The sequence below is a fragment of the Streptomyces barringtoniae genome (genome assembly GCF_020819595.1).
Classification (GTDB): Bacteria; Actinomycetota; Actinomycetes; order Streptomycetales; family Streptomycetaceae; genus Streptomyces; species Streptomyces barringtoniae.
Genome location: NZ_JAJHNP010000018.1, coordinates 1 through 57,671, shown reverse-complemented (window position 1 = coordinate 57,671; position 57,671 = coordinate 1). Strand labels below are relative to the sequence as shown.

General features: G+C 68.3%; 47 protein-coding genes and 3 pseudogenes (1 of these 50 running past the window's edge). 27 read left to right on the top strand and 23 right to left on the bottom strand.

Annotated features, from left to right (window positions below; translation table 11 throughout):
- The 5 genes from dpdE to LMU33_RS28745 all read right to left on the bottom strand — a co-directional run.
- Nucleotides 1-3,240: the 5' portion of a protein DpdE gene (dpdE, locus tag LMU33_RS28765; RefSeq protein ID WP_228623532.1), read on the bottom strand. Its footprint begins 234 nt before the window's first position; 3,240 of the gene's 3,474 nt are visible here — the first part of the coding sequence; it begins with the start codon at nucleotides 3,238-3,240; the stop codon falls past the left edge of the window.
- A gap of 586 nt (nucleotides 3,241-3,826) precedes the next feature.
- On the bottom strand, nucleotides 3,827-4,930 hold the full coding sequence (gene dbpB / locus LMU33_RS28760) for a DGQHR domain-containing protein DpdB (protein WP_228623531.1): 1,104 nt from the start codon (nucleotides 4,928-4,930) through the stop codon (nucleotides 3,827-3,829).
- A 39-nt stretch (nucleotides 4,931-4,969) separates the two neighbouring features.
- Entirely contained in the window at nucleotides 4,970-6,190 is a 1,221-nt protein-coding gene (gene dpdA, locus LMU33_RS28755; RefSeq protein WP_228623530.1) for a tRNA-guanine transglycosylase DpdA, read from the bottom strand.
- On the bottom strand, nucleotides 6,187-7,320 hold the full coding sequence (gene dbpB / locus LMU33_RS28750) for a DGQHR domain-containing protein DpdB (RefSeq protein WP_228623529.1): 1,134 nt from the start codon (nucleotides 7,318-7,320) through the stop codon (nucleotides 6,187-6,189). The genes dpdA and dbpB (LMU33_RS28750) overlap by 4 nt, the downstream gene beginning before the upstream one ends.
- Nucleotides 7,317-7,880, bottom strand: a complete 564-nt coding sequence (locus LMU33_RS28745) for a hypothetical protein (protein WP_228623528.1) — start codon at nucleotides 7,878-7,880, stop codon at nucleotides 7,317-7,319. The genes dbpB (LMU33_RS28750) and LMU33_RS28745 overlap by 4 nt, the downstream gene beginning before the upstream one ends.
- A 456-nt stretch (nucleotides 7,881-8,336) precedes the next feature.
- Here LMU33_RS28745 and queC point away from each other — a divergent pair, with 456 nt between their 5' ends.
- The 7 genes from queC to LMU33_RS28710 all read left to right on the top strand — a co-directional run bounded on the left by queC (nucleotide 8,337) and on the right by LMU33_RS28710 (nucleotide 13,386).
- Nucleotides 8,337-9,032 (top strand): 7-cyano-7-deazaguanine synthase QueC, encoded by a 696-nt coding sequence (queC, locus tag LMU33_RS28740; RefSeq protein ID WP_228623527.1) that lies wholly within the window; start codon nucleotides 8,337-8,339, stop codon nucleotides 9,030-9,032.
- Nucleotides 9,033-9,034: 2 nt separating this feature from the next.
- Nucleotides 9,035-9,670 (top strand): 7-carboxy-7-deazaguanine synthase, encoded by a 636-nt coding sequence (gene queE / locus LMU33_RS28735; protein ID WP_228623526.1) that lies wholly within the window; start codon nucleotides 9,035-9,037, stop codon nucleotides 9,668-9,670.
- Nucleotides 9,670-10,026 (top strand): 6-carboxytetrahydropterin synthase QueD, encoded by a 357-nt coding sequence (gene queD, locus LMU33_RS28730; RefSeq protein WP_228623525.1) that lies wholly within the window; start codon nucleotides 9,670-9,672, stop codon nucleotides 10,024-10,026. The genes queE and queD overlap by 1 nt, the downstream gene beginning before the upstream one ends.
- A 4-nt stretch (nucleotides 10,027-10,030) precedes the next feature.
- Nucleotides 10,031-10,804, top strand: coding sequence for a GTP cyclohydrolase I FolE2 (locus LMU33_RS28725; protein ID WP_228623524.1), 774 nt, complete (start codon nucleotides 10,031-10,033; stop codon nucleotides 10,802-10,804).
- A gap of 403 nt (nucleotides 10,805-11,207) precedes the next feature.
- Nucleotides 11,208-11,723 carry a VUT family protein gene (locus LMU33_RS41495; RefSeq protein WP_228623523.1) on the top strand — a complete coding sequence of 172 codons (516 nt, stop codon included), beginning with the start codon at nucleotides 11,208-11,210 and terminating at the stop codon, nucleotides 11,721-11,723.
- Between the two features lie 819 nt (nucleotides 11,724-12,542).
- Nucleotides 12,543-12,752 (top strand): hypothetical protein, encoded by a 210-nt coding sequence (locus LMU33_RS28715; protein ID WP_228623522.1) that lies wholly within the window; start codon nucleotides 12,543-12,545, stop codon nucleotides 12,750-12,752.
- 433 nt (nucleotides 12,753-13,185) lie between these two features.
- The gene (locus tag LMU33_RS28710) at nucleotides 13,186-13,386 is read left to right on the top strand and encodes a hypothetical protein (protein ID WP_228623521.1); all 201 of its coding nucleotides are present in this window, start codon (nucleotides 13,186-13,188) and stop codon (nucleotides 13,384-13,386) included.
- Between the two features lie 203 nt (nucleotides 13,387-13,589).
- Here LMU33_RS28710 and LMU33_RS28705 read toward each other — a convergent pair whose 3' ends face one another.
- The 3 genes from LMU33_RS28705 to LMU33_RS28695 all read right to left on the bottom strand — a co-directional run bounded on the left by LMU33_RS28705 (nucleotide 13,590) and on the right by LMU33_RS28695 (nucleotide 17,432).
- Nucleotides 13,590-14,222, bottom strand: a complete 633-nt coding sequence (locus tag LMU33_RS28705) for a hypothetical protein (protein WP_228623520.1) — start codon at nucleotides 14,220-14,222, stop codon at nucleotides 13,590-13,592.
- A 553-nt stretch (nucleotides 14,223-14,775) separates the two neighbouring features.
- Nucleotides 14,776-16,035: an SNIPE associated domain-containing protein gene (locus LMU33_RS28700; RefSeq protein WP_228623519.1), complete on the bottom strand. Its 1,260-nt coding sequence runs from the start codon at nucleotides 16,033-16,035 to the stop codon at nucleotides 14,776-14,778.
- Between the two features lie 116 nt (nucleotides 16,036-16,151).
- Entirely contained in the window at nucleotides 16,152-17,432 is a 1,281-nt protein-coding gene (locus LMU33_RS28695; protein WP_228623518.1) for a hypothetical protein, read from the bottom strand.
- A gap of 770 nt (nucleotides 17,433-18,202) precedes the next feature.
- On the opposite strand from LMU33_RS28695, the gene LMU33_RS28690 reads away from it, so the two are divergent.
- Nucleotides 18,203-21,640: an ATP-binding protein gene (locus LMU33_RS28690; RefSeq protein ID WP_228623517.1), complete on the top strand. Its 3,438-nt coding sequence runs from the start codon at nucleotides 18,203-18,205 to the stop codon at nucleotides 21,638-21,640.
- A gap of 1,088 nt (nucleotides 21,641-22,728) precedes the next feature.
- Nucleotides 22,729-23,913, top strand: coding sequence for a S53 family peptidase (locus LMU33_RS28685; RefSeq protein WP_228623516.1), 1,185 nt, complete (start codon nucleotides 22,729-22,731; stop codon nucleotides 23,911-23,913).
- Between the two features lie 140 nt (nucleotides 23,914-24,053).
- On the opposite strand, the pseudogene LMU33_RS28680 reads toward LMU33_RS28685, so the two are convergent.
- A pseudogene (locus tag LMU33_RS28680) lies at nucleotides 24,054-24,197 on the bottom strand (tyrosine-type recombinase/integrase); the annotation flags it as partial.
- An 829-nt stretch (nucleotides 24,198-25,026) separates the two neighbouring features.
- Between LMU33_RS28680 and LMU33_RS28675 the strand changes: the two are divergent.
- Nucleotides 25,027-25,650 carry a DNA-binding transcriptional response regulator gene (locus tag LMU33_RS28675; RefSeq protein WP_228623515.1) on the top strand — a complete coding sequence of 208 codons (624 nt, stop codon included), beginning with the start codon at nucleotides 25,027-25,029 and terminating at the stop codon, nucleotides 25,648-25,650.
- Nucleotides 25,651-25,973: 323 nt separating this feature from the next.
- Here the strand turns inward: LMU33_RS28675 and LMU33_RS28670 are convergent, their stop codons facing one another.
- Nucleotides 25,974-26,498, bottom strand: coding sequence for a hypothetical protein (locus LMU33_RS28670; RefSeq protein ID WP_228623514.1), 525 nt, complete (start codon nucleotides 26,496-26,498; stop codon nucleotides 25,974-25,976).
- Between the two features lie 237 nt (nucleotides 26,499-26,735).
- Between LMU33_RS28670 and LMU33_RS28665 the strand changes: the two are divergent.
- Nucleotides 26,736-27,148: pseudogene (locus tag LMU33_RS28665) on the top strand (Stk1 family PASTA domain-containing Ser/Thr kinase); the annotation flags it as partial.
- Nucleotides 27,149-27,217: 69 nt separating this feature from the next.
- Here LMU33_RS28665 and LMU33_RS28660 read toward each other — a convergent pair.
- The gene (locus LMU33_RS28660; protein WP_228623513.1) at nucleotides 27,218-27,661 is read right to left on the bottom strand and encodes a hypothetical protein; all 444 of its coding nucleotides are present in this window, start codon (nucleotides 27,659-27,661) and stop codon (nucleotides 27,218-27,220) included.
- A gap of 547 nt (nucleotides 27,662-28,208) precedes the next feature.
- A complete protein-coding gene (gene ku / locus LMU33_RS28655; protein ID WP_228623512.1) occupies nucleotides 28,209-29,255 on the bottom strand; it encodes a non-homologous end joining protein Ku in 1,047 nt (348 codons plus the stop codon).
- 141 nt (nucleotides 29,256-29,396) lie between these two features.
- Here ku and ligD point away from each other — a divergent pair, with 141 nt between their 5' ends.
- On the top strand, nucleotides 29,397-30,284 hold the full coding sequence (gene ligD / locus LMU33_RS28650) for a non-homologous end-joining DNA ligase (RefSeq protein ID WP_228623511.1): 888 nt from the start codon (nucleotides 29,397-29,399) through the stop codon (nucleotides 30,282-30,284).
- 43 nt (nucleotides 30,285-30,327) lie between these two features.
- Here ligD and LMU33_RS28645 read toward each other — a convergent pair whose 3' ends face one another.
- On the bottom strand, nucleotides 30,328-31,131 hold the full coding sequence (locus tag LMU33_RS28645; RefSeq protein WP_228623510.1) for a nuclease-related domain-containing protein: 804 nt from the start codon (nucleotides 31,129-31,131) through the stop codon (nucleotides 30,328-30,330).
- 100 nt (nucleotides 31,132-31,231) lie between these two features.
- On the opposite strand from LMU33_RS28645, the gene LMU33_RS28640 reads away from it, so the two are divergent.
- The 5 genes from LMU33_RS28640 to LMU33_RS28620 all read left to right on the top strand — a co-directional run bounded on the left by LMU33_RS28640 (nucleotide 31,232) and on the right by LMU33_RS28620 (nucleotide 36,942).
- Nucleotides 31,232-31,741 carry a protein-tyrosine phosphatase family protein gene (locus LMU33_RS28640; RefSeq protein WP_228623509.1) on the top strand — a complete coding sequence of 170 codons (510 nt, stop codon included), beginning with the start codon at nucleotides 31,232-31,234 and terminating at the stop codon, nucleotides 31,739-31,741.
- Between the two features lie 203 nt (nucleotides 31,742-31,944).
- Nucleotides 31,945-32,706 carry a hypothetical protein gene (locus tag LMU33_RS28635; protein WP_228623508.1) on the top strand — a complete coding sequence of 254 codons (762 nt, stop codon included), beginning with the start codon at nucleotides 31,945-31,947 and terminating at the stop codon, nucleotides 32,704-32,706.
- Nucleotides 32,703-33,953, top strand: coding sequence for an ATP-binding protein (locus LMU33_RS28630; protein WP_228623507.1), 1,251 nt, complete (start codon nucleotides 32,703-32,705; stop codon nucleotides 33,951-33,953). Before LMU33_RS28635 ends, LMU33_RS28630 begins: the two co-directional genes overlap by 4 nt.
- Nucleotides 33,954-34,061: 108 nt before the next feature.
- The gene (locus LMU33_RS28625) at nucleotides 34,062-35,432 is read left to right on the top strand and encodes an FtsW/RodA/SpoVE family cell cycle protein (protein ID WP_228623506.1); all 1,371 of its coding nucleotides are present in this window, start codon (nucleotides 34,062-34,064) and stop codon (nucleotides 35,430-35,432) included.
- Nucleotides 35,433-35,484: 52 nt separating this feature from the next.
- Complete coding sequence (locus LMU33_RS28620) at nucleotides 35,485-36,942, top strand: penicillin-binding transpeptidase domain-containing protein (RefSeq protein WP_228623651.1); 1,458 nt, start codon at nucleotides 35,485-35,487, stop codon at nucleotides 36,940-36,942.
- A gap of 36 nt (nucleotides 36,943-36,978) precedes the next feature.
- Here the strand turns inward: LMU33_RS28620 and LMU33_RS28615 are convergent, their stop codons facing one another.
- Nucleotides 36,979-37,824, bottom strand: coding sequence for a hypothetical protein (locus tag LMU33_RS28615; protein ID WP_249814404.1), 846 nt, complete (start codon nucleotides 37,822-37,824; stop codon nucleotides 36,979-36,981).
- 300 nt (nucleotides 37,825-38,124) lie between these two features.
- A complete protein-coding gene (locus LMU33_RS28610; protein WP_228623504.1) occupies nucleotides 38,125-39,234 on the bottom strand; it encodes a ferritin-like domain-containing protein in 1,110 nt (369 codons plus the stop codon).
- A 123-nt stretch (nucleotides 39,235-39,357) separates the two neighbouring features.
- Here LMU33_RS28610 and LMU33_RS28605 point away from each other — a divergent pair, with 123 nt between their 5' ends.
- The 6 genes from LMU33_RS28605 (at nucleotide 39,358) to LMU33_RS28580 (ending at nucleotide 43,330) form a co-directional block, all read left to right on the top strand.
- Complete coding sequence (locus LMU33_RS28605) at nucleotides 39,358-40,296, top strand: AurF N-oxygenase family protein (protein ID WP_228623503.1); 939 nt, start codon at nucleotides 39,358-39,360, stop codon at nucleotides 40,294-40,296.
- 128 nt (nucleotides 40,297-40,424) lie between these two features.
- Nucleotides 40,425-41,075 carry a TetR/AcrR family transcriptional regulator gene (locus tag LMU33_RS28600; protein ID WP_228623502.1) on the top strand — a complete coding sequence of 217 codons (651 nt, stop codon included), beginning with the start codon at nucleotides 40,425-40,427 and terminating at the stop codon, nucleotides 41,073-41,075.
- Between the two features lie 10 nt (nucleotides 41,076-41,085).
- Nucleotides 41,086-41,388, top strand: a complete 303-nt coding sequence (locus LMU33_RS28595; protein WP_372478070.1) for a DUF8847 domain-containing protein — start codon at nucleotides 41,086-41,088, stop codon at nucleotides 41,386-41,388.
- 133 nt (nucleotides 41,389-41,521) lie between these two features.
- The gene (locus LMU33_RS28590) at nucleotides 41,522-42,586 is read left to right on the top strand and encodes a C40 family peptidase (protein ID WP_249814403.1); all 1,065 of its coding nucleotides are present in this window, start codon (nucleotides 41,522-41,524) and stop codon (nucleotides 42,584-42,586) included.
- A gap of 162 nt (nucleotides 42,587-42,748) precedes the next feature.
- A complete protein-coding gene (locus LMU33_RS28585; RefSeq protein ID WP_228623499.1) occupies nucleotides 42,749-43,105 on the top strand; it encodes a PRC-barrel domain-containing protein in 357 nt (118 codons plus the stop codon).
- A gap of 54 nt (nucleotides 43,106-43,159) precedes the next feature.
- Nucleotides 43,160-43,330 (top strand): hypothetical protein, encoded by a 171-nt coding sequence (locus LMU33_RS28580; RefSeq protein WP_228623498.1) that lies wholly within the window; start codon nucleotides 43,160-43,162, stop codon nucleotides 43,328-43,330.
- A gap of 420 nt (nucleotides 43,331-43,750) precedes the next feature.
- On the opposite strand, the gene LMU33_RS28575 is transcribed toward LMU33_RS28580, so the two are convergent.
- The 7 genes from LMU33_RS28575 to LMU33_RS28545 form a co-directional block, all read right to left on the bottom strand.
- Nucleotides 43,751-44,215, bottom strand: a complete 465-nt coding sequence (locus tag LMU33_RS28575) for a hypothetical protein (protein ID WP_228623497.1) — start codon at nucleotides 44,213-44,215, stop codon at nucleotides 43,751-43,753.
- Nucleotides 44,216-44,271: 56 nt separating this feature from the next.
- Entirely contained in the window at nucleotides 44,272-44,829 is a 558-nt protein-coding gene (locus LMU33_RS28570) for a hypothetical protein (RefSeq protein ID WP_228623496.1), read from the bottom strand.
- A gap of 320 nt (nucleotides 44,830-45,149) precedes the next feature.
- The gene (locus LMU33_RS28565) at nucleotides 45,150-46,403 is read right to left on the bottom strand and encodes a styrene monooxygenase/indole monooxygenase family protein (RefSeq protein ID WP_228623495.1); all 1,254 of its coding nucleotides are present in this window, start codon (nucleotides 46,401-46,403) and stop codon (nucleotides 45,150-45,152) included.
- Between the two features lie 35 nt (nucleotides 46,404-46,438).
- On the bottom strand, nucleotides 46,439-47,098 hold the full coding sequence (locus tag LMU33_RS28560) for a GTP-binding protein (protein ID WP_228623494.1): 660 nt from the start codon (nucleotides 47,096-47,098) through the stop codon (nucleotides 46,439-46,441).
- Nucleotides 47,079-47,489 (bottom strand): DUF742 domain-containing protein, encoded by a 411-nt coding sequence (locus LMU33_RS28555; RefSeq protein WP_228623493.1) that lies wholly within the window; start codon nucleotides 47,487-47,489, stop codon nucleotides 47,079-47,081. Before LMU33_RS28555 ends, LMU33_RS28560 begins: the two co-directional genes overlap by 20 nt.
- Nucleotides 47,486-47,983, bottom strand: a complete 498-nt coding sequence (locus LMU33_RS28550; RefSeq protein WP_228623492.1) for a roadblock/LC7 domain-containing protein — start codon at nucleotides 47,981-47,983, stop codon at nucleotides 47,486-47,488. The genes LMU33_RS28555 and LMU33_RS28550 overlap by 4 nt, the downstream gene beginning before the upstream one ends.
- Nucleotides 47,980-51,261: a nitrate- and nitrite sensing domain-containing protein gene (locus LMU33_RS28545; RefSeq protein WP_443728976.1), complete on the bottom strand. Its 3,282-nt coding sequence runs from the start codon at nucleotides 51,259-51,261 to the stop codon at nucleotides 47,980-47,982. Before LMU33_RS28545 ends, LMU33_RS28550 begins: the two co-directional genes overlap by 4 nt.
- 384 nt (nucleotides 51,262-51,645) lie before the next feature.
- Here LMU33_RS28545 and LMU33_RS28540 point away from each other — a divergent pair, with 384 nt between their 5' ends.
- Nucleotides 51,646-52,434: a protein phosphatase 2C domain-containing protein gene (locus LMU33_RS28540; RefSeq protein ID WP_228623491.1), complete on the top strand. Its 789-nt coding sequence runs from the start codon at nucleotides 51,646-51,648 to the stop codon at nucleotides 52,432-52,434.
- A 148-nt stretch (nucleotides 52,435-52,582) separates the two neighbouring features.
- Here LMU33_RS28540 and LMU33_RS28530 read toward each other — a convergent pair whose 3' ends face one another.
- On the bottom strand, nucleotides 52,583-53,074 hold the full coding sequence (locus LMU33_RS28530; protein ID WP_372478068.1) for a MarR family winged helix-turn-helix transcriptional regulator: 492 nt from the start codon (nucleotides 53,072-53,074) through the stop codon (nucleotides 52,583-52,585).
- Nucleotides 53,075-53,310: 236 nt separating this feature from the next.
- Here LMU33_RS28530 and LMU33_RS28525 point away from each other — a divergent pair, with 236 nt between their 5' ends.
- The 3 genes and pseudogenes from LMU33_RS28525 to LMU33_RS28515 form a co-directional block, all read left to right on the top strand.
- Nucleotides 53,311-54,153, top strand: coding sequence for a lysozyme (locus LMU33_RS28525; RefSeq protein ID WP_228623490.1), 843 nt, complete (start codon nucleotides 53,311-53,313; stop codon nucleotides 54,151-54,153).
- A 318-nt stretch (nucleotides 54,154-54,471) separates the two neighbouring features.
- Nucleotides 54,472-56,841, top strand: coding sequence for a SpoIIE family protein phosphatase (locus tag LMU33_RS28520; protein ID WP_228623489.1), 2,370 nt, complete (start codon nucleotides 54,472-54,474; stop codon nucleotides 56,839-56,841).
- A gap of 224 nt (nucleotides 56,842-57,065) precedes the next feature.
- Nucleotides 57,066-57,671: pseudogene (locus LMU33_RS28515) on the top strand (hypothetical protein); the annotation flags it as partial.

Here is a 57,671-nt window from a genome sequence, read left to right as displayed (position 1 = left end):
CAGATCGGATGCCTGGACGAGGTGGGCGCGAGCCACGTCCTGGGCTGCTTCGGCCGCCCGGCGGTACTCCTGCCCGCCTCCGAACAAGGCGAGCAGTTGCTGATGGTTGGTGAAGTTGTAGTTCTGATCGCCCTGTCTGCCGTAGGGCTCGTCCAGCCACTCGCACGCCTTGAGGTTGGTGAGAGCCTCTCGGTGACCGGCCGGCACCCAGACCTTGCGGGTGAACGGTGCGAGCAGGCGGTCGGCCTGGCGCCGCAGTGCCCGGCCGGCTTCCGGTACGTCGTCGACGTGCTGCAGGGCGGAGCCGATGTCGGCCTCCACGAGGTACTCGAACCCGAAGTACGCCTCGTCGGCGCCCCGGCAGGCCGGGTCGAAGCGCCGGAAGGCCGTGGCCTGCCCGCGTTCGTCGGCGAAGACGATACCGGCCAGCATGTCGACGAAGGGGTTGCCCCAGCGGAAGAGCCGGGTCCCCGGTGCGCGCAGGGCGGTGGAGCGGTTGAACACGCCCTGGGACATGTGGGGGTGGATGCTTTCGGTGGCCGCCTTGTGGCGTCGGGGATCGATCAGGGGACGCGAGGAGACGACATCGAAGCAGTCACGCTGGTGACCGGCGACGGTGCGCAGGTCATGCCGGAAGCGCAGGCCGCCGCTGCTGTCGTCGGCGTAGTGCACCAGGCTCTTCCGCAGCGTGCGCCAGTCCTGTTCCAGGCGGTCGAGCGCGCCCGTGGTCTGACGTGCCTGTTCCGACGTCTCGTGGATGGACTCCAGCATGTCCATGGTGTCGATGTCCCGTTTGGCCTGGCGGAGGTCCTCACGCAGGGCAGGTGCCAGCGCCGTGAGTCCTCCGGGGCCGTCGGTCAGCGCCTGCCGCCACACCCGGGCCAGCCCTTCGGCAATGATGTCCTGCAGAGTCGAGACCGACGCCGTGAACAGGTCATATCCCTCATGGAGGAGGGTGGCCCAGGCGCCGCAGAACATCTCGTTTCCTTCGCGGTCGCCAATGCGGAACTGCTGCGCCGGCCGATTCTGCCGCAGCGATTCCACCCCCCGGTAGCGGTCCACCCGTCCGATCCGCTGCTCCAGGCGGTTGGGGGACCACGGCAGTCGCATGTGCACCACCGTGTCGGCGACCTGCAGGTTCAGCCCGTCCTCGGCCGAGGCATCGGCGACGAGGACCTGGCACAGTCCCGCGTCCTGCGGGGCACGCCATGCCTGCACCGCACGTTCGCAGGCGTCCGTGCCGGCTTCCGCCGCGTGCAGACCCACAACTGCAGTTGCCGCGTGGGCGACGGTGAGGGCGGTCGCCAACTGCGCGGCCAGGGAACCCGGGCCGCAGAAGATCACCACCTTCGTCCCGGGACGCATCACTGGTGCCAGCACCTGGGCAAGGAAGGTGCAGGCGTGGGCTTCAGAGAAGTCGGCGCACTGGTTGCTGTAGGTCTCCACCAGGCTGTCTTCGCCCGGCAGGGCCCGTGGCGCCGCGAGCAGGTGCCGTTCCTGTTCGGTGAGCCCGGCACGGTCAGCGGCGTGCTCGTCGAGGTGGGTGCGCCAGCGCAGTGCGCACAGCAAGTCCAGGACCGGGCCCCCAGCCCGGGAGGCCAGCACCGCCAGCGCCATGGCGAAAGCCGCGTACTGGTCGTCGTCTGCTTCCGTGTCCATCAGGTGGTCGGCGGCCAGCGTGCGCCACTCGAGCAACAGCTCCTGGCCCATCTGGTGTTTTTCCAGATCCACCGCGAGCAATCGCGGGCGGGTCCGTCCCCTGACCTCGTAGGGCACCAGGTCCGTCTCCTCGTCCTCCGTTAGCACGGAGGCACGACGATGACGGATGACCCTGCGGTGCAGACGGTAGGTCTCGCTGAGGTGAGCTCTCAGGCTCTCCACGCGCACGCCCAGTTCGGATTCTTGGTCCTCGTCCGCCAGATCAGCGTTCTCGGTGAGCAGATCCAGCACTCCGGCAGCCAGGTCTTCGAAGTGTGCATCGGGCGGCAGGAGGTCTCGCAGGCTTTCAATGGTCATCGGCAGCAGTGCGGGGAAGTAGGCGTCCAGCTGGAACACGCCGTCGGCCAGGTCCTTGCGCCGCCGGTAGCGTTCCTCGAACGCGGCACGGTCGTCCCACCTGTACAGGTCCTTGTCCAGCAGATGCAGCAGGCCGAGATGGGTGACGTAGTGAGAGGTCACCGGTGTGGCCGACAGCAACAGCAGTCGGGCAGCCGAGTGGGCGATGCCGCACAGTTCCCGGTACGGCGATTGCGCCGACTCGGTGATGCCGTGGACGAGGAGGTGAGCCTCGTCCACGATGAGCAGGTCAGCGCCTCGGTAGGTCTCCCACTTGCGGGGGGTCTCGTGGGCGGTGAAAGTGATGCGTGCATCGGGGAAGTCGTCGATGAAGAACTTCTCCAGCATCTCGCTGCGCCACTGCCTCACCAGGGGTTGGGGCGCGACGACGACGATCCTGGCGCGGGGGTTGTCGATGAGGGTCTGCCGCATGACGTAGCCGGCCTGGACCGTCTTCCCGAGCCCCACCTCATCGGCCAGCAAGTAGCGCTGCACCGGGTCGGAGAGGACCGTCAAGGCGGCCTGCACCTGGTGGGGGTAGATCTCCACGGCAGCGGAGAGCAGAGCGGGGATGCTGCCGCTGGCACTGCGCTGGGCGATGAGGCTCTGCAGCATCGGCAGGCGGGCGTCATGGAAGTAGCCGGACTCGTTTCCGCCGGCCCCGAGTGTGGCCACCGGATTGCGCACCGGTTCATCCCAGCGCACATGCAACTCCGCCACCTTGATGGGCAGGTGCACGTCCGGATAGTTGGGGAACTGTACATAGTACACGCCCGGGTCGCTGCCGCGCACCCGTCCCACGATCCACACGCCCGTGCTGGGATCGCGCCGGTAGACCCGGGTCTCCTCCGACAGGGTCACCGGCGTGCACAACCGTGCAGCGATGCGCTGCTGTAGCGCAACAGGTTCTGCTATCGACTCGAAGAAGTCGACCTGGACGCTGTCTCCTTCAAGCGCCCCTACCCGCCCCACCCCCGGCGAACCGGCGAACCGGACGAAATCCCCCACCCTCAGCCCCGACATCGCACTTCCTTCACAAGATGCCCACATCCAGCTGGTTGAAGCGTAAACCGCGCCACCGACAACGCCCCCGCCGGGTGGACGATCTAGGTCACCGCAATCAAGTCGTAACCCGGGCCGCCCGCCACCGCTTCGTCGGGCGCCACCCTGCCGCCATCCCGCCACCCTTCCGCGCCCCCAAGTGACATCGCGGATGAGATCACAATAAAGATGATCACGTGGTTTCATAACCCATGCAGTTAGTCCGGTCAATACTGAGCACAAGCAATCAGTACCTGACGTTGCAGGACCACAGCGATACCCGCCGTGCCGGGACGTTACAGGCGTTGCGGGCCGAGAAAGAGAGCTAACCTGCCTCGCCTGACAGGTCCGGAAGGAGAAGCGGTGGCGCAGGACCTGCCGCACAGATAGATGCAAGCGTGGCGAGACGAGGCGTCAACCGACTGGCGTCCACGTTCGAGTGCCCCCGCTGCCCATCATCGGGTTGACGCCTATTACCGGGTACTGCTGCAGGTTCAGCGACACCAGCAACCAGGGCCTCGGTTCCGCCAGCGGCCCGGGCCGACACTCACCGGGGCCAGACCGCATCCTCATGGGCTTGGTGTACGACGGTGGAGCGCTGGCGGCAGCACCGCACGAGCAGTCGGCTGCTGCGGCCCTGAAAACGGATTAGCCCGCCCCCGGATGCCGGCGGCGGGCGAATTGCCGTAATTCGCTGTGCCCCGGAGCCGGGGCACGATGAACGGTCAGGTCAGCTATGTACGGCACGGACCAGCAGGTCGGTCAGAAGGCGGACGTCGTTGGGGGTGTTCTGCAGACCGTTCCAGCGGCGCTGCTCACCGTCGGCGAAGCGCCACATGCCGGAGGTCCAGGCTGTGATCGGCATCAGGCCCAGGACAGCGTTGCGCACCGCGTCGCAGTCGACCTCTTCGGCGGGCATGCCGTCGGTGAGGCTGTCCATGACGAAGCCCATGGCCTGGATGCCGGCGCCGTGGGTGAGACGGGACTGGCGAGGCGGAAGTTTCCAGGCGTCGCTGAAGGTGTCCTTGACGATGGCCCAGAAGGAGCGCAGGTGCAGCAGCATGCGGTCGATGTCGCCGGAGCCGTCTTCGGGGTTGCGGTACTGGTAGAGAGCGCCCTCGAAGAGGCTGTGCTCCAGCATGCGAAGAACAGCAGTGTCTTTGATGTTGCCGTCGGGTGAGGTGGGGCTGGCGATGCGACCGTAGAAGGGGCCCTGGCCGTCGGTGTTGAGGCGGGTCATCAACTGGGCGGGCAGACGCTTGCGGGCGTAGGTGGGCGGGAGGTGGCCACTGGTCTCGGGCAGGAGCTCGTGGATGAGGCCCTTGGGTAGCGGCTTGGTGGAGTTGACCAGAATGAATTGGGAGCGCTGATCGTCGTGGTTGTCGGCGATGAACCCGACGGCGGCGACGGGGAATTCGACCAGGTCGGCGTCGCGGATGGCGGCGCTGCGCTGCTGGCCGTCGACGATCAGGGCGGGCTTGTCCTCGTCGGAAAGGGACTCATCGACGGGAATCACCAACTCTCCGGGGACGGAGTAGTGGACGCCGGCGACCCGCCGCGCCCCGCTCTCGAACCTGACACTTTCGTCGAAGGCCAGGACCAGGGCGTTGGGGAGCATGGCGTTGTCGGACTCGAGGTAGCGACGGATGCCGCGAATGTGGCTGAGGACCTCGGGGCGTTGGTAGCCCTGGAGGTTGCTGTCGTCGTCGCGGCGTACGCGGGAGACCGCGGCGAAGCTGTGAACCTTCTTGCCGTCTACGGCGAAGCAGTAGATCTTTCTACCGCCCTGGCGGATCTCGAGCGCCGGGAGCCTGAGTTCGTATCGGTCGGCCATTGCATCTCCAGACATGTGAAAAGAAGAAAAGTGGGGGTTTCACCCGAAGGTGAGGGAGCGCATTTTGGCCTCGAGTACGGTCAGATTGTGGAATCCTCGGCGTTTGTTCCGCTCGGTTCCCCGGAATATTGCGATCTCGATGCCATGTTTCTTACACAGGGCGCAGGGGCAGGCGCGCCAGGGAGTGTCACTGAGGATGCGCTCGTAGTATGCGAGGTAGCTCTTCTTCTTCGGGCCGAGGACGAGCGACTCGTAGGCAGCGAGGGCGTCGAGTACTTCTTCGAGCGAGTTCTCTCCGCTGTCGAATTCCCGTAGTGCGCGCAGGCAGGCACGTTCTGCGGTGATGGCCTGGGCCTGGGAGACGCTTCCGGACAGGATGAGGCGTTTGAGTGCGGGGTTGCCGTCGACTTGGGGGACTCTGATGGCGGTATATGCACCGGTGGCGGTGTGGTAGTTGTTGCGGTCGTCCATGAAGGCCTGGCGGAAGGCGGAGGTGCTGTCGAAGCTGGTCACGCCGTGGCGGGCGAACTGCTCCATGCTGTCGACGCGGTTGATGCCGAGCAGGTGTAGTTCGGTGTCGTGGTTGCGTACTTCGTCGATGGCCCGCAAGCAGGCCAGGATCTCGTGGGACTTGAGGGGGACCATGCCGCCGAGGGCGATACGCCGGTATCCCATTTTCTGCAGTTGCGCGACGGAGTGGGCGTAACTGTCGGGTCCCCACCCCTGGGCGGCGCCGACGGGTTCGAAGTGGGCGCCGTGCTTTTTGGTCGCGGTGAGAAAGTTCTCAGCGAGTTCCAGGGAGATCTGCTGGCGTTCCACCCACGCCGCTTCTGGTTCCGTGTCGGATTCTTGAGGGATGTAGCCGAAGATGATGTGGTCGATGCTGATGCCGGCGTCGAATCCGCATCGGCCGTAGAAGTCAAGGACTTCGTCGACTTCGTAGGGTGGGCGCTCTTCGTCGATATAGTTGAAGGCGCCGCAGTCTCCGATGGTGGAGCATTCGTCGGGGAGACGGAAGAAGTTCCTCACGCCCAGGCGGTAGAAGCGCTCGCGCTGGGGGGCAGAGTATTTACCTGCACCCTTCATGGATCCGTCGACAACCGCCTTGCTGACAAGGATCCCGTCGTAGGGGATCGGTGTCACGGCCTGGTGGGCGTAGACGTCATCGCGCTGACGGACTCGGTAGGGCGAGTACTCATCGTTGATGAAGTCGTACGTGGGGCTCACCAGGTCCTGGCTGTCAGGGAAATAGAATTTCACGCGGCCTTTGCCTTTTCCTGCACATAGATACGGAGGAGGTAGTTCGACAGGGTGCTGATGTGGCGGGGGTTGTTCTGGAGTTCGTTCCAGGGGGTGTTTAGGTCGGGCCAGCGTCCCTGGGTCCAGCGGCAGTGCGGCGCGATCAATGCAAGTTCGTCCCGCGCCAACTCCACGGCATGGGGTGAGGCGGGGTCGATGGCCATCATGACGCGATCCATCAAGCGTCCCATGGAGCGGATGCCGACGCCGTGCATCAGCCGACTCTTGGTCGCCGGCAGCCCCCACGCGTCGGGGAAGGTGTCGCGCACCGCGGTCCAGTAGACGACGAGGATTTGGCGGATGGTGGCCGTGTCGACCGTGCCGTTGGACAGATTCTTATAGGGAAAGAAGGCGCCCGACGGGGAGTTGAGGGATTCCTGGATGGCCGTGGTGAGGCTGTTGTCCGTGACGACAGCGTCCGTCTTCTGCTCGGCCGTGGTAGACGGGCGGCGCACCAGGCCTCGAAAGGGTGAGTCCTTGTCGTGATTGAGGGCCTCGACCAGCACGGCGGGAAGTTTGCGGGCGGAGAGCTTGGTCGGCAGCAGGGTGCCGACTTCGGGAAGGAGTTCGGTGACGAGGTTGGTGGGCAGCGGGGATACCGTGTTCACGCGCAGGAACTGGTCGCGCTGAGTTTCCAGGTCTTCGGCGACGAAGCCGGCGATGGTCACGGCCAGGCGGGTGTTGCGGGTGCGGGCCAGGGCGAGGCTGCGCTGCTGGCCGTCGACGATCCAGGCGGGCCGGGGGGCGTCGGGGGCATCGGGCAGGGGGATTTCCAGCGTGCCCGAGGTGCACAAGCCGTCGCTGCTGCTCGGGCCTGGGCTGGACTTAAACCGCACGCTCGAGGGCAACGCCATGATCAACCCGTTGGGAAACAGGACCTCGTCACCATCCAGGTACTCGAGGATCTGCTTCACGTGCTGCTTCTTCTCGGGGCGTTGGTAGCCGATCAGTTTGCCCGCTTCGTCTCGGGAGATTCGGGCGACGTCGGCAACCTGGTGGACCTCTTCTGCCGCCAAGGTGAACACATACAGCGGGATCGTGGGGTGCTGCTCGATCCGCAGCGCCCGACGCTTAAGCACAGTGGAGGTCATCGTTGGCCAATCGTTGACGAGTACAGTCCTGCGAAGCGCTTTTGTTCGCAGGCCATCCCCTTGTCTCTCAGTAGGCGTAGTAGGCGCGTGCGGGACGCGCCTGGGTAGCGGCGTTTCATGTCTGTGATGAAGGCGATCACTTCGTCGTTCGACATCGGGGTGCGGGCGTAGCGTTCTGGGCAGACCGCCTGGTCGACCCAGGTCCTCCAACGCTCTTTGGCGGCAGGGGAAATGAGGTGGCCGGGTGTGCAGCGCTGCAGCCAGGCGGCCGCCATGCGGGCGTTGAGGCTGGTGAGGGTGCCGCCCAAGGCGTTGCGCAGGGCGGCGTTGGCGGGAATGCGCAGCACGCCGTCCAGGTCGCAGGCACCTCCGATGAGAACCACGTCCGCTCCGCTGGCCGCCAGGGCGAGCAGGTCGCGGTGCATGGCCTGGGCATACGTCTCGGACAGCACCACAAGAATTCGCCCGACAGAAGCCGCAATCTTGGACAAGTTACGACTTTCATCCATGCGCTGCAGATGATCCCACCAGTCGGCCGCCTGAGAGGTGGAGGAAGCCACGGAATCTGCGTGTCGGGGCATGAAAGTGGCCGCGTAGGAAGGGGCGAGACTGGAGACTGATCGCAGGCCGAGGCCGGCCGAGGCCACATACAGGCTAGGGGCGAACCCGGCGTGGGTCGCAGCGGCCGCTAGAGCTTGAGCACGCCTCCACTGGTCCCCTTGGTAGAGATGCGCCAACTCCACCCGCCCCTCGGAAGCGGTGCGGAGGCGGCGTTCCCACTCCGCGGCCTTTTCGGACAGGTCCGCAGCAGGTAGATCGCGGGCCCGCAGGGCGGCCACGGGCGGTGAGGCCTTCCGGTCCGTGCACGTGACCACGATGGGCAACTCGTTCACTGCGGTTCGACCTCTGGCTTCATTAACTCGTCTGTTGTCGTAGTTACTGTAGCCGGTAGTTACCGGGGTAGGCTTCATCTGCCTCAAGTGAGGCAACTGGACATCAGACAAGGGAGTGACAGCATGGACCGTCCCGCGATCGTGTTGCTGAGCGGCGGCCTGGACTCGACCACGGTGCTGGCCATCGCCAAGGACCAGGGATTCACTCCCTACGCTCTCAGCTTCCGCTACGGTCAGCGCCACTCCATCGAACTGGAGGCAGCCCAGCGGGTCGCCCAGGCACAGGGGGTGGCCCGGCACGTCATCGCCGACATCGATCTGCGGGTCTTCGGCGGCTCTGCCCTGACCGCCGACATTGAGGTGCCCAAGCACGAGTCGCTTCAGGACACGCCCCAGTCCGGAGTACCGATCACGTATGTGCCGGCCCGCAACACGATCTTCCTGTCGTTCGCGCTCGCCTTCGCCGAGACCGTCGGCGCCAGCGACATCTTCACCGGGGTCACGGCCGTGGACTACAGCGGCTACCCCGACTGCCGCCCCGAGTACATGGAGGCCTTTGCCACCATGGCCAATCTGGCCACCCGAGCCGGCATCGAAGGCACCTCCAAGATCACACTGCACTCCCCCCTGATGACACTGTCCAAGGCCGACATCGTCCGCGAGGGCCTGCGCCTGGGGGTGGACTACTCCCTCACCTCCTCCTGCTACGACCCCGACGAGCAGGGACAGGCCTGCGGCAAGTGCGAGACGTGCCTGCTGCGCCTGAAAGGCTTCGCCGAGGCCGGCGTGAAGGACCCGGTCCAGTACCAGAGCGCCTGAGCATGACGTACCTGATCAAGGAAATCTTCTACACCCTCCAAGGGGAAGGCAGTCACGCAGGACGCCCTGCAGTTTTCTGCCGCTTCTCGCGCTGCAACCTGTGGACCGGCCGGGAACGCGACCGCGCCCGCGCCATCTGCCAGTTCTGCGACACCGACTTTGTCGGCACCGACGGCGAAGGCGGCGGCCGCTTCACCACCGCCGACGACCTGGCCGCCGCCGTGGAGGCTGCCTGGCCCACTACCGATCGCGCACACCGGTTCGTGGTGTGTACTGGAGGAGAACCCCTACTGCAGCTGGACGAGGACGCCATCAACGCCCTTCACGACCGCGGCTTCGAAGTCGCAGTGGAAACCAACGGCACCCGCCCGGCACCCCGGGGTATCGACTGGCTGTGCGTAAGCCCCAAGCTCGGCTCCACACTGGTCCTCACTCACGGCGACGAACTCAAGCTGGTCTATCCCCAGGCCGGCGGCGACCCCGCCCAGTTCGAAGACCTCAACTTCCGCCACTTCAGACTGCAACCCCTGGACGACGCTCATCGCGAGGCCCACACTCGCGCCGCCGTCGAGTACTGCATGAAGAACCCGCGCTGGACACTTTCCCTCCAGACGCACAAGTATCTGGGAATTCAGTAATGGAAATCTTTCGCGAGTTCACCTTCGAAGCAGCCCACCGCCTGCCACGTGTCCCCGAAGGACACAAGTGCGCCCGCCTCCATGGCCACTCCTACAAGATCACCGTGCACGTCGAAGCGCCAGTGGATGCGGAAGCAGGCTGGGTAATGGACTTCGGCGACGTCAAGCGTGCATTCGAGCCCATCGACGCACAACTAGACCATTACTACCTGAACGACATCGAAGGCTTGGAAAACCCCACCAGCGAGAACCTGGCCCGCTGGATCTGGGACCGGATGATCGCCGAACTCCCCGCCCTGTCAGCGATCACCGTGCGCGAGACCTGCACCTCCGGTTGCACCTACCGAGGCGAGTAGCAGCATGCACGACATCCAAAACGAGGCCGACTCCCGCGGCATCGCCATCGACGAAGTAGGGATCAGCGGCCTGCGCTACCCCGTCACGTTCGATGACGGCCACACGCGCCAGAACGGCATCGCCGACATCAGCGTCACCGTCGGCCTGCAAGCCGACCGGCGCGGCACCCACATGAGCCGCATGATCGCTCTGGTGCACGAGGAAGTGGCCACCCTCGCCCCGCAGGAGTTGCCCATCGCCCTCAAACGAGGGCTCGAACTGCTTGAAGCCCCCACCCTGGCGCTGACGCTGTCCCTGCCCATCGCCACGACTGTGACCGCACCCGCCAGTAAGCGACAGTCGTGGCAAACCCACGACGTCACCATTACCGGCCGCATCACCGCTGACACCTGCACCGTCGCCACCACGGTGACCACCGACGTCACCAGCCTGTGCCCGTGCTCCAAGGCCATCTCCGACTACGGCGCCCACAACCAGCGCAGCGAGATCACCCTCACAATCTCCGGGACCACCGACGCGCCCTACCCCCTGGCGATTCATGAAATCGTCGACCTGCTGCGCAGCGCCGGTTCCGCCCCCGTCCTGCCCCTCATCAAGCGGCCCGACGAACGTGTCGTCACCATGCAGGCCTACGACCATCCCGTCTTCGTAGAAGACATTATTCGTGACATAAGCCTCGCATGCCGCGAAATGGGTCTGAATCACGCGATCCGGGCGAAGAACCTGGAAAGTATTCACAGCCACGACGCCATCGCCAACCTGACCTACTCCGACTGAACCCACGTCCTCGCCCGCGCCTCAGGCCGGAACGGGGGGATGCCATCCCCTTCCCCACGCCGTTCCTGCCGCGGAGAGGCGCATGGTTCCGCCCGAGTTCGCGACAGGCGTCCACTGGCTGCTATGCACGCGCCCCACGGCCCGTACAGCGGGCCGACACCCGCGACGCTGTCTGGCGCGCCCGCCGTCGAGAGACCCATCCGAGTCCCTCAGCGCGGCATCGCCGCCTGATCCACGCGTTCCTTGCACACCCCGGAACCAGGCACCTGTCCCAGCACTGCAGCACGGACCGACGCCTTAAGGATGTCAGTGCCGTGCGCTGTACTGTCTGCACGTTCGCCCCACCGCCCGTCCGCCGCTGGAGCCGAGCGCAGCAACCCACCGCCTAGACAGAAAGTAGATCGTGAAGGCCCCCGCTCCTGCCGGTATTGCCACACTCATCGCCTACATCGCCACTATCCCGGCCGCCAACTTGGCCGTCACCCACTTCGGCGCGGTACCCGTCGGCCTCGGTTACGTCGCACCTGCCGGCGTCTACCTCGTCGGCCTGGCGCTCGTTCTGCGCGACCTTGCACGCGAGGCGACCGGCCGGGGCGCCATCCTCGCCGCCATAGCCATCGGCACCGTCCTCTCCTACCTCCTCGCCGACCCCAGCCTCGCCACTGCCTCAGCGGTGGCTTTCGCCGTCGCTGAAACCATGGACTTCGTCGTCTACGAACCCCTACGCAAGCGAGGACTACTCGTCGCGATACTCGCCTCGAACACCGTCGGACTTCTCGCCGACAGTCTCCTGTTCCTCCACCTTGCCTTCGGCTCCCTCAGTTACCTGCCTGGACAAATCCTCGGCAAAACGTGGATGACCCTCGCGGCCGTCATAGTCCTGGCGCTGCTGCGCCGCCGTGACCGCGTTGTCGCCTGAAGGTCCCAGCCTGCCATCCACGCATGGCACGAAACCTCACCGGAATAGCCTTCGCTCAGGCCCTCCACAGGACAGGCCCCGTCGCTCAAGCGGCCGCCCGCGGTGTACGCCTCAGGGCCCCTGATCGGAGGCGAGCTACCGCACCCTGGCCACCCGCGAAATCCTCTCGCTGCTGGACCCCAATGTGGCCTCGCAAGCGTGCCTTCTGGCGTCTATGTGCCCTGTAGTGACACAGACTCTGTTCTCGGCCTCCATCCCGGCACACTGGGGGGAAGGTAGGCGGCCTTCGAAGCCGCGCTGCAGTCCTTGGCCTCCGACGACGCCGGGTAGGCGACAGCCGGGCTGCGAGAGGCGTTGGACGGTGTCCAGTTACGATCACCGTTCGCGCCACGCGGATCCGGGACACACGCCAACTGCGTGACAGCGCCGACGAACAACGGTGGGCAACCGCGGAGGTCTGCGGACCATCAGTTCAGGTGAAGAACACGTCGCCCCTAGGCGCCTCCCCCACCCAAGTTGCTTCGGGACGAAGAAGTCGTCATGCACCTCTCATAGGGAAGGAATCTTCGGGCGTTTGCGTCCGTCGCAGAGACGCGCAGCCGCAGATAAGGGGCTGCAACTTAGCTGCGAGTAAGAGGAGTTGACCTACCTCTCGGTAACTCGCTACCGTCTCAGTAGCATTGAGGGGCCCCACTCTGGCTTACCAGGGTGGGGCCCCTTTTTGTCCTCTTCTGCACAAGCAGGAGGGGGCGGGGGCGTCGCCGTCATCAGGTTCCAAGGCCGCGAGAGCGGCGACGCCCACCACGAAGGGGGTTACCTATGAACTACCAGCATGACACGTCTGTCAATGTGAGCCAGGACGGCCAGGCCGGTCTCCAGGGACGCCCGGCTTCCACCCTCCGCCACATTCGCGTGTCCGTCGGCAAGCACTTCGACCTGTCCGTGTCTCTGTCGGTGTCGCCGGCCTTCCTCACGCTGCTGGCTGCGGCCGTGGGGGTCGCGGGCGGAAACTACTGGTTCCTGCTCTGAGACCGAACTGTGTTTGAGCGCATGGCCTGGCGCAGGCATCGGCACCAGGCCATGGACCATTCGTGGACGACGTGAGCCTGGCAGTCTGATTTTGGCTCTGTGACCAGCACGTCTTCTGCTAGCCGAAGGGCCCTCCGGAGCCGTGTGCGCAGGTTCGAATCCTGCCGGGGGCACTCGCCCAGGATCAGCAAAAATCAAGCGCTGACCAGGGCGGATGCCGACATGAAAGAGCGGGAGACAGTCTCACTGTCTCCCGCTCTTTCTTGCTGTTGCGCACCAATCGCGTGTGAGGAGCGTGTGGGCCACACGCCCGCCGGCCATCCCCTTCCTCGTGGCACCCACTAGGGCCGCCCCGCAAAGGCTTCCCGAAGACCCGGCGAGTCGGCCGGGCTAAGGGCTCTGCCATGATCGCCTGCCGACGAGAGAGACTGTGATGGCCATTGGCGAGCGAGCTGACCCGGTGCAGATCATCGCGAGAGTGGGGACGGGCTTCTCCGCAGAGCAACCCGAGCGAGCGATCCAGGTGTGGATGCATCTCGCCGCGAAGGCGGGTTGGAATGTAAGCCGCGTCGGCGAGGCTTCCGTCGACCTCGACGCTGGCGAGTGCGGGATCGTCGACGTAGAGGGTCTGTGATACCTGGTGCGTCGAGGCCGAAGGGTGCGTCGGACTCTGTATGACGACAGCGGGGGAGGCTTACTCAGCGACCGATCTTCGGCTTCGCTGCATGGGCGGAACCGGTACTCTCCGCGGACAGCATCATCCCCTGAAGGCCGTTTCGTTCGGATCACCTTGCTGACCAGATGAAGAGAAGAGCGAGGCAGATGGCGGTGGGCAACTCAGGATGGCCTCACCAGCATGCGAAGGAGTCCCGGTTCGCCGTCCAGGGATGACAACGCCTTCCCGAGAACGGCGCCGACTGCACGACCGTGGTCCGTTACTCGCATTGCGTAGCCCTGAGTAGATGAAGTGGTTAGTAGATCACCAGGGGTGATTGCCCCGTACCGTGGGTCAGCTTTAACGTAGACCTGCCCTGCTAGCGCCAGCGTGACGTGATGTTCGGATTCGGTCTTGCTCTCCATGACGATTCCGGGCTCGAGGCCGTCAGCACCCGAAACCACCCCGGTTGCGCGCCTATCGTACTCTGCGCCGCATGGGGTCAGCAGACCGTTATCCCCGATGACGAGAACTGTCCCCGGCTCGAAGTTACCTTCTGACGCGAAGTGCTCTGCAAGGTCCGCTCCGTTTGGGACGAATTGCTTGCCAAACACATTTCCGCTGAAACTTCCCTCTGTTCCATTGATCTGCTGGCCGATCAGGGTGCTGTTGACTTCCACGCTGCCGTCGAACCGTGCAGCTCGGTGCCCGCCACTGGCGATCAGGCCAATACCGAAATTGCTCGTCGCGTGGACGCCCACGCCGGTGTTGCTCTGGCTCAGTACGCCAGTTCCGGTACTGATGGGGCCACCCACGACACCCGTGTGGCTTCCCACTACTCCGGAGTGGTTGTCATCGGTGGTGAATCCTTGGACGCCGTCCCCGTTCGGGCTATCCCCTTTGACCCCCACCCCACCACCTGTGTGCACACCGATTACCGCTGCGCGGGCAGGACTCTGGCTGAACCCTTGGACGCCATCATTATCGGTGGCACCCGCGTCTCCGCGAACTCCGGGCACTCCGGGTCCATCTGATGTTCCCGAGACTGCGCTCACTGACGTCTCCCAATGGTCGTGCCGAGGTCGGTGCAAGTCCGATGTCTTGGGAAAAGTAGAAGCCCTCCAGTGCTGGCCCGCAGTTCAGCGTGCGCTGTACGAGTACGAGGCCGGCCCGCAGCGATCACCACGCAGAGCGAACCGGCAGAAACCGCACATCCCAGTCGAGGCTCACGTCGGCGCGCACACGTGAATGATCGAGGCCCGGCCAGCTGCTCGCTCGCTGCTGGATCGTCGCGCGCTGATGGCTTGCCGGGCCCGGAGGAGGTGGATACCGCTGGTGCTGTGCCCGAGCCTCTGGCGGGATCCCCATTCAGCTCTGCTGCGGCCAGCGGCTACGGCTCTGGAAGTACTCGAGAGCCGCGGGTTGCTCCGTGAACTCAAGCAGGCCGCCGACTCTGTCTGCCAACAGTGCTCGAACCTCGGATGGTGTGGCGAAGAAGAACTCGCGTCGCTCGTTGACGAAGTTGACGCGTCGATCGGCGAACGCCTTGTGGAGTTCGGACTCCAGCGTCACGGCGTCCTCGGAGAAGAACATGGCATGGACGTCGTACCGGAACGGCACTGAAGCATCGCCGAGCTCCCTGACGCGGTCCATCGGTTCAAGTCGGCGGGTCATGCCGATCTTGACGATGTTCGGGCCGAATGCGCCAATGTTGGAGATGACGTATACGTAGCCGGCGCGGATGTTGGCGATGCGGTAGTCGTTGGCTGCGATGGCATTTTCGATGTCCGCGAGGCGGCGGGAGAGTTCGGCGACAGCGGCGTCGTCACCTTTGGAGCGGAGGGATTCCAGGACGCCGATGTAGTGCGCTCGCTCTTTCTCGAGTCGCTCCTTCTCGGCGGCCAATTCCTGCTCAGCCCGGCGCTGTTCGCGGAGAAGTTGACGCTCCTGGCGGGCGCGTTCGCGCTCTTCCTGCACCTTCATCTGAAAGTCGGCAGTCAATTCGAGCTCGGCGATTCGTAGAGCGTGATACTCGGGGTTGATCCGCATCTCCATGATCGCCCCTAGCTTCTCAATCGCGGTGACCGCCGACTCCAGCCGCTTCTGCGCGGTGCGCACGTTCCCTGACCTCAGCGAGCGCACACAGTTGTCGGCCTCCGCGTTGTAAGCCCGTAGCATCAGCTTGGACAGATCGCCAATCAGTTTCCGCCCTCGTGCCAGAGATCCATCGAACGTGAACAGGTCGGCGGCGAGGATCGCGCGCCCGCTCTTGATGACGTCATCGATTTGGCCCTCGAGGCTGCGGAGCCGGTCCTTGTAAGCCGCCGCGCTCTCCAGAGGATGGTGGTAGCGGTAGATACCGACGTCCTGCAAGGCGCGCTGATCGCTGAGATCGATCACATCGGCGCCACATTGTGCAGTGGCGAGCGCGGCTTCGAGATCGGCGATACGGGCCAACAGCGGCGCGGGGTCGACTCCGCCCAACGGTAGGGCAGTCGGGGGGCTAGCAAATGTCTGGTCTGGCCTAGCTCCCGGTGTCCCTTGCGCCGCGCCGGTGGGGGCTTCGGCGGTTGACGCGGTGGCGGACTCGCCGACGTCGTAGTCCGATTCGGACTCGTCGTCGGACACGAAGAGGTGCCAGCCAGGTGGTGGGGCCGGCCAAGCCGGGTCGGGCTTCCATCCTGGCGGAGGAGTCCAGCCCTCGGGCGGCGTCGGCCACCCTGGCGGTGGGTTGAACCGCATCGTCACTTTCCTCGAACGCGGACGCCGCGACTGGTGTCTGCTGGTGCTAGGTCGAATGGCGACTTCGACATCGCGGCACCGAGGTGCTGCAAAGTGGCCTGCGGGACAACTCTTGCCAGATCGAACCCGTTGAAGGTCTCGCGGTCCGCAGCGACGACGGCAAGAGGAACGGTGGTCGGAAGGCCCGTGGCGGGGTCGATTGTATTGACGCCGACCGTCAGCGCGATCGAGTGGATTTTGCCAGCGTGGTCCGCCTCGAAGACTTCATGCAGACTGCGAACTGCAACCTGCCAGACCGCGTTCGCGTACCGCTCCTTCTTTTCGCGAATCGGCAGGGAAGTTGAGGTTATTTCGTCCTTCGCCTTCACGTACCGGTAGCCCTTCACTGAGGGTACGGCTGAGGGCTCTGGAACACTGACTGTAAGCGTGAGTTCTCGCGATGCGAGATTGAACGCATGCTCGTGTTCGACCCGGAAGACCTCGGGGTAGAGCGAGTTGGACAGGACGATGCCGACATATTCCTCGATGGCGGATTCGACATCGAAGGCAAGATCGTTGATGAGCTTGGTGAGCTCGGCGTTGTGAGCTGACGCCTCAGCCTCGCGCTTCTCGCATTCCTGCTTGTATTTCTCCTCGGCGGCAGATAGTAGCGCCACGCGCTTGGCTTCCTTCTTCTCGCGCTGGGCCACTGCCTTGACGTAGCGGTTGTGGAGAGCATCCCTGGAGAGCTCCCAGTCGCCATGCGCCTTCTCAAAAGCGGCCTTGGCCTCCTCGATGGCTCGTTGATGCCGCTTCTTCCCGCCAAGCACGGCTGAGAGTCCGCTGGGTGCAGTCGGCTCCTGATACACGGGCTCAGGGGCGTACTTCGGCTCCGCGACCTCGGGCGTAGGGACAGCCAGGCCACCAGGCTCGAACGGAGGATGCTGAACCTGCGAGATCTTCATTGATTCGAGATCGACGTAGTCGTCCATGTCCAGGGCCCAGGCGAGCAGACCGTCGATATCGTCGAGGTCGCTGGCCAGATCGGTGTTCATGGACTCGACCTCGGCGAGCCGGGACTCCACCTGGAGCCGTGCCGCCTCACGCTCCGCGGCCTTCTTCTCGGCGGCAGAGGCTCTTGCTGCCGCCGCCTGCGCGCGCTCGTGTGCCTTCCTGGCTCGTTCAGCTTCGCGCTGCGCTGCAAGGTGAGCACGATGGGCGACGGCCTCCTGCTGCCGTCGACGCTTCTCCGCCTGCTGTGCCTGGTAGTTCAGCTCCGCGAAGAAACCGCGACGTCTGCCCATGACGTCCCCCCAGAAGACCCGGTGCCTAGGACTCAACCCCTGTGCTTTTCACCGTAGCGATGATCACTGCTGCTGGAAAGTTGATCCAGGATTTAGGGCTGAGTCGCCGCAGGTCCCGGGCCCGTCCCTGGGTCAGGTGTTGTCCGCTGCCTTCGTGGTGCAGGCTGCCTCGGGGGAGACCGAACATCTCCACCACCACTGGCGGCCGGTGTTCCCCCGACCGGTCTCTGACAGCGCCCTGTGCCTCGCCCAGGTCGCATCCCGGGCGGAATGCGGCCCTGTATCGGCGCGCCACCCATCTCCATGGACGCAACCGCCCTCGACACCCTTCCGTCGCAGGTCATCATCGCAGCAAGCCATCCGAGGGTGGCCCTTGGGCGACGTAGGGCGCCATGGGGAGTGTCCCATGTGTCCGAGTGTCCGGTTAGAGCGCTGACCTGCATAAAAGGGTGGGACAGCGATGATTCGAAGGTGTCCCACCTGTCCTATCTGAGGATCGGGCTGCAACACTCCGGGGTGTTACAGCCCCCACGTTGTCGCTTCCCGCCGAGCCTCAGCAACCGGAGGTGACCTCCGGCCCCTCCCCCACGCGCGTTGTGTGAGCGAGTCGAGATCACGCGCCTGCGCGGCTGGCTAGCAGGTCAGGGCCATAGTCAACGATGTCCTGAGGACGCTCTCCTGAGCAGCTCGGATCAACTCTCGTGTCCGCGCTTGCAACCTGGGACCATGCCAGTGGCAGTGCATCTGCCGTTTCCGGGAGGGGAGAAGCGGTGGCAGTGCGCAAGATCTCGCGGCAAGAGCTGATCCGACAGCGGCGCCGGGACGGATTTGTAGGACGGCAGGGCGAGCTCGCGGCCCTCACAGACACCCTTAAGCGGCATCCCGATGCGGACGCCCCGTTCCTCTTCCACATTCACGGACCCGCCGGGGTCGGGAAGTCCACTCTGCTGCGCCGGATGGAGAGCGAAGCCCGAGAGCATCAAGCGATCACGGGGTACGTGGATGAGTCCGTGGCCGATGTGGTGGAAGCCATGGAGACCCTGAGCGCGCAGTGCTCTCAGCAAGGCATGGCGCTAAAGAGCTTCGACAAGGCCCTCGAGGTCTACCGCCAGCGTCGGCATGAGGTCGATGCCGCATCTGGTCTCGCGCCGGGGGCCCCGCCGACGACTGAAGAATCAGACGAAGGATCGAGATCAACTGCGCCGGCAACGTCACCAGGCAGTTTGATCGCCGCCCAGGTGGGACTAGTCGGCCTCGGAATGCTGCCGGGAGTCGGAGCCTTCACCGGCGCGATCGACCCCAACCAGGTGGCTGCCGGAGCAGACCGAATGAAGGCGATGCTCAGCGCCCGTTTCCGGAACCACAATGACATTCAGCTCGTCATGTCCCCGCTAAAAGTGCTCACTCCGGTGTTTCTCCAGGACCTGGCGGAGGTCGCGCAGCGTCGCCAGTGGGTGGTGCTGTTCTTCGACACCTACGAGCGCACCGGTCCGCTCCTAGACATATGGCTGCGAGACATCCTGACTTCCGAGCGGTACGGAGAACTCCCAGCAAACGTGTTGGTCGTGCTGGCCGGACAAAACCGGCTGGACACCCGCACCTGGGCCGACTGCTTCGACCTGGTCACCGACCTCCCGTTGGAGGTGTTCACCGAAGCTGAGGCACGCAGGTTCTTGACGTCTAAGGGCATCACCGACGAACGCACCGTGGAAGTGATCTTGCGGTTGTCCGGACGGCTGCCGGTGCTCCTGTCGACACTCGCCGAAGCACGGCCTGCCAGCGCCGAGGACGTCGGAGATCCAAGCGGCACCGCCGTGGAGCGGTTCTTGAAGTGGGAGTCCGATCCGGTCCGCCGTGCCACGGCGCTGGCTTGCGCCTTGCCTCAAGAACTCGACGAGGACATCTGCCGGATATCGGCAGGTGACGATGCCGCAGACCTGTTCACCTGGCTGCGCTCCCTCCCCTTCGTCACCGACCGTGCAGGTCGCTGCCATTACCACGACGTCGTTCGCGACACAATGTTGCGCCTACAGCGCCAGCAATCCCCAGCGCGCTGGAGGGACCAACACACCCGCCTCGTCATCGCCTTCCGAAACCAACGAACTCAGCTGGAGGAAGGTGCCCCGCCGGAGGATGGCTGGTGGGACAGCCAGGAATGGCGAAGTCTCCGCCTGCAAGAGACCTACCACCAGCTCTGCGCCGATCCCCACACGTTCCTCTCCCAGGCATTGCGCGAACTCCTCGACGCCTACGACCAGAGCACGGCCACCCTGCGTCGGTGGGTGAGAACACTCCTCCAGGCTGGCCGAGACGCCGACGCTGGTGAGGTCATTAACTGGGGCCAACAACTCCGCGCCGCGCTGGACCTGGATGATGGCCAGCACCCGGAGGGTACGGCTCTCTCTCTTCTCATCGCCCGTGCGCACCTCAGCCCTGATGGAAAGGCACTCGCCCATCTTCTCCGTGGAAGGGATCTCCGCAATGCCGAACGATTCAATGACGCTCTAATTCAATACAATAGTTCCATCGCTCTGAATTCGAATAACGCCCGCGCTTATTACGGTCGCGGTCTGACCTACCGATTGAGTGGTCGAGATGAGGAGGCGCTCGCCGACCTTAACCGCGCAGTCGAACTCGACCCCCAAGACGGATCGTACTTTGCGGAGCGCGGGGTCACGCACTTGCTCTTGGGCCGGCCTGGGGAATCACTCGCCGATATGAACCGCGCGGCCGAACTCTCCCCTGAGGACGTATGGGTCATCGCGCTGCGTGGCGTCGTCTATCGAGCCATGGACCGGTACGAGGAATCACTCACCGACCTCAACCACGCCATCGAACTCAAACCCGGCTACCAATGGGCCATCTACCAGCGCGGGGTCACCTACCGCCTCATGGACCGGTACGAGGAATCACTCACCGACCTCAACCACGCCATCGAACTCAAGCCCGACAACGATTCAGCCATCTGCCAGCGCGGGGTCACCTACCGCCTCATGGACCGGTACGAGGAATCACTCACCGACCTCAACCACGCCATCGAACTCGACCCCCAAGACAGTTCACACCACGCGGAACGCGGGGTCACCTACCGCCTCATGGAGCGATACGAGGAATCACTCACCGACCTCAACCACGCCATCGAACTCAAACCCGACAACGACTGGCCCATCTGCCAGCGCGGGGTCACCTACCGCCTCATGGACCGGTACGAGGAATCACTCACCGACCTCAACCACGCCATCGAACTCGACCCCCAAGACAGTTCACACCACGCGGAACGCGGGGTCACCTACCGCCTCATGGAGCGATACGAGGAATCACTCACCGACCTCAACCACGCCATCGAACTCAAACCCGACAACGACTGGGCCATCACCCAGCGCGGAATCACCTACCGCCTCATGGGCCGATACGAGGAATCACTCACCGACCTCAACCACGCCATCGAACTCGACCCCCAAGACAGTTGGTATTTAACTGAGCGCGGCATCATCTACCAAGACATGGGTCGGTACGAGGAATCACTCACAGACCTCACCCGCGCCATCGACCTCAAACCCAACTACGAATGGGCCATCGCCCAGCGCGGAATCACCTATCGCCTTATGAGTTGGTACGAGGAATCACTCACAGACCTCACCCGCGCCATCGAAGTCAAACCCGACTACGAATGGGCCATCGCCCATCGTGGAATGACCTATCGCCTCATGGGCCGATACGAGGAATCACTCACCGACCTCAACCACGCCATCGAACTCAAACCTCAAGACGCATGGAATCTCCACGAGCGCGCAGTCGCCCATCGCCTCGCGGGTCGACATGAGGAATCACTCACCGATCTAAACCGCGCTGCGGAACTAGAACCTCAAAACGGTTGGTGTTTTTACGAAAAAGGACTCATCCTGCATCTGCTAGCTGATCCAGGCTGGCATCGTGCATTTGCTCGGGCCATTCAGATCTTTAGTCGCGACGCTGCCGGTTTTGGACCCAGGGCGGTAAACGGGAAAGGGAATTTGTTTATTGCTTGTTGCGCCATGTCACGATGGGATGACGCAGATACACACCTAGCTGATTTTCTTAACAGCTTCACATCGAAAGAGGAAGTGAAAGCGGTTCTCACAGACTTGGATGAGCTGGTGAATGTGATCCCACCCCTCAGAGAGTGCGCATCAAGCTTCAGAGACCGGCTAAATGGCGCGCTCGCCTGACGAACGTGAATTTCACACGCCTGCATCCGCCTCCACCGGCCGAGCCGGATGCAGCGGCCCCACCTGCTCGGCGGACCAGAGGTGGGGCCCCTCGGTTATCTGCGGTGGCATCATCCTCAGTTGCGTGTGAGCGGCGTGTGAATGGGAGGCGGGCGCGTCCTTCACATCACGTACTCGCAGGACAGAGCTGCACGGATACTCCTCTTGGCCATGCTCTCCGGAGCCGTGTGCGCAGGTTCGAATCCTGCCGGGGGCACCCAGCATGAGGTGCCCAAAGACCCCGTCACCAGCGGAAACGCTGAGGCCGGGGTCTTCGCGTATGTGCAGCCGTATGCGGCCCGGAGCGGCCGCATGTCGGGGTCTGCGGACGAGGCGTGGACGGGATCTTGGAGCGTCCACCGAGATCAGCCGCCACATTCGACGGACCGTCAGCTGCGTCCGGCCGCCCCTCCGAGAGCCCCGACGCCATCAACCGCTCCGCTCGGCACCAAGTGGGCGCGTGGCGCCATGTCCGGCTCCAGCGGCACCCGATCCCGCTCAAGCGTCGCCCCCTCTCCGGAGGCCAGACCGTGACGTATCTCATGAAGCGGTCAGAGCGGAGCTAGCTCATAAAACCGACACAGCGGGCATCGAACCAGTCGCGACTGCGCAGGAGACGACCCAACACGTGAAGGTCCCGCTGCCACCTGGGCTGAAGTCATGCGACAGCCAGGCCGGCATGCACGCCCTCGATGGGTTGCCCAGACCGTGCGGGACGCGCTCGGCGTGGACATAGATGATCGAATCGGACGAAGTAGTGACAAGCCACACAGAGGCAATCCCTTGCCTCATGGACGGCCTCAGGGTGGGATCGCAGTCCACGGTCGAGCGTGGTCTAGTCCACTACGAGGAGCACATCTATGCGCAGGATTCATGTGCGGCGGCGCACTGCGGTCGCCGCAGCCTGGGTCACCAGCCTCACCAGTTTCGCCGCGATAACAGGGCTTTTGTCTGGTTCCGTCGCAGTCGCTGCACCCGTGCGACCGGCGCAAGAAGTCAAGCCCGTGCCGGCGGCCGGGCAGCAATCGCAGAGCGCGCCCGGCAGTCTGATGACCACTGCGCAGTGCCGGGCGGTGTGGGGGTTCGACTGCTACAACGCGCTCCAGTACCGCCAGGCGTACAACCTGAACCCGCTGTACAAGGCAGGAGTGACCGGCAAGGGACGCACGATCGTGATCGTGGATCCGTTCGGCTCGCCGACCATCCAGAAGGACCTGGATGTCTACAGCGCCCGGTTCGGCATGAAGAGCACCCATGTCGACGTGGTCAAGTGGGGCAACGTCCCGCGCTTCGACCCCAGCGACCCCGACCAGCTCGGCTGGGCCGGGGAGACCACCCTCGACGTTGAGATGGCGCATGCCGTCGCCCCGGACGCGCACATCGTCCTGGCGGAGACCGGGGTCGGCCGGATCGGGGACGGCACCACCGGCCTGCGAGAGGTAATGGACGCCGAGAAGTCGCTCATCGACCGCGGCGTAGGCGATGTGATCAGCCAGAGCTGGGGCGTGGCGGAGAACAACTTCCCCGGCTTCAGCAAGGGCGACTACTCCAGCATCCAGAACCTGCGGTACGCCTTCAAGGACGCGGCCAAGCACGGTGTGACCGTCACCGACGCTTCCGGCGACAGCGGACCCACCGACACCACCTCGAACGGCCAGACAACCTATCCGTACAGGGTCAACGCCTGGCCGACCGACGACCCCCTGGTGGTCTCGGTCGGCGGCACCCAGCTGCACCTGGACGCCAACGGCAACCGCATCGCGCCGGACAGCGTCTACAACGACCACGGCGCCAGCGGCGGCGGTCAGTCCCACGTCTTCGCCCGTCCCTCGTATCAGAACGGGGTGGCCGGCAATCACCGCAGTACCCCGGACGTCTCCATGTCCGCCGCGCTGAAGGGCGGCGGATGGGTGTACTCCAGCTACGACCCCAAGCGGGTCGGCTGGGAGGTCTACGTCGGCACCAGCGAGGCCAGCCCGCTCTTCGCAGGAATCGTGGCCCTGGCCGACCAGGTTGCCGGGCACCGGCTGGGGGACATCCACAAGGCGCTGTACTCGCTGTACGCGAAGTCCTCGTCGAACCCGTCCACCGGGATCGTGGACGTGAAGGACGGCACGAACAACAGCTACGCGGGCGTCACCGGCTACACCGCGGTAAAGGGCTACGACATGGCCACCGGTGTCGGAACGATCGACGCGGCCCGCTTCGTCCCGGCCCTGGCCAAGGCGGGCTGACCGCAACCTGTCCCCGAGGCGCGGACGCCCGGCGTACCACCGCACCCTGGGCGGTGGTACGCCGGGCCACGTTGACGCGCAGTACCAACGGCGAGGCCCCTGGACGCAATTCCAGGGGCCTCGAACTCGTTCAAGCGGATTCACTCGCACTCGCGAAGCAGGTCCTCGATACGCCGGTTGGCCACGTTCTGCCGACCGTCGAGGCACTTCGCGTACCGGGTCAACAGGATCTCAACGCTGTTGTCGGCGCGCTCGGCAACCTCGGTGGGATCCACTCCGGCATTCCTTCATATCTGAGGCGTGGGCCACGATCGAGATCAGCTCTGCGGCAGCCGTTGAGCCACTGCGGCAAGCAGCAACCGAGACAAAACACTCCCCAATGCCATGGGATCGTTCGCCTCGACCCGAGCCAGCGCTGGCCAATCCCCGCTGGTCCGACCGTCATTGACCCACACGAGCCCCACAGCACAACCAGGCCCCACACGATAAAGGTGACAGCCAAACCCTGAAGTGGAACCCCGACGGTCTTCAGGCGGAACCCGATGTCGCGACCAGGCCGGTAGACCCAAGCCGCCACAACATCCATAGACAACGAAGAGGTCATGCCAGTCGCGTGCCCGATCGTGCGGGGAGCCACGGGGAACACCGGGGAATCAACGGACCCGCCCATCTGGTGTAGGCGACTTCTGCCGCAGGTCAGGACGCAGCGAACTCTAGATCGCCTTAGCTTCCCAAGCTGAGGGCTCCGAACATCCCCTGAGCCGCCACCCACAGGCAGGCTGTCGCGGCTTGCTCTGGTTGACGGCACCGGCAGCGTGGCTGAGGGGCGTGCGGGTGCAGCGAGGCATGGGCGTGCCTGGTCGGTCAGCTGTCCCGCCGCTGTGGCTGACCGTCGTCATCTGGTACTCAGACGGACCGCTTTGAAAACCTTTGCTGACCGGCACAGGCACCAAGCCGATCGAGGCTGGGCCGCCGCCGGGCCGTCCCAGGCCGCTCAACGGTGGCCGACGACGACCCGTAGCAGTTGTCCAGGCCTAATCCGTCGGCTTTTTCCTTCCATCGGAGGGCGGGACGTGCATTTGAACTGTAGGCTGAGCGTTGTGGGAGGTCGGAGTGAGTGACGCAACTTTGAAAGAACTAATCCAATTAGTTCCCACCGCAATATGGGCGAGCGTAATTCTAACTGTGGCATTTATGTTTCGGTCCGCGATACGTGACCGCGTCCTGCCGCGGGTGACGAAATTTAGCGCCTTCGGTGTCGAGATTCAGGCGAGCGTGAAGGAGGAATTGGATCGGGCTGCCGAAGTTGCGCCAAGTGGCGGAGAGTTCGAACGGCAGCAAACGGCACGAAGAGCCGCGCGAGTGGGTAGTGTGGTGATGGGCGCTCGCCTATTACTCGTTAATGATATCCCGGCCGAGATGCGGACACCGATATCGATTTTCCGCTCCCTGGGTATCGCTGTAGACGTGGAAACATCGACAGGGAAAGCTCTCTCCAGGCTGGGCGCCAAAGGATATGACGTCGTAATCTCCGACATGCGTCGAGGGTCCGATCACAGTGCAGGGACCACTCTTCTTCGAGAGATGAGAAATCGAAACCATCTGCAACCTGTGATCTTCACGGTCGGTAGATATGAACCCGAGCGAGGCGTTCCGGCTTACGCGTTCGGGATCACCAACAGGATTGATGAAATGATCCATCTTGTATTCGATGCGCTTGAGCGAACGCGCGGGTGAAGCGTCTCTCAGTCCCCTGTGCAGCGGGGCCCGGCATAGCAACCAATCGACTGGCATCGCAGCAGATACCCGGCGTGCCACTGCCGTGCCAGATGCAGGGGTCCGCCACGGTTAATCAGGGCATCTAGAGAGCTCGACCGAACCAACTAGCTCGACCGGCAAAGCTGCAGGTCATCACCAAGATTTTCAACCCTCTCTCCTAAACTGGTTGTCCAGCCCGTTCACCGAGTCCACACCTGCTGAAACTCTTCGGCCGGGATGGCGTCCAGCGGATCCTCTTCAAATCCTGCGAGCAAGAGCGGCGTCTCCCAAGAGGGAGGCGATCAATCTTCGTTTCGAAGCTCGGGTTGGGCAACAATCCGCATGCGAGGCAGGAGCGGCCCGGCCATCTCCCCAAGTCGCACCGGATCCGACTCTAGGCTCACCTCCACCCCGTAGAACTCCGTCACCCCCTTGAAGCGCGAGTTCAGGACGGTGAGAGCAGTTACGTGTTCAGCCCGGAATGATGGCCCGCACCAGCTCTTTGATCCTGCGGCCACCCACACGATCACGTCTGCATCGGCCGCGCACGCATACACGACGATCTGCCCAAAATGACCGTGGTCCGTCGGACCGAACTGGTTCTCAATCACTACGCGTCGGCCGCGATCGTCACAAGCGATGACGTCCGCGCGGAAATCCCCGACGGGCACCTCGCGGCCCATGAAGGTTAGGTTCAGACCGAGTTGCTCGCCTAACCGTCCGAGATTGCTGATCACCCATGGCGTGAAGTGACCTACTTCTGTCGGCCACTGAGTCTTGGCGTCGGCGCTGAAACTACTGACCATCAGCTCGGAGAAGTCCGTCACCCGCCCAGCATGACGGATCCGCCGACACCCTGGAAGCCGCCTGCGCCCCCTTCCCGCGCCAAGGAGCGACGGGCAACAGAAGCGTCCGAGTCCTGAGCTGTGGACTTCCTGGTGCTGTACAGCAGCGGAGTACAGGAACCTCTCCGACCGCAGCCGACCTGAGACAGCCGCCAGCAGCCGAGCGACAACCCGTATGACTCCCGCTGGCCGATCTCCGTAGCGCTACGGATCAGAAGGGTTCGCCCGCTCTTCGTGGGCGACTCCCCGGTCGCGGTGGCCTACCAGCACGTCCGCGAGGAGCCGCAGCCGCCAAGCGACTTCGACCCCGGGATCACGCCCGAGATGGACGCGATCATCCTCAGGGCGCTGGTCAAGGACCCTGACTACCGCTACCAGTCGGCCGACGAGATGCATGCCGGCATCGAGGCCTGCCTCGACGGCCAGTCGGTCGCGCGGCCGCAGCGGTCATGGGTTCCGTCGGCTACGGCAGCTCTCCCGGCGACCAGCCGACGACCGCTCCGCGCACGCAGTCCAGGGCCGGCGCGGCGACAATGCTGGCGCCGATGGACCCGGACGACGGCGGCTTCGGCTACGACGAGCGCCCGAACCGCCGACGGCAGAAGAAGAACAAAGCGGCCTCCGAAGCCGTGTGGCGCAGGTTCGCGGCCTGCCCGAGGCACTCGCCTTCCGCGACGAACCTCTGAAACACCTCGGTGTGGCTACACAACCCCCAGCCCTCGCTTCGCCAGGCGTTTGAGGGCGCGGGAGAACTGGTCGACTGCGTCACCCAGTTCTTTGTGGAGGGCGCGTACGGATGCGTGGGCGTCTGGATCCAGTGTGTGGGCGCCGCGGGCCTGATGAGAGCGTATTTGGCCGTCGACCTGGTGGGCGTGGCTTCGCACGATCACCGGCTTCTCGAACAGCGCCAGCGGATCGGACGCCATGGAACACCACCTGGGGGCAGCACGCGGCAGGGTTGGCGCGATCCCCGTCCACCTGTCGGGCGGGGTTTCTCCTCCCAATGCCGGCATCAGCTGGATCCTTGCCTCGATGAACGGCGACGTGAAGGAGTGGAGTTCGGTTTGGAGGGGATCGAGTTGTGTAATGGTCGCGGCCTTGACGGTCCCGAGTGACGTATATCTGGCCCCCAGCGCGGTAGCCACGGCGCCCACTATCACGCCGCCAAGACCGATCCAGGCCACTGGAACTTCAGACTGGGCCACGGCTCCCCCTCAGCGCTCCCGTCACGCAGCCGTACCCATGGTGTCAGGGGCAGCGCGACCATGGAATACAGCGGAAACCCGGCGTCAGTTGCCAGTTGGCTCCCTGTCACCCTCCTCCTCCAGGGGTTTCGAGATCTTCGTCCAGCTGCATTCCGCCACCCCGGGATGCCGTACAGGCGCGGGTGGAGCAGCCGGACAGGAACGTACGGCTTCTTCGCCGGGATCAGGCGCAGGCCGGGGAGCCGACCGGCGCGGGGGCGCGAGCGGGACGGGCTGGTTCCATGGCCGGGAGGCGGCGGCTCGGCCGACGGTGGCCGTCAGCAGGGTGTGCCTGGCCGCCGTGGGCGGTCGGTCACGGCGGTCGTCGTCGTCACGCTCGCGGGGGTCGAGTCTGGTGCCCGACCGCCCTCGACTCGTGATCGGCTGCCGGTGGGCGCCTCGCGTCCGAGGGGGCGGGCCTTGGTCGGATGGTGGGCGGGGCTGGCCGTCATGCCGTCCGCTTGCGGGACGGCGTCTTCTTCGCTGCCGTTTTCTTCGCCGTGCTCTTCGTCGCCGTACTCTTCGCCGCCGCCGTCTTCTTCGCCCCCTGAGCCGTCTTGGACGCCGTCTTGGACGTCGACTTGCGCGCCGGCTCCGCCTTCTTCGCGGTGGTCGTCTTCTTCGCCGTGGACGTGGACTTCTTGCCGCCCGCTGCCTTGGGGGCGGCTCTGCGTGGCATGGGTCTGACCTCGGCCGGACCTCCGGAGCGCGCCGTCTCGCCGCGTGACTCGCGGGCCGCCCGGACGCTGTTCTCCAGTGCGGCCATCAGGTCCAGCACCTTGCCGCCGGCGGCCGGCTCCGGGGCCTCCGGTGGAGCCTCGCCGGAGGCCTTCGCGGCGATGACCTCCTCCAGGGCCTCCCGGTACTCGTCGTGCAGGTCTTCCAGGTCGACCTCGCCGAGGGTGTCCATCAGGGCGTCGGCGAGGTCGAGCTCCTTGTCGCGGATGGTGACGTGCGCGTCGGGGGCGACGCCCTCGGGGGCGCGGACCTCGTCGGGCCAGAGCAGGCCGTGCATGGCGATGGCGTCGCCGATCACCCGGAGCATGCCGAGGCGTTCGCGGCCGCGCAGGGCGTACTTCGCGATGGCCACCTTGTTGCTGCGTTTCAGGGCCTCGCGGAGCAGCGTGTACGGCTTCGCCGCGGGGGCCCCGCCGGCCGCCAGGTAGTACGCCGCGCCCATCTGGAGCGGGTCGATCCGGTCGCCCGGCACGAAGGCCACGATCTCGATCGTGCGGGCGGTCGGGATCGGCAGGTGGGAGAGGTCGTCGTCGGTGATCGGGATGATCGTGCCGTCCGCGTCCTCGTACGCCTTGCCGATCTCGGCCTGGCTGACCTCGCGCTCCTCCAGTTCGCACACCTTGCGGTAGCGGATGCGGCCGTTGTCCTCGGTGTGGATCTGGCGGAAGGAGATCGAGTGGCTCTCCGTGGCGTTCACCAGCTTGATCGGGATGCTGACGAGCCCGAAGGAGATGGCGCCGTTCCATATGGATCGCACGTGCCGCACCCTTCCTCTGCCGATGGGCAGGTTCATCGGTTCAACCGGTTCCGACCGTTGCCACACACCGTTGCCGCACACCGTTGCCACCGGTTCCGGCGATTCAACCGGTTTCAGCCCTTTTTCTGGGATTGTCATCGTATGACGCCTATCACTGAGGTGGAGGGGCGGCGGCTCGCGCTCAGCAATCTGGAGAAGGTGCTGTATCCGGAGACCGGCTTCACCAAGGCGGAGCTGGTCCACTACTACGCGACCAGCGCCGACGTGCTGCTGCCGCACCTGCGCGACCGGGCCGTGTCCTTCCTGCGCTATCCGGACGGGCCGGAGGGGCAGGTGTTCTTCACGAAGAACGTGCCGCCGGGTACGCCCGAGTGGGTCACCACCGCCGAGGTGCCGCGGTCCTCGGCGGACAGTCCGGCCCGGATGGTGGTCCTGCAGGATCTGGCGAGCCTGGTCTGGGCGGCGAACCTGGTCACCGAGTTCCACACCCATCAGTGGCGGGTGCAGGCCCCGGACGAGGCCGACCGGCTGGTCCTCGACCTCGACCCGGGCGCGCCGGCGACGATCGTCCACTGCTGCCAGGTGGCCCTGTGGCTGCGTGAGCGGCTCGCGGCGGACGGCATCGAGGCGTACCCGAAGACGGCCGGGTCGAAGGGGCTGCACCTGCTGGCCTGCGTCCGGGGCTCGTCCTCCGAGCGGACGAGCGAGTACGCGAAGGCGCTGGCCGTGGAGGCCGAGCGGGCGATGCCGCGGCTGGTGGTGCACCGGATGACGAAGAGCCTCAGGCCGGGGAAGGTGTTCGTCGACTGGAGCCAGAACGCGGCCCGCAAGACCACGGCCACGCCGTACACGCTGCGCGCCCGCCGGGCGCCGCTGGTGTCCGCGCCGGTGACCTGGGAGGAGGTCGCCGACTGCCGCGACCCGGGGCAGCTGGAGTTCCGGGCGGAGGACATCGCGCCGCGGCTGCAGGACCTCGGGGATCTCATGGCCGGACTGCTGGATCCGGAGGCGGCCGCGCCGCTTCCCTGAGCCACACGCGAGCTACACCCGACACACCCGGGCTACCCCCGAGCTACACCCTCCCCCACGTGTTCCGGTCCCGCGCCATCGCGTGCAGTGCCTCCACGTCCGCCGGTTTCAGCACCCCGCCGAGCCGGGCCAGGCCCGCCAGCTCGGTGTCCTTCAGGATGCGTGCCGAGCGTGGCGGGGCGGTCACCGTCACCTCGGCCGGGCCCGCCAGGGCCAGTACCGGGCGGACCTCGGCGGTCAGGGCGTAGGAGGCCCGGTCGGCGACGGAGCGCAGCCGGCGCAGCAGTGGCTCGGCCTCGCGGCGGCCCACGGCGACCATGGGGTCGGCGACCTGGACCCGGGCCTTGCGGGCGTAGAGGGCGTGTACGGCGAACAGGCCGCCGGGGCCGAGGAGCAGATGGTGGATGCGGTCGCCGCCGGGCAGGGATATGGAGTGCAGGGTGTGCCAGCCGGCGCCCTCCAGGTCGTCCAGGGCCGCCCCGACGGTCTCCTCGGCCATCAGGGCGCGCCGGCGCGGGTCCGGGCGCAGCCTGCGGGCGGGGCCGGGGTCGCGGTCGAGGGCGACGAGCAGGGCCTCGCCGGGGCGGTTGGGCGCCAGGTCGTCGTCGGGGTGGAGGGTCAGCCGGGCGAGTTCCGCGGGGGTCGGCACCGGCGGCGGGCCCACGGTGACCGGGCCGGTCAGGAACGGTTTCAGGGCCTGGAGTACGTCGTCCCTGGCGTCCTCGCCGAGCAGGTTGACCCGGCCCGTCTCACGGTCGTACCAGGCGACATTGCTTCCGTCCGGGCGGCAGACGAACAGCCGTTCCCGGCCGTGCCGATAGGCCGGCACCACGCGCAGTGTGCTCATGCGCCATCACCCCTCGACCATGGGAACAGGCGGGGTGCTCCCGGGGCAAGACCGGTTACCGTGGAGGGCGGCCCCGCGAGGGGGAGTTGGGGAGGCGCCGTTGCGGATCCGCGGAAAGCAGCCCGACGTACCGGTTCCGGAGAGCCCGTGGAACGAGATCGTGCCCGGCCTGTGGATGGGCGGGCACGAGTTCCGGGGCCGCTCGGGACGGCCGGAGCTCGCCGTCGTACGTGATGAGTTCGATGTGGTGCAGACGCTGCTGCGGCTGCCGGGGTACGGCCCGGATCCGGCGGTCGAGCACCATGTGTGGCCGATACCGGACGGCCCGCTGGACGGTACGCAGCTCGCCGGGGTGATCCGGCTGGCCCGGGCGGCGAACGAGGCGCTGGACGCCGGGCGCCGGGTGCTCGTGCGCTGTTACCACGGGTACAACCGCTCGGGCCTGGTCGTCGCGCACGCGCTGGCCCAGCGGGGGCATGCCCCGCCCGACGAGGTGATCCGGCTGATCCGGGCCCGGCGCTCGGCGTGGGCGCTGCACAACGAGCTGTTCGTGGAGTACCTGCGCGCGGGCCTGTCGACGGTGCGGCTGCTGGAGGAGCTGGCCGAGTAGCTCTTGCACCCGCCGAGCAGCCCGCCGAACACACCCTGCGCCCGCCGAGGAGCCTCCCTGTGCCCGCCGAGAAGCCCCGAGTAGCCTCTCCTCCAGCGTCACTCCCATGGACGCAAAAAGTACTTACATCGGAATTTACTCGTCTACGCATAGGGTGTACGGGGCCCGAGCGACCCCAGTGACCCCGACACCCCAGGAGCACCGTGCCAGCCCGCCGTCCCGCGCGCACCGCCCTCACCGCGGCCGCCGTCGCCCTGCTGTCGGTGACGGCGGTGGCCTGCGGGGACGCCGGCGGGCTGCGGAGCGCCGGCGGTACTCCGGCCGCCGTCAGCCCCGCCAAGCTCTGGCCGGACCTGCGCCCGGCGTCCAGCCCGGCGTACCCCTACGACGTGGCGACCAGGGCGGTCGTCAAGGGCATCACGGTCCCCGGCGACGACATCCGCAAGGTGGATCCGGTGCGCGTGGTCGAGGCCGAGATAAAGGCCCATCCGGACGACTACGGCTCGAAGGGGGCGTACCACGCGACCGTGGACCGGCTGAAGAACTGCCGGGCGGGCGGCGACGGGGCCGGGTGCCCGCTGCTGAAGCCGTACTACCGGGACCTCACCGGCGACGGCCGGGACGACATGACGCTCGGCTTCCGGCTCTACCCGACCAACCAGACGGGCGTGCGGGTCTACACCGTCGAGAAGCACAGACTGGTGCAGGTGCTGGCCGACAACGACGCGATCCTCGGCGTGGAGCTGGCCGGCCGGTCGCTGATCGAGCGTTCGCCGGCCGACATCTCCGGCTACGAGTACCGCACGACCTGGGTGTGGGACCCGGGGCAGCGGGCGATGGTGTTCTCCCGTGACGAGTACCTGCACACGGGCAACGGCCGGCACGCCAAGAAGCCCTCGCCCACGCCCTCGCCCACGCCCACCTCCTCTCCCTCGCCGGCTTCCTCCTCGGCGAGCGTGCGGTGAGGCTCGCGCTGCCCCGCTGGGCCGGGCCGCTCGCCGTGAAGGCGGCCGCGTTCATCACGGTGATGTGCTGTGCGCTGGCCGCGCTGCTCGGCGTCCTGGTGCACGTCTCCGTGACGAACCAGACCGTCGGCCAGGCCCGCAGCAGGGCCCTGTCCCGCCTCGCGGACGCCACCGAGGCGTACGAGGCCGGGGACACGCTGATGCCCAACGCCGGGGTGGACCCCCGGGGGCTGCCCGCGCCGCTGCGCGCCCTGGCGGCGGCCGGCGCGCGCGGCACCATGGTCTCCCAGCACGACGGACGCCCGACCATGTGGGCGGCGGGCCCGGTGGCCGGTCACCGGGCGCTCGCCGTGGCGGTCGACTATTCGCAGCAGTCCCGCACCATCAGCGGGCTCGACAACTCGATCCTGTGGTCGTCGGCGCTCGCGATCGGGGCGACGGTGCTGGTCGGCGTGTTCGCGGTGACCCGGGTGACCCGGCGGCTGCACGGCACGGCGCGGGTGGCGCGGCGGATCAGCGCGGGCGACCTGGACGCGCGCGTCGACGACCCCCGTACGAAGGATCCGTCCCGCCCGCAGGACGAGGTGGCCGCGGTGGCGGCGGCGCTGGACTCCATGGCGTCGAGCCTGCAGAGCAAGCTGCTGAGCGAGCAGCGGTTCACCGCGGACGTGGCGCACGAGCTGCGCACCCCGCTGACCGGGCTGCACGCGGCGGCGGAGCTGCTGCCTCCGGGGCGGCCGACGGAGCTGGTGCGGGACCGGGTCGCGGCGCTGCGCACCCTCACCGAGGACCTGCTGGAGATCTCCCGGCTGGACACCGGGCGGGAGAAGCCGGCGGTGGACACCGAGGAGCTGGGGGCGCTGGCCCGGCGGGTGGTACGGGCCTCGGGCACCGACACGGAGGTGCGGGTGCTGGCCGACGCCCGGGTGGAGACCGACCGGCGGCGGCTGGAGCGGGTGCTGGGGAATCTGGTGGCGAACGCGCACAAGCACGGGCGGGCGCCGGTGGTGCTCACCGTGAACGGGGCCGTGGTGACCGTACGGGATCACGGGGAGGGTTATCCCGAGTACCTGGTGGCTCATGGGCCGCAGCGGTTCCGTACCGAGGGCGGGGCGACCGGGCACGGGCTGGGGCTGACCATCGCCGTGGGGCAGGCGGAGGTGCTGGGGGCGCGGCTGTTCTTCGCCAACGCGGTGGACGGCGGGGCCGTCGCCACGCTGGTCCTGCCCGCGGTGGAGAGGCGGTAGAGGGCTCGGGGGCACCGATGGTGCGCCGGGTGCGGGGTGTTCGTGGTTTCTCCCGTCGTTCCCCGCGCGCCTTTGGGGCGTACTGCCCGGTTTGGGTAGGTTCCGGGCATGACCAAGGCCGGAACCACCGGAACCCCCGTGGCGGCGGCGCGGACTCCCGCAGCCGTCGTACGTCTCCCCCGGCGCCGTGGCATCGAACTCGCCCTGATCGTGCTGGCCGTACTGCTGTCGGTGTACGGCTACTGCGCGGTGGGTCTGGCACGCACCGGTACCGTCCCGCCGGGGGCCGTCGGTTACGGCGCCGGGCTCGGTGTGCTCGCGCTGTCGGCGCATCTCGCGGTGCGCGTCCGGGCGCCGTACGCCGACCCGCTGTTCCTGCCGATCGGCGTGCTGCTCAACGGGCTCGGGCTGGTCCTGATCTACCGGCTGGACCGGGAGACCCCGCACGACCGTGCGGCCCCGGCCCAGCTCGTGTGGTCCACGCTCGGCATCGGGCTGTTCATCGCGGTGGTGCTGGTGCTGCGCGACCACCGGGTGCTGCAGCGGTACGCGTATGTGTGCGTGGCCGCCGCGCTCGGGCTGCTCGCACTGCCGATCCTGTTCCCGGCGGTCAACGGCGCCCGGATCTGGATCCGGATCGCCGGATTCTCGATCCAGCCGGGCGAGTTCGCGAAGGTGCTGCTCGCGGTGTTCTTCGCCGCCTACCTGGCCGCCAACCGCAACGCGCTCGCGTACTCGGGCCGCCGGCTGTGGCGGCTGCAGTTCCCGACCGGGCGGGTGCTCGGACCGATCGTGACGATCTGGCTGCTGAGCGTCGGGGTACTGGTCCTGGAGCGGGATCTGGGCACCTCGCTGCTGTTCTTCGGGCTGTTCGTGGTCCTGCTGTACGTCGCCACGGGGCGGACGGGCTGGATGGCGGTCGGCCTGCTGCTCGCCGTCCTCGGTGCGGTGGCCGTCGGGCGGATGGAGCCGCACGTGAACCAGCGGATCGAGGACTGGCTGCACCCCTTCGCCACCATCGAGGCCGGGCTGGGCCCGAACCAGCTCTCCCAGTCGCTGTTCGCCTTCGCGGCCGGCGGGATGCTCGGCACCGGGCTCGGGCTCGGGCACTCGGTCCTCATCGGCTTCGCCGCCAAGTCGGACTTCATCCTGGCCACGGCGGGCGAGGAGCTGGGGCTCGCGGGGCTCGCGGCGATCTTCCTGCTGTACGCGCTGCTGGTGGAGCGCGGTTACCGGGCGGGACTCGCCCTGCGCGAGCCGTTCGGCCGGCTGCTCGCGGTCGGGCTGGCCTCGATCCTGGCGCTGCAGGTGTTCGTGATCGCGGGCGGGGTCACCGGGCTGATCCCGCTGACCGGCATGGCGATGCCGTTCCTCGCCCAGGGCGGCTCCTCGGTGGTCACCAACTGGGCGATCGTGGCGCTGCTGATCCGGGTGAGCGACTCGGCGCGCAGCCAGTACGACGGGCGGGAGGCACCATGACCGAGTACGCCGTACGGGAGGCACCGTGAGCGAGTACGGCGGCGGGCGGCCGATGGCGCGCTACATCCGGCACGCCTGCGCGTTCTGCGCGCTGCTGCTGGCGGCGCTGCTGGTCAACGCGGCCCGCGTGCAGGTGGTGCAGTCCCGGGTCTACGACGACAACCCCGCCAACCGGCGTGCCGAGATCGCCCGTTACGGCCATCCGCGCGGCGACATCCTGGTCGGCGACGAGCCGGTCACCGGCTCCGTGGACACCGGCGAGCAGCTGCGCTACGAACGCACCTACAGGAACGGCCCGTTGTACGCGCCGGTCACCGGCTTCGCCTCGCAGTCGTACGGCACCACGTTCCTGGAACACGCCGGGGACGGGGTGCTCTCCGGCACGGATCCGCTGCTGTCGCCGCTGCCGCTGTGGAACGACATGACGCGCCGGCCCGGTCCGGCCGGGAACGTCGTCACCACGCTGAACCGGCGCGCGCAGGAGGCGGCGTACCGGGGGCTGGCCGGACGCAAGGGCGCGGTGGCCGCGATCGACCCGACCACGGGCCGCGTCCTGGCGCTGGTGTCGAGTCCGTCGTACGACCCCGGGGTGCTCTCGGGCAACGGCGAGGCGGTGACCTCGGCGTGGGCGCGGCTCAACCACGACCCGGAGAAGCCGATGCTCAACCGGGCGGTACGGCAGACCTATCCGCCGGGGTCGACGTTCAAGGTGGTCACCGCGGCGGCGGCGCTGGACGCGGGGGCGGTCACCGACCTGGACGCGCACACCGGCTCCCCCGACCCCTACCTGCTGCCCGGCACCAGGACCCGGCTGACCAACGAGGCCGGCGGCTGCCGGGACGCCTCGCTGCGGTCGGCCTTCAAGTGGTCCTGCAACACGGTGTTCGCCAAGCTCGGCGTGGACGTCGGGGTGCAGAACATGGTGGCCACGGCGCAGGCGTTCGGGTTCAACGACCCAGGGCTGCGGATCCCGTTCTCCGTCGCGCCCAGCACCTTCGACCCGCACGTGGACCGGGCGCAGCTGGCGCTGTCCTCGATCGGGCAGTACAACACGCGGGCCACTCCGCTGCAGATGGCGATGGTCGCGGCGGCCGTCGCGGACCGCGGGCAGCTGTGGTCGCCGTACCTGGTGGAGCGGACGACCCGGCGCAACGGCGAGACGGTGGCGGGGAGCGGGGCCCATCCGGTGCGGCAGGTGATCAACCCCTCGACCGCCGAACGGCTGAAGGAGCTGATGGCCGACGTGGTCCGGGAGGGCACCGGCACCCGGGCGGCCATCCCCGGCGCCCTGGTGGGCGGCAAGACCGGCACCGCGCAGCACGGGGTCGGCAACACGGGTGTGCCGTACGCCTGGTTCGTCTCCTGGGCGCAGGCGGACAACTCCCTGGAACCGCAGGTGGCGGTCGCGGTGGTGGTGGAGGACGCCTCGGCGAACCGGGGCGAGATCAGCGGCGGCGGGAACGCGGCACCGATCGCGCGGGACGTGATGCGGGCGGTGCTCGGGCGGTGAGCACCGCCCGCGTCACGTCCTGAGGAGAGAGGAGGGTCAGCCGATCGGCTCGACCGCCTCGGAGCGGACCTTGAGGGTGTTCCTCGCGGCCGCCTCCAGGTCGATGTCCGACGGGCTCTGGGACGCCAGCGGCGTGTTCACGGTGGCGACGGTGGCACCCGTGTTGCCGTCGGCCCAGGCGCACATGGGCACGGTGAACTTCGTGCCCATCTGCTCCTGCGTCACCACCTCGCAGCTGATGGTCACGCCGCTCAGGTCGAAGTCCTTCGCGGGCACGGCGACCTTGGCGTTGGCGCCCTGGGCGGCGCCCTTCATCATGTTCCGGCGGGCCGCGTCGGTGTTCTTGAACCGGCCGTACATGCCCGAGACCACCAGGGTGCCCTTGGCCGCGTCGCCGTCCACGTTGTACGTGCCGACCACGCCGTGCAGGTCCTTGGCGTCCCAGGCCCCGTGGGCCTCGTCCTCGATCTTCTTGCCCTCGGTGTCGGAGAGGTCCTGGGCGAGCCGGTACTTCCCGTCGAGCAGCGTCTGGGGCAGCGTGAGCTTGTTCTTCGCCTCGGGGAAGCCGCTCTCGACCGCCATCCCGATCAGGGCGAGCACCACGACGACCGCCACGACGGCGCCGCCCACGATCGCGAGGATCAGCCCGACCCGCCGCTTCTTCGGCAGCGGCGCCATGGGCGGCACGCCCCAGCCCGGGTACGGCTGCTGGGCGTAGGGCTGCTGGGGCGGGTACGGCGATCCGTACGGGCCGGGGGCGGCGGCCTGCGGACCGTACGGCCCCGGGGCGGCCTGCGGGGGCGGGGCGTACGGGTTCGGCGGCTGCTGGGGGCCGGTGGGGTACGGCTGGCCGTTCGGGTACGGCTGCGGGGGCGGAGGCATGGACACGCCCGCACGCTACTGCACACAGGTGAACGTCCCGACGGCCACCTCCTCCGCCCACCGGCGAACGGGGCAGAGCGTGCGGGGGCCGGGGGAAGGGGGTCGGCGGAAGGATGCCGCGCGGCTGGGGGTCCAGCCGAAAGGCGCGGGGCGGCCGGGTGTCGAGCGGAACGGTGCGGGCCGGGCCTCGACCTCCACCGCCGCAACGGTCCACCGCCACAGCAGTCCACCCGCCTCAACCCTCCGCCGCCTCAACCCTCCACCCGCCTCGGGCTTCCGCCACCGCGGCCGCCACCCGCGTCAGCTCTCCCCCGCCCCCGACTCGATCGCCTCTCGGACCTCCGCGATGCGCTCCTGCTCCTCGGTGGCGAAGCGCTGTGCGTCGAGTTGCTCGGCGAGTTCCTCGTCCTGGGCCATCAGCAGGTCCAGGCTGGTGTCGCCCATCTCGAAGACGCCCATGTCCACATAGGCCTGCTGGAGGCGCTTGCCCCACAGCCCGATGTCCTTGACGCAGGGCACGATCCGGCTGAACAGCAGCTTGCGGAACAGCTGCAGGAACTCCGAGCGCTCGCTCAGGGCCTCCGCCTCGGCCTTGGGGATGCCGAAGTTCTCCAGGACCTCCACGCCCCGGAGCCGGTCGCGCATCAGGTAGCAGCCCTCGATGACGAACTCCTCGCGCTCGCGCAGTTCGGCGTCGGTGAGCTGCTTGTAGTAGTCCCGCAGGGCGAGCCGGCCGAAGGCCACGTGCCGGGCCTCGTCCTGCATGACGTAGGTCAGGATCTGCTTGGGCAGCGGCTTGTCGGTGGTGTCCCGGATCATCCCGAAGGCGGCCAGCGCCAGCCCTTCGATGAGGACCTGCATGCCCAGGTACGGCATGTCCCAGCGGCTGTCGCGCAGGGTGTCGCCGAGCAGGGACTGGAGGTTGTCGTTGATCGGGTAGACGAGCCCGATCTTCTCGTGCAGGAACCGGCCGTAGATCTCGGCGTGCCGGGCCTCGTCCATGGTCTGGGTCGCGGAGTAGAACTTGGCGTCCAGGTCGGGCACCGACTCCACGATGCGGGCCGCGCAGATCATCGCGCCCTGCTCGCCGTGCAGGAACTGGCTGAACTGCCAGGAGGCGTAGTGCCGCCGCAGCTCCCCCTTGTCCTTCTCGGTCATCCGGTCCCAGTACCTGGTGCCGTACAGGGTCATGGCCTCCTCGGGCGTGCCGAGCGCGTCGTACGGGTCGACCTCCAGGTCCCAGTCGATGCGCTGCTGCCCGTCCCACTGCTTGTCCTTGCCCTTCTGGTAGAGGGCGAGCAGGCGTTCGCGGCCGTCGTCGTACTCCCAGCTGAACCGGGCGGCGCCGCTCGCGGGCACCTGCCAGGGGGAGTCTCCGGGGTCGTTGGCGTACAGGTCATGGGTCGGCATACCCCGCAGGCTCACACGTAGACGCCGAGTCAACAAGTCATGTGCAAGGGATTGACGAGCTTGCTGACAGGCAGTCTCATAAGAGGCAGGACGACTACCCCCGGGTAACGAGGTGAGGGAGCCATGACGACCCTGACGGAAGCGGACGCGCTGGACGGTCTGCGCGATGCGCTCGGCCTGCTCAAGGACCGGGAGCAGGTGGCCGAACGGCTGCTCGCCTCCTCCGCCAAGCACTCCTTCGACCCGGACAGTGAGCTGGACTGGGACGCGCCCTTCGAGGAGGGCAAGTGGTTCTGGCCGCCGGAGCTGGTCTCGCTGTACGACACACCGATGTGGAAGCGGATGAGCGAGGAGCAGCGGATCCTGCTCTCCCAGCACGAGGCGGCGGCGCTGGCCTCGCTCGGCATCTGGTTCGAGATCATCCTGATGCAGCTGCTGGTGCGGCACATCTACGACAAGGCGGCGACGAGCGCGCACGTCCGCTACGCGCTGACCGAGATCGAGGACGAGTGCCGGCACTCGAAGATGTTCGCGCGCCTGATCTCGCACGGCGGCACGCCCTGGTACCCGGTCAGCAAGGTCCACCAGAACCTGGGCCGCCTGTTCAAGACCATCTCCACGACCCCCGGTTCCTTCACCGCCACGCTGCTCGGCGAGGAGGTGCTGGACTGGATGCAGCGGCTGACGTTCCCGGACGAGCGGATCCAGCCCCTCATCCGTGGCGTCACCCGCATCCACGTCGTAGAGGAGGCCCGGCACGTCCGGTACGCCCGCGAGGAGCTGCGGCGTCAGATGGTGACGGCGCCGAAGTGGTCCCAGGAGTTCACGAGGATCACGTCCGGTGAGTTCGCGCGCGTGTTCTCGATCGCCTTCGTGAACCCCGACGTCTACCCGAACGTGGGGCTGGACAAGCGGGAGGCCATGGCCCAGGTGAAGGCGAGCGGACACCGGCGCGAGGTCATGCAGACGGGCGCGAAGCGGCTGACGGACTTCCTCGACGACATCGGCGTACTGCGGGGGGTTGGGCGGCGGCTGTGGAGGTCGTCCGGCCTCCTGGCGTAGAGCGCGGATGCCCGACCGGGGGCGCGGGCCTGTGTCGACGTGCGGCTCCCGCCGCCCAGGCGCGAGCCACCGCCAGGGGCCGCAGGCTCCGACGCTCCCGCGCCCCCGCGGCGATTAGGCTGACGGCCATGACCCCGGCCGCCACCCCCGCCTACCGCCGCCTCAGCGTCGAGGAGCGGCGAAGCCAGCTCCTCGCCGCCGCCCTGGGCCTGTTCGCTCACCGCGCCCCCGAGGACGTGTCGCTGGACGACGTGGCGGAGGCCGCCGGAGTGTCGCGCCCCCTGGTGTACCGGTACTTCCCGGGCGGCAAGCAGCAGCTGTACGAGGCCGCGCTGCGCTCGGCCGCGGAAGAGCTGCAGCTGTGCTTCGACGAGCCCCGCGAGGGGTCCCTGCTGCCCCGCCTGTCCCGCGCCCTGGACCGGTATCTGAGCTTCGTCGACGAGCACGACACGGGGTTCAGCGCGCTGCTCCAGGGCGGCAGCGTGGTGGAGACCTCGCGGACCACGGCCATCGTGGACGGGGTCCGGCGCGCCGCCGCCGAGCACATCTACGGCCATCTCGGCGTCGCCGAACCCGGTCCGCGGCTGCGGATGACCGTCCGGACCTGGATCACCGCCGTGGAGGCGGCCTCCCTGATCTGGCTGGACGAGGACAAGCAGCCCCCGGTGGAGGAGCTGCGCGACTGGCTGGTGGAGCAGTTCGTGGCCGTCCTCACGGTCACCGCGGCCCGGGACGAGCAGACGGCCGCCGTCGTCGGCGCGCTCGGCGAGGATGGCTGAGACTGGGACCGTGAAGAGCGAGGACACCCCTTTCGAGGGCGGCCCCATGGACGGGCGCGTACTGCCGGTCATGGTCGGTCCCACCGGGCACCCCCCGAAGACGTACCGCATCCCCGTCCCCGACCCGGAGGGCGGCCCGCCCACCGTGCTCGTCTACCGCCGGGTGCCGCGCGGGCACAGCAAGCGGCTGGGGCTGATCCAGGGGTGGAAGTACCAGTACGACCCGGACGACACCTCCGGCGGAAGGCTCAGGTGGCCCTGGTCGAAGCCGGCCACCGCGCCGCCCGCCGAGCCGGACGCCACGAACGAGTGACAGCTTGCGCCGAACCGCGCACGCCGGGAGCGCGCCCCGCACGGATACATCCGATTATCGCGGTGCGATAGGAGGCGAACAGCCCGCCCGCCGGGACTCCCCTCCCCGCACCCGAGGTGATGACGTGTCAGGAATGCTCGTGCGCCTGGCCTGCACGACCGCGCTGGCGGCCCAGGCCGTGCTCGTACCCGCACCCGCCGCGGCCGCACCGGACCCGCAGCGGCCCGGTGCGGTCCCGCAGCGGTCCGCGTCCCAGCTGCTGACGGAACTTCAGCAGCTGTACCGGCAGGCCGAACAGGCCACCGAGACCTACAACGCCACCGCCGAGAAGCTGAAGCGCCGGCGCGCCGAGGTGGCCCGCCTCGACGGCGAACTGGTCCGTACCCGGCTCGCCCTGCAGGACAGCCGGACCGACGTCGGCCGGCTGGCCCGCCGGCAGTACCAGAGCACCGGCGGCCTCGGCCCGTACGTCCGCCTGCTCCTCGCGCCCGATCCGCAGGACGCGCTGGACGAGGGCCATGTCATCGGCGAGCTGGCCCGCGTGCAGGCCCGTACGGTGCACCGGCTGGCCGCCGTGGAGAAGCAGCGGGACGCCCTGGCCCGGGCGGCCCGCAAGGCCCTGGATGCCCAACTCACCCTCGCCGACCAGCAGAAGAAGCAGCGCGACGAGGTGCGGGGCAAGCTGGGTGACGTGGAGCGGCTGCTCACCGCCCTCACCCCGGCCCAGCTGGCCGCGGTCGCCGCGCTGGAGCAGCGGGGTGTCACCGAGGCCCAGCAGAAGCTCACCACCGCGGGCTCCCTCCCCGCGGGCCGCCCCGCCTCAGCCGCGGGCGCCCGCGCGGTCCGCTATGCCCTGGGGCAGCTCGGCAAGCCGTACCAGTGGGGCGCGCAGGGGCCCGGTTCCTACGACTGCTCGGGCCTCACCACTCGGGCCTGGGAACACGCGGGCAGGGCCATCCCCCGCACCAGCCAGGAGCAGTGGAAGCACCTGAAGAGGATCCCGCTCGGTGACCTCCGCCCCGGTGACCTGGTGGTGTACTTCCGGGACGCGACCCACGTGGCGATGTACGTGGGCGACGGCAAGGTCGTACAGGCACCGAGACCCGGGGAGAAGGTCCAGGTGTCACCGCTGGCCTCCAACCCGGTGCTCGGTGCCGTACGACCGGATGGCCGGGCTCCCGTGACCGAGGCCGGGTAGGCCTGCGTCTTCTGCCCATTTCGGCGGCGACGGCCTGCGATCAGGCGTTTTCGACAGCATGCGCCGACCGTCAGAGTACGATAAAAGGTGCAAACCTCGCGTAGTCACTCCTGCCGTCGGATGCAGCGTCTGCGGGAGGCGGCGGGCCGCAAGGAGCAAGGCATGATCCATTCAGCCGATATCCGCGAGTGGCGCAACCGGGACGTGATCGATCCCAAGGGGCGCAAGATCGGAGCCCTGGAAGCGGTCTACGTGGACACCACCACCGACACGCCGACCATGGCCACCGTCCGTACCGGACTGCCGACCCGGCACCGACTGGTCTTCGTCCCCCTCGACGAGGCAACGCTGGGCCCCGGGTACGTGAGGGTGGCGCACGGGAGAGGGCTGGTGAGGAAGGCGCCGTCCATGGGCATGGATGACGTCCTGCCGGTCGAGCGGGAAGAAGAGGTCTTCAAACACTACGAGAGGCCCTACGAGCGCGGTACCGGGGACGGGCGGCGCCTCGCACGCCGCTGACCAGCCTCCGTCGCTGGAGCGCCGAAGTCTGCAGAACCTGAGGATGTGCTCACCATGGCGCTTTTCCTGTTCCTGATCCTCGCCGCCGTCGTCCTGGGAATCATCGGCACGGTGGCGCAGGGGCTGTCCTACCTCCTGATCATCGGCATCGTGGTCTTCGTGGCAGACCTGGCCCTCTTCGGAATGCGCTGGTCCCGACGCTCTCATCGACACCTCGTCCGGTGATGCCACCACCGCCGGCGAAATCCCCGTATGCGACCCGGGAGCGCTAGCGGGAGCCCTTGGTCCGTTCTTTCGCGTCCCGCATCCTGCCGCGCGCCTCGAGAGCGGCGCCTTTTGCTGCGAGGGTTTCTTTGTGCACCGCGTGGGCCGCCTTCCGCACGGCCTTTCCGACGGCCTGTTCGGCCTTTGCCTTGGCCCGTTCTCCGGCACTCATCTCGGTACCTCCCCGGAGTCTCACCGACCGCCTGCCCTTGGGACAGGGTGCAAAACGAGGTCGCACTGATCGACCTGAAAAGGATGAGGCCTGAGCTCAAAGCCCGCACCGGGCGCGGTGCGCCGTCCTCACTGAGGGGCGGCGCACCGTCGGCCTTCTTCTTCGTCCTCGCGGGTCTTCGCCCGGCCTCGCCGTGGGTCGGTGTCCCGTCAGGCGGTGAGCAGGCGGTTGAAGAACGAGCGGTAGTGCTGCAGGGCCCTGCGCAGATCTTCGGTGTTCGCCTGCTCGCCCCGGTTCCACTGGCCTTCCAGCTCGTGCTTCTGCTCGGCGAACGTCTCGGCCAGCTGCTGCATGACGTCGGCGACCAGGGAGTCGGCCGTGTGTACGGCGTCCTGCGGGTCGTCGACGAACTCGTTCTGGATCTCCTGCCACCGTTCGCGGAGATGCGCCTCTTCCTCCGGCGCGAGGAGGTGAAGAGTCTCGTCGCCCGGTGCTGCGGCCGCCTCGCGCCCCTGCCCTTCGGCGGTCTCTTGGGACGCAGCTGCGCTCTCGCCCGGGAAGACGGGCGCCTCCGACTGCGCCTCCGGTTCACCCCCGGTGCCGGCGCGGGGCTGGGCCAGGTCTTCGGTGGACAGTCCCCTCTCGGTGGGGCCCGGTGCGTGTTCGCGTTCCATGTCTCCTCCGTCCCTTCGTCCTTCGGGATCTGTCGGCATCGCGGTGGCGAGCGGGTTCAGGCCCGGGCGTGGCGGGGTTGGCCACCGTCGGAGAGCAGCTCTTCGAAGAGCTCGCGGTAGTGCACCATGGCGCCGCGCAGCTGCTCGGTCGTGGCCTTGTGCTGAGTGCTGAGCGTGTCGACCTCGTGGGCGGCCCGATAGTGCTCGAGCGTGCGGCTGTGCTCGACCGAAAGATCCTTCACGCGCTGCTCGAATTCCCCGGTCGGGTAGCCGCGCTCGTGCATCAGAGAAGTGACCAGACGGTCGGCGTCATGCACGGCGTCGTCGGGCCGGTCCACGAACTCGTCCTGCACGCTGGTCCAGTCCCGGACGTACCGCTCCCGCACACTGCTGGGCAGCGGCTTGATGTCGAGAGAGTCATGGCGCCTCTCACGTGCACTGAGCTCGCGCTCGGCGGCCAGCCTGTTGTCGGCACCCTCGACTGTTCGCTCGTACTCGGGGCCGAAGCGTTCACGCAGGTGGCGGCGGCGCACGAGCAAGACGGTCGCCGTCGCGACGAGAGCGATCACCACCACGACGGGGATGATGATCTCCAGAAGTGTCCCTGTTGACATGCGGCCGAGCCCCCTTGCTTTGCCCGTTATGCACCACTTAGTCCCTGTGTGCCCCGGATGTTGCAACCAAAACGGGATGCAGCGCGCAGCCCAACGGCGACAGCGGGGACCCACGGGGAACGACAGCCGACGGCCGGGAACGCCGAGGTCAGCGTCTCGCCTGGGCAGCCCGGACCCAGTTGCACCACCAGACCTCGGCGCCCGCTCCGCCCGTAGTTCGCATCGAGGAAGCCGAGCGCCGGCGGACGCCGACGGCCCCGGTATGCCCGGGGCCGTCTGTGGGCGGTCCGAGGGCGGCCGAACCCCAGGTCAGAGGCCCGTCACGCGCCGGTGACCGAGGCCAGGTAGGCGGCCGTCTTCTCCGGCTCGTAGAAGAAGTTCTCGAAGTCGGCCGGGTCGTTGAAGGCGTTGGCGAAGCGGTCGGCCACGGGCTGGAGCTGGCCGGCCGCGCCGATGAGGTTCAGGATGTGCTCCGGCGGCGGCATGAGCATCGCGTTCGTCCACTTGGTGACGTGCTGCGCGGTGTTCCAGTACCGGTCGAACGTGGCCTGCATCCACTCCTCGTCGAACGGCTTGTCACCCTGCTCCAGGATCGAGGCGAGGTACGCGGCCGCGCACTTCGACGCGGAGTTGGAACCCTGGCCGGTGATCGGGTCGTTGGCCACGACGACGTCCGCGACGCCCAGGACCAGCCCGCCCCCGGGCAGCCGGCCGATGGGGTTGCGGACCGTCGGGGCGTAACGGCCGGCCAGTGTGCCGCCCGCGTCGGTCAGTTCGACCTTGGTCGCCCGCGCGTACTCCCAGGGCGTGAACTTCTCCATGAGTTCCAGGGTCAGGGAGAGGTGCTCGGCCGGGTCCTTGACGCCGTTGAAGACGTCGAGCGGGCCGCCGGGTATGCCCTCCCAGAACAGGATGTCGGCAGGTCCGGAGGTGGTGAGCGTCGGCATGACGAACAGCTCGCCGACCCCGGGGACCAGGTTGCAGCGGACGGCCAGGAAGTCCGGGTGCTCCGGGCGCGGGCCGAGTCCGTGGACGTACGACACCGCCAGCGCGCGCTGCGGCTCGCTGTACGGGGAGCGCGAGGCGTCGCGGCCGAACATCTGGACCAGCTCACCCTTGCCCGCGGAGACCAGGACGAGGTCGTAGGTGCGGGAGAAGTAGTCGAGGTCGCCGACCGCCGCGCCGTGGATGACCAGCTGGCCGCCGCGCTGCGCGAACGTCTCCATCCAGCCGGCCATCTTCACCCGCTGGTCGACCGACTGCGCGTACCCGTCCAGCCTGCCCACCCAGTCGATGGCTCGCTGGGTGGGGCCCGGGTCGTGCGAGCCGGGGGCCGCGACCGAGACGCCGAGTCCTTCGATCTTCGGGGCCTGGGACTCCCAGAAGTTCAGCTTCAGATCGCGCTCGTGCTGCAGTGCCGTGTGGAACATGCACTGCGTCGACATGACCCGGCCGGTGCGGATCTCGTCCGCGGTCCGGTTCGACATCAGGGTGACCTCGTAGCCGTGCGACTGCAGGCCGAGGGCGAGCTGGAGGCCGGACTGACCGGCTCCGACGACGAGTATCTTCCGCATGCGGGTGGGGACTCCTAACGGGTACTGCTCGGGGACTACTCGGGGGTTTCGTCCAGCGCGTGGCCGACCAGGGCCAGCAGTGTCTCGATGGCCGAAATGCGACGTCGCGCATCCATGATCATGACAGGGACGTGCGCGGGGATCGTCAGCGCCTCCCGTACGTCCTCCGGCTCGAACAGCTCGCTGCCGTCGAAGTGGTTGACCGCGACGACGTACGGCAGTCCGCAGCTCTCGAAGTAGTCCAGGGCCGGAAAACAGTCCTTCAGCCGACGGGTGTCGGCCATGACGACCGCGCCGATCGCGCCGCGCACCAGGTCGTCCCACATGAACCAGAACCGCTGCTGGCCCGGCGTGCCGAACAGGTAGAGCACCAGGTCGTCGTCGAGCGTGATGCGGCCGAAGTCCATGGCCACGGTGGTGGTGAGCTTGCCCGGCGTGGCGGTGAGGTCGTCGGTCTCCTCGCTCGCCTCGGTCATCAGCGCCTCGGTCTGCAGGGGCCTGATCTCCGAGACGGCGGTCACGAGGGTTGTCTTGCCGACGCCGAAGCCTCCCGCCACGACTATCTTCGTGGCGATGGGGGCACGGGTGCGGTCCGTCTGCCAGGACCTCAGGTCCTCGTCGGGCTCGGTGAACCCGGCGACGAGAGGGGTGCCTCCGACGGGGGAGGCGGCGGTGTCAGAGACGGCGGAGTCCACTCAGCACCCTTTCCAGCAGCGCGCGGTCCGGGCGGCCGGTGCCGTGACCGGTGCCGGTTCCGTACACACGGATCTTTCCCTGGTCCGCGAGGTCGCTCAGGAGCACGCGGACCACGCCGAGCGGCATCTTCAGCAGCGCAGCGATCTCGGCCACCGTGCGCATGCGGCGGCACAGTTCGACGATGGCCTGCATCTCGGGCATCACCCGGGTGCTGAGGGAACCATTCGTCAGTTCCTTGCGTTCCTCCGGGGCCTCCAGCGCCGCCACGAACGTCTCCACGAGGAGGACGTGGCCGAAGCGGGTACGGCCGCCGGTGAGCGAGTAGGGGCGGACGCGGGCGGGTTTGCGGTCGCCGCCCCGCATGGGGAGTTTCTTCCCGGAGCCGGTCATCGGGCGCTCCCCGCCGACTCGGCCTGCAGGGACTTGCGCAACTCGCTGCGGAGTTCGGGGGTCAGGACGTGGCCGGCGCGGCCGACGAACAGCGCCATGTGGTACGCGACCACGCTCATGTCGCACTCGGCGGAGCCGTGCACGCCGAGCAGCGAGCCGTCGCTGATCGACATCACGAACAGGCTGCCCTCCTCCATCGCGATCATCGTGTGCTTGACGGCGCCGAAATCCATCAGCTTCGCGGCACCGAGGGTGAGGCTGCCGATGCCGGAGACGATGGTGGCGAGGTCCGCGGAGGAGCCCCTCGGGCCCTTCGCCGGGCGCCTTTCGCGGGATTCGGTCGTACGGGCCGGGTCGGACGACAGGAGGAGCAGGCCGTCCGAGGAGACCACGGCGACGGACTGGATGCCGGGGACTTCCTCGACCAGGTTGGTCAGCAGCCAGTGCAGGTTGCGGGCTTCACTGCTGAGTCCGTAGGTACTGGGCGCGGTCAACTGCTTGCCTCCTCGGCTGTGCCCCCCGTGGCGTTTTCGGTACGTGCTGCGTTCTCTGCCTCTACGTCGCGGTAGCCGGCCTGGGCGCCCTGGCGGAAGCCGCCCAGCCTCCTGCGGAGGGCTTCGGCGTCCACAGAGCGGGTCCGCTGGCGTGGGGCCTGGGTCGGTACGGTGATCTTGGGTGTGCGCTTGGGGAGGCCCTTGCTGGTCAGCTGTTCCTCCGCCTCGGCTTCGCCTTCGGCGGGGTTTTCGTTCCCACCCGCACCACCCGTGCGGCTTTCGTGGTCGGGTGCGGGTGGCCCCTGTGGGGCGTCCCCGCCGTCGGCGGCCGCCGGGGACGTGGGGGGCTGCGCCAGGTCCGGGAGCAGCAGCTCCATCGTCGACTCGGCGAAGGTCTCCGCCGGGGCCTTCGGGCGGGTCTCCGCGTCCTGGCCGACCGGGCCGGCCTGCTCATGGACGGCCCGCTCCACCGGACCCCCGGCCCGGCCACCGAAGGCATCCCACACCGCATCCTCGGCCGAACCGCCGAAGGCACCCTTCGTCTCACCGCTCGGTCCAGCGGAGGCGGCCTCCTCGGCGAGCGTGCCGAAGGCCGTCGTGGTCTCCCCCACGGGGGCCTGCGTGGGCGTCGGGACCGTCGACTGCACAGGGCCGTCGGTCTCATCGACCGAACCGCGCGAGTCGGCGGCCGGACCGGCGGAGGCCGTGAACGGGTCGGCGGAGGCCGGACCGCCCGAGTCGGCGACCGAACCCGCAGACGCCGTGACCGGACCGCCCGAGGCCGTAGCCGTACCGCCGGAGCCGGTGACCGTACCGCGCGAGTCGGCGGCCCGACCGGCGGAGGCCGCGGACGGGTCGGCGGAGGCCGTGGACGGACCGCCAGAAGCCGTAGCCGGGCCGCCCGAGTCGGTGACCGAACCGGCGGAGGCCGTGACCGCACCGCCGGAAGCCGGGGACGGATTGCGGGCGTCGGTGGCCGGATCGCCGGAGGCCGTCGTCGGGTCGGCGGAGGCCGTTGCGGTGCGGACTGCCTGTTCTGCCAGGGCCACCAGCGGGTCGGTGTCCTTGGTGCGGGCGTGGAGGACGTTGGAGTTGACCTCGGCGTCGGCGCCGGGGAGGGAGAAGGTGCCGGTGGTGCTCCCGGAGGAGGTCTGCGGGGGCAGGGCGGTGGCCGGGGCCTCGGTGAGGAGGGTGGCCGGCAGGACGACGACCGCCGCGACGCCGCCCTGCTTGTGCTCGCGCAGCTGCACACGGACACCGTGGCGGTGGGCGAGGCGGGCGACGACGTACAGGCCGAGGCCGAGACCGGCGTCGCCCTCGTGGTCGTAGGCGGACTCGGGGTCGAAGTCGGCCAGGCGGGCGTTGAGGCGGTCCATGCGGTCGGCCGCCACGCCGATGCCCTCGTCCTGGACGGAGAGCATGACCTCGCCGCTCTCCAGCAGCCAGCCGGAGACCTCGACGGGCATCTCCGGCGGGGAGAACGAGGTGGCGTTCTCCATCAGCTCGGCCAGCAGGTGGGACAGGTCGTCCGCCGCGAAGCCCGCCACGTGCGCGTGCGGCGGGAGAGCCGCGATACGGACCCGCTCGTAGCGCTCGATCTCGCTGACGCCCGCCCGGACCACGTCGACCAGCGGCACCGGGCCGTGGTGCTGCTGGACGTGCTCGGCGCCGGCCAGGACCAGGAGGTTCTCGCTGTGGCGGCGCATGACCGTGGCGAAGTGGTCCAGCTTGAAGAGCGTGGCGAGGCGGTCGGGGTCCTGCTCGCGGTCCTCCAGGCCCTCGATGACCGCGAGCTGGCGCTCGACCAGGCCGAGGGTGCGCAGGGCCAGGTTGACGAACGTACCGCCGATGCTGGTGCGCAGCCGCTCCAGCATGTCGGCCGACTGGTCCAGCTCGGCCTGGAGGGCCTCGCGGGCCTCGGCCATCTTCTGGCGCTGGCCGACCAGGTGCTTGCGGTCCGTCTCCAGGGTGGCGACCCGCTCGCCCGCGGCGACGGTCTGCTCGCGCAGGGCGACCGCGTGCGCGTGCAGGGCGTTGACCGAGCGGACGACCTGGGCGAACTCGTCGTTGCGGCCGGTGAAGGTGATCGGCTCCTGGGTCGCAGGGTCCGCGGACTCCGCCAGCCGGGCCGAACCGCGGCGCAGCACCGACAGGGGGCGGGTCAGGGTGCGGGCCATGGCCGTGGCGAGACCGACCGCGACCAGCATGAGCGCGCCGAGCACGGCGATGCGGATCTCCAGCGCCGTGACGTCGTCGTCGCGGAGTTTCGCCAGGTCCTTGGTGCGGTGGTCGTAGAGGGCCGATTCCGCGCCGCGCATCAGGTCGACACGGGCGGACAGGGCCGCGTCCAGCTTCTTGGTGCTGGTGGTCAGCTCGCTGTCGGCCAGCGTCGGCTGGTCGGTGAGCGTGGCGAGGTACTTCTCCGCCGAGTTGACGTCGGTGCCGGTGACCGTGGAGTCGTAGGCGTCGACGGCCGTCCTGGGGGCGGTGGCGCGGAAGTCGGCGAGGGCGGCGTCGGCGCGCAGCCGGGCCTGCTGGGCGGCGGCGGTCAGTTGGTCGCGCTGCTTGCGATCGGCCTCGGAGGTGGTGGAGGTCGTGGTGGGCAGGCCGGTGACGGGGTTGATCACCGTCCGGGTGGAGGACGGCACGTTCAGCGCGGCGAGCAGCAGTCCGCGGGCGGCGGCGGACTGCTGGACGGCGGTGTCCAGCTCGGCGAGCGCGTGGGCGCCGGAGCCGGCCCGCGGGGGCGTCCGGTCGGCCAGCTGCTCGGCGATCCGGTGCAGCTCGGTGATGGCCGCCGAGTACGCCTGGTGGGCCTGGAGGGCCGTGCTCTGGCCGGTGAGGGCGGCCCGGCGGACGGCGGCGATGCCGTCGAGGTCGCCGCGCAGGCTCGCCGGGGTGTCCTCCTCGGCGCGCAGGTCCTCGACCTGCCGGTCGACGCGGGCGCTGCGGTCCTCGGAGGGGGCCTTCGCCCTGGGGCGTCCCGCGGCGATGTAGGAGGTGACCTCGTCGCGCTCGTCGGCGAGGGAGTTCGCGAGGGCGAGGGCGTCCTGGGTACGGGCGGCCAGCGTCACCAGGTCCTGGGAGTCGCCGACGTCCTGGGAGGCGGTGAGCACGGAGGGCGCGCCCGCTCCCGCGACGGCCGCGGCCACCACGGCGACGGCGACGATCAGCCGGGTGCGCACATGGGTGGGACGGCCGTTGCCCACGGGGGTCTGCCGGGCGGTCCCCGTGGGGTCCGTCTGCCTGCCTGTGCGCCGAGGCCGCTTCATCTGCACCGGTGCTCGCATTCCTGAACTCGTCTACCCAAGGGCCCGGGTGGCGCCCCGTCATATCGGTGCCAAGTGGTGCGTACACCCGGTTCGTACGGTTCCCGACCCTCCCAGCGCCGGTGAGCAGTGGTCGCGCATCACCTGACCCGCCACCCGAAGGAGTGAACATCGGAGGGGAGTTGGCGGGCAAGTTCCCGTGGCGGGTGTGGTGCGGCCCTGCGGCATGCCGGTTGGACGCGCGGGGCAGGCTTTGGCAGTATTCGCCACCACGCCTTCCCGGAGTGGATCATTCCAGCCCAAACCAGGCGCCTGACCTGCGGGGTCGTGCCAATTCGGCGGTGGTTGCCAGCCTTTGGCGAATCCTGTGAAGGCCTCGTGCAGACTGGCCGAATGCGAACTGATCTCGTTTCGGAACCCGGCGACGCGAACCGACCCAACGAGGACTTCGCCGCTGTCGGACTACCCGCCTCCGGGCAGGGAGGTTGTGCGATCGTCCTGGACGGGGTGACTCCGCCGCGGGGCGAGACGGGGTGTCTGCATTCCGTCCCCTGGTTCACCGCGCGACTGGGCGGCGCGCTGACCGAACTGACCGTTTCGCGCGGAGATCTGACACTCCCGGAGATTCTCTCGCGGGCGATCGGCCGCACCGCCGAGGCCCATGCGCAAACCTGTGAACTTTCTCACCCGCGAACCCCCCAGGCAACCGTCGCCCTGGCCCGCTGGTCCGCCGGCACCGTCGAGTACCTGGTGCTGTCCGACTCCGCGCTGCTGCTGCAGGGCACCGACGGGACGGTCACCCCGGTCCTCGACGACCGGCTGGCCCGCCTCCCGCGTTCCGCGCTCGCCACCGACGCCCTGGTGGACGCCACCCTGCGCAACAAGGAGGGCGGCTTCTTCACGGCCGCCGCCGACCCCGCGGTGGCCGCTCGCGCGGTCGCCGGCACGGTGCCCCGGGCCGAGGTCCGCGCCCTGGCCGCGCTGACGGACGGCGCGACCCGCTGGACGGAGAAGTTCCACGAGGGCGACTGGCAGGCCCTGTTCGAGACGGTCGCGAAGGAGGGCGCCCGGTCCCTGGTGGACCGGGTGCGGCAGCTGGAGGCGGCGGACCGCAAGGAGCGGGCGTTCCTGGGGCGGAGCAAGACGCACGACGACGCGACGGTGGTCCACGTGCAGCTGTGAGCCCCTCACCGATCCCGGCCGTGAGCCCCTCACCGATCCCGGCCGTGAGCCCCTCACCGACTCCGGCCGTGAGCCCCTCGCCGACTCCGGCCGTGCGCGCCCGCCGGCTCCGCCGTTCTTCCGCACCGCCCGCCCCTTCCGGGCGGCCCTACTTCTCCATGACGCCGTTCAACTGGTGCAGGAGCCGGGCGAGTTCGGCGACCTCGCGGCGGTCCCAGTGGGCGAGCTGCCGGACGTAGCGGGCGCGGCGCGCCTCGCGGACCTTGCCGACCCGGCCGCGCCCCTCCTCGGTCACGGTGACGAGCCAGGCACGGCCGTCGGCGGGGTCGGGTTCGCGGGCGATCAGGCCCAGCTCCTCCAGGGCCCGCAGCTGGCGGGACATGGTGGCCTTGCCGACGCCGATGTAGGCGGCGAGGTCCGTGGCCCGCTGGCCGCCGCACTCGTCCAGGCGGATGAGCAGGCCGTACGCGGAGGACTCCAGGTCGGGATGGACCTCGCGGGCCATCTCGCCCTGGTTGGCCCGGGCCCGGCGGAGCAGCACGGTCAACTCCCGTTCCAGTGCCAGGAATTCCTGGTCTGCACCACTGGGCGTCATCTTCTGGGCGCCGCTGTGTGCGTCGCCGTTTCCGTCCTCGTGCACGTCAGCACCCCTGCTCGGTTTCGCGGTCCTGAAAGTTTCTGCCAAAAGTCGTCATTGCCGCAGCTCTGTAAGTATTTCGCAGGGCTAGACCAACGGCGGAGCCCGGACCCCCTTCCCACGTGTCATCTACGTGCGTAGCTTCCTTATCAGGCAATGAATGGCATGCCCACGCCAGTGCGGCATCCGGTACACGGTCACAGCCACGTTCCCCCCACCCCACTCCCCGGAGGCACGTCATGCCCGTGCACAGACCCGGCTCCGACCGCTCCGACCGTTCCGACCGCCCGCGCCCCCTCGCCGTCCTGGTCACGGCCCTGCTCGCGGCGCTCCCCCTGGCCCTCCCGCTCACCTCCGCCCACGCCGCGGGCGCGCCCAGCCGCGGCTCCGCCCACATGGGCATGGGCGTGCTCGCGCACGACGGCCGGGACGGCACCCCCACCTCCGGTGACGTCACCCAGACCGAGGGCGTGGACGTCTCCGGCTACCAGGGCAACGTCGCCTGGTCGACCCTGTGGAACAGCGGGGTGCGCTGGGCGTACACGAAGGCCACGGAAGGCACGTACTACACGAACCCGTACTTCGCCCAGCAGTACAACGGCTCGTACAACATCGGCATGATCCGCGGCGCCTACCACTTCGCGACCCCGGACACCACCAGCGGCGCCACCCAGGCGAGCTACTTCGTCGGCCACGGCGGCGGCTGGTCCAGGGACGACAAGACCCTGCCCGGCGCGCTCGACATCGAGTGGAACCCGTACGGCGCCGAGTGCTACGGCAAGACCGCGAGCCAGATGGTCGGCTGGATCGCCGACTTCCTGAACACCTACAAGTCCCTGACCGGCCGGGACGCCGTGATCTACACGGCGACCAGCTGGTGGAGCGACTGCACCGGCAACTACGGGGGCTTCGCGGCGAACAACCCGCTGTGGATCGCCCGCTACGCCTCGGACCCGGGGACGCTGCCGGCCGGCTGGTCGTACTACACGATGTGGCAGTACACCTCCTCCGGCCCGACCGTCGGCGACCACGACAAGTTCAACGGCGCCCTGGACCGGGTGCAGGCCCTGGCCAACGGCTGACCCCTCACAGCCGCAGGGAAATAGCGATCCGCGTCAGCTCGGCCACACTCGTGCGGCCGAGACCGGCGCGGATCCGGCACTTATCGTTCGCGGCCGGCCGGCGGCCGGGCCGTAACGCCAGTCATCGAGTCCTCCCTGTTGTCAGCCGCCAGCGGGGTGGGTAGTGCCGTAGTAGGGCATTTGTCTCCTTCATGCCGGAGGCCCCGGCCGGTTGCGGGCGACCGCGGTTTTCCTCCCGCGGCCCTGCGTTGGTGCTCCGCGCCCCCCGGGATCATGCTGGTCAGGAGAGCCTGCCGAGCAAGGGCGAGATGAGCGGCGATGGAGCGACCGGAGCGACAGTCGACGTACACGGCCACGGCCACCATCGATGAGCAGGGCATCCTCATCGGTTGGAGCGAAGGCGCCGAGCGCCTGCTCGGCTACGACTCACCGGCCGTCGTCGGACGGCCCGCCACCGCTCTCCTCGCAACCGACGGATCGGCGGCCCGGCGTGTCGTCGCCGGCCGGGACCGCTGGAACGGCACCGTCCCGCTGCGGCACCGCGACGGCCGGCTGCTGGAGCTGGGCGTGCTCGCGCACCGCCGGACCTCGGACACCGGCGTCAGCGACTGGCTCGTGGTGAGCGCCGTGACGGCCCGTGCGCAGCCGCCGCGGGGCGAACCCCTGGAGGAGTGGACGTTCCTGCAGTCCCCCTTCCCGCTGGCGATCTTCGACGCCGAGCTGCGGCTCGTGCGCGCCAACCGGCGGATGGAGCACGCCCTCGCCCTGCCCGAGGCCGCGATGCGCGGACTGCGGCTGCCGCACATCGTGCCCGGCGCCGCGAGCGAGGAGGCCGACCGGTCGATGCGGCTGGCGCTGGAGACCGGCCGGCCGCAGGAGGCCCGGGCCCGGCTCGGCGCGGAACTGGGCCGCGCCGCCGTGCTCACCCCGCTGAAGGACGCCGACGGCCGGGTGCGCGCCGTCTGCCTGTCCACGCAGGCGCCCGCGCAGGACTCCGCCGCCCGGCAGCGCCCCTCGGACGAGAACGGCTCGCGCGTCGGCACGGCCGCCGACCAGGCGCGCGCCGCGCAGGAGCTCGGCGAGGTCACCGTCCCCCGGCTCGCCGACGTCATGGCGGTCGACCTGCTCGACGCCCCCTGCGCCACGGGCGAGGCACCCACCCCCCAGCCCGGCCCGGTCGTCCTGCGCCGCGCCGCGCTGCGCGCCATGCCCGACGGCGTCGGACCGGCCTACGGCAGCGGCGTCGGCGAGGCGGTCGTCTGCCCGCCGGACTCGCCTCCGGCCCGGTGTCTGACGGCGGGCCAGCCGCTGCTGTACGACACGGCGGACCCGCTCGTCGCCGAGTGGGCGGCGGTGGACCCGGGCGCGGCGTGGCTGCGCGCGTCCGGGGCGCGCTCACTGCTGGCGGTGCCGCTGCTCGCCCAGGGCAGCACACTCGGCGTGGCGCTGTTCGGCCGGCGCCCGGGCCGGGAGCCGTTCGGCCCGGAGGACCTGCGGCTGGCGCAGGAGTTCACGGCCAAGGCGGCCGCCGGCATCCGGCAGGCCCGCTCCTACGCACGGGCCCGCACCACCACCATGGCCCTCCAGCAGAGCCTGCTCCCGCACACGCTGCCCGACCAGGGGGCCCTGGAGATCGCCACCCGCTATCTGCCGGCCGCGACCCGGGCCGGGGTGGGCGGCGACTGGTTCGACGTGATCCCGCTGTCCGGGGCGCGGGTGGCGCTCGTCGTGGGGGACGTGGTGGGCCACGGCATCCGCGCCTCGGCCACCATGGGCCGGCTGCGCACCGCTGTGCGCACCCTGGCCGACGTGGACCTGCCGGCCGACGAACTCCTCACCCACCTCGACGACCTGGTGCTGCGGCTCGCCGCCGACGAGGGCAGCACGGACCCGTCCGCCGAGACCGCCGGCGGCATCGGCACCACCTGTCTGTACGCGGTCTACGACCCGGTCTCCCGCCGGTGCACCCTGGCCCGGGCCGGCCACCCCCCGCCCGCCGTGGTCACGCCGGACGGTGCCGTGCGCTTCCTGGACGTGCCCGCGGGACCGCCGCTGGGTCTCGGTGGGCTGCCCTTCGAGGCCACCGAGAGCGAACTGCCCGAGGGCAGCCTGCTCGCCCTGTACACCGACGGGCTGTTCGAGGCCCGCGACCACGACATCGACGAGGCGCTGGACAAGATGTTCGCCGCGCTCGTCCGGCCCGCGGCCTCGCTGGACGCGGTCTGCGACCACGTGCTCACCGAGCTGCTGACCCACCGCCCCGACGACGACATCGCCCTGCTCGTCGCCCGCACCCGGGTCCTGCACGAGGACCGGGTCGCCGCCTGGGAGCTGAAGAGCGACTGGACGGACGTCTCCCGGGCCCGCCGGCTGGCCTGCGACCAGTTGTCCGCGTGGGGCCTGGACGAGGCCGCGTTCACCACCGAGCTGATGGTCAGCGAGCTGGTCACCAACGCCATGCGGTACGGCCGCCCGCCCATCCAGCTCCGGCTGATCCATCAGGACTCGACCCTGATCTGCGAGGTGTACGACTCCAGCGGCACCACCCCGCACATGCGGCGCGCCCGCATCTTCGACGAGGGCGGCCGGGGCCTGCTGCTCGTCGCCCAGCTCGCCGAACGCTGGGGCACCCGGCACGACCGGGTCGGCAAGACCGTGTGGGCGGAGCAGTCGCTCACCACGGGCTGACACGGCGCTGCCGTCTTCTCGGCTGCTTCTGGTCGGCGTCGGCCTGCCCGGAAGGGCGCGGAATTCTACGTCCCGTATCGAGCCTGTCAAGCCCCGAATATGCGTCGCTTTTTCCGGCTCCCGGGGTGAGCCAATCTGGATTCAGGCAAAGCGCCGAGTCACCGCCTCAGAGGTGACGCAAACAGGCAAATAGAATTCCCACCTTTCACTCAAGGAGAAAAACCATGGCTGTCAACGTTCGCGTGCAGATCCCCCGGATTATCGGCGCTTCTTTTGTTGCTGCGGTTCTCGCCGGTACGGCAGGGGTTGCCGGCGCTCAAGCCGCTCCTCAGACGGTCAAGGCCGCGCCGAGCGTGGTACGGGACGCCGACCAGGCGAACGTGGACCAGGGCGGTGACGGCGGTGCCGACCAGGCGAACGTGGACCAGGGCGGCGGCGGGGCGGACCAGGCCAACGTGGACCAGGGCGGCGGCGGGGCCGACCAGGCCAACGTGGACCAGGGCGGCGGCGGGGCCGACCAGGCCAACGTGGACCAGGGCGGCGGCGGGGCCGACCAGGCCAACGTCAACCAGGGCGGGGATGACGCCAATCAGGCGAACGTCAACCAGGGCGGCGGCGACGCCAACCAGGCCAATGTGAACCAGGGCGACGGCAAGGCCAACCAGGCCAACGTCAACCAGGGCGACGGCAAGGCCAACCAGGCCAACGTCAACCAGGGCGACGGCAAGGTCAACCAGGCCAACATCAACCAGACCAGCGTCAACCAGACCAACAACATCAACCAGACCAACGTCAACCAGGGTGGCGGCGGCGCCGACCAGGCGAACGTC

Excerpts from the sequence above, each read along its gene's own strand:
- LMU33_RS28540 (WP_228623491.1), top strand. The coding sequence starts at position 51,646 with ATGCGAACTGATCTCGTTTCGGAACCCGGCGACGCGAACCGACCCAAC.
- LMU33_RS28685 (WP_228623516.1), top strand. The coding sequence starts at position 22,729 with ATGACCACTGCGCAGTGCCGGGCGGTGTGGGGGTTCGACTGCTACAAC.
- LMU33_RS28585 (WP_228623499.1), top strand. The coding sequence starts at position 42,749 with ATGATCCATTCAGCCGATATCCGCGAGTGGCGCAACCGGGACGTGATC.
- LMU33_RS28575 (WP_228623497.1), bottom strand. The coding sequence starts at position 44,215 with ATGGAACGCGAACACGCACCGGGCCCCACCGAGAGGGGACTGTCCACC.
- LMU33_RS28615 (WP_249814404.1), bottom strand. The coding sequence starts at position 37,824 with ATGCCTCCGCCCCCGCAGCCGTACCCGAACGGCCAGCCGTACCCCACC.
- LMU33_RS28620 (WP_228623651.1), top strand. The coding sequence starts at position 35,485 with ATGGCGCGCTACATCCGGCACGCCTGCGCGTTCTGCGCGCTGCTGCTG.
- LMU33_RS28555 (WP_228623493.1), bottom strand. The coding sequence starts at position 47,489 with ATGACCGGCTCCGGGAAGAAACTCCCCATGCGGGGCGGCGACCGCAAA.
- queD (WP_228623525.1), top strand. The coding sequence starts at position 9,670 with ATGGAAATCTTTCGCGAGTTCACCTTCGAAGCAGCCCACCGCCTGCCA.
- LMU33_RS28725 (WP_228623524.1), top strand. The coding sequence starts at position 10,031 with ATGCACGACATCCAAAACGAGGCCGACTCCCGCGGCATCGCCATCGAC.
- LMU33_RS28580 (WP_228623498.1), top strand. The coding sequence starts at position 43,160 with ATGGCGCTTTTCCTGTTCCTGATCCTCGCCGCCGTCGTCCTGGGAATC.
- LMU33_RS28565 (WP_228623495.1), bottom strand. The coding sequence starts at position 46,403 with ATGCGGAAGATACTCGTCGTCGGAGCCGGTCAGTCCGGCCTCCAGCTC.
- LMU33_RS28710 (WP_228623521.1), top strand. The coding sequence starts at position 13,186 with ATGGCCATTGGCGAGCGAGCTGACCCGGTGCAGATCATCGCGAGAGTG.
- LMU33_RS28695 (WP_228623518.1), bottom strand. The coding sequence starts at position 17,432 with ATGGGCAGACGTCGCGGTTTCTTCGCGGAGCTGAACTACCAGGCACAG.
- dbpB (WP_228623531.1), bottom strand. The coding sequence starts at position 4,930 with ATGGCCGACCGATACGAACTCAGGCTCCCGGCGCTCGAGATCCGCCAG.
- LMU33_RS28520 (WP_228623489.1), top strand. The coding sequence starts at position 54,472 with ATGGAGCGACCGGAGCGACAGTCGACGTACACGGCCACGGCCACCATC.
- LMU33_RS28570 (WP_228623496.1), bottom strand. The coding sequence starts at position 44,829 with ATGTCAACAGGGACACTTCTGGAGATCATCATCCCCGTCGTGGTGGTG.
- ligD (WP_228623511.1), top strand. The coding sequence starts at position 29,397 with ATGACGCCTATCACTGAGGTGGAGGGGCGGCGGCTCGCGCTCAGCAAT.
- LMU33_RS28600 (WP_228623502.1), top strand. The coding sequence starts at position 40,425 with ATGACCCCGGCCGCCACCCCCGCCTACCGCCGCCTCAGCGTCGAGGAG.
- LMU33_RS28625 (WP_228623506.1), top strand. The coding sequence starts at position 34,062 with ATGACCAAGGCCGGAACCACCGGAACCCCCGTGGCGGCGGCGCGGACT.
- LMU33_RS28525 (WP_228623490.1), top strand. The coding sequence starts at position 53,311 with ATGCCCGTGCACAGACCCGGCTCCGACCGCTCCGACCGTTCCGACCGC.
- LMU33_RS28645 (WP_228623510.1), bottom strand. The coding sequence starts at position 31,131 with ATGAGCACACTGCGCGTGGTGCCGGCCTATCGGCACGGCCGGGAACGG.
- queC (WP_228623527.1), top strand. The coding sequence starts at position 8,337 with ATGGACCGTCCCGCGATCGTGTTGCTGAGCGGCGGCCTGGACTCGACC.
- LMU33_RS28605 (WP_228623503.1), top strand. The coding sequence starts at position 39,358 with ATGACGACCCTGACGGAAGCGGACGCGCTGGACGGTCTGCGCGATGCG.
- LMU33_RS28590 (WP_249814403.1), top strand. The coding sequence starts at position 41,522 with ATGCTCGTGCGCCTGGCCTGCACGACCGCGCTGGCGGCCCAGGCCGTG.
- LMU33_RS28610 (WP_228623504.1), bottom strand. The coding sequence starts at position 39,234 with ATGCCGACCCATGACCTGTACGCCAACGACCCCGGAGACTCCCCCTGG.
- LMU33_RS28715 (WP_228623522.1), top strand. The coding sequence starts at position 12,543 with ATGAACTACCAGCATGACACGTCTGTCAATGTGAGCCAGGACGGCCAG.
- queE (WP_228623526.1), top strand. The coding sequence starts at position 9,035 with ATGACGTACCTGATCAAGGAAATCTTCTACACCCTCCAAGGGGAAGGC.
- dbpB (WP_228623529.1), bottom strand. The coding sequence starts at position 7,320 with ATGACCTCCACTGTGCTTAAGCGTCGGGCGCTGCGGATCGAGCAGCAC.